The 57671-nt window shown below is 39.4% G+C and carries 44 protein-coding genes and 1 pseudogene (1 of these 45 running past the window's edge); 23 read left to right on the top strand and 22 right to left on the bottom strand.

What is annotated here, in order from left to right; all coding sequences use genetic code 11:
- The 8 genes from HWE15_RS05250 to HWE15_RS05215 all read left to right on the top strand — a co-directional run.
- Positions 1-434: the end of a cellulose synthase family protein gene (locus HWE15_RS05250; RefSeq protein WP_290506458.1), read on the top strand. The gene continues 1036 nt to the left of window position 1, outside the view; the window shows 434 of its 1470 coding nt (coding positions 1037-1470); the start codon falls outside the window, past its left edge; it ends in the stop codon at positions 432-434.
- A 5-nt stretch (positions 435-439) separates the two neighbouring features.
- On the top strand, positions 440-1138 hold the full coding sequence (locus tag HWE15_RS05245) for a glycosyltransferase family 2 protein (protein WP_290506457.1): 699 nt from the start codon (positions 440-442) through the stop codon (positions 1136-1138).
- A 13-nt stretch (positions 1139-1151) separates the two neighbouring features.
- The gene (locus tag HWE15_RS05240) at positions 1152-2039 is read left to right on the top strand and encodes a hypothetical protein (RefSeq protein WP_290506456.1); all 888 of its coding nucleotides are present in this window, start codon (positions 1152-1154) and stop codon (positions 2037-2039) included.
- Positions 2036-4117, top strand: a complete 2082-nt coding sequence (locus HWE15_RS05235; protein ID WP_290506455.1) for a glycosyltransferase 87 family protein — start codon at positions 2036-2038, stop codon at positions 4115-4117. The genes HWE15_RS05240 and HWE15_RS05235 overlap by 4 nt, the downstream gene beginning before the upstream one ends.
- Complete coding sequence (locus HWE15_RS05230; RefSeq protein WP_290506454.1) at positions 4114-4854, top strand: DUF6503 family protein; 741 nt, start codon at positions 4114-4116, stop codon at positions 4852-4854. The genes HWE15_RS05235 and HWE15_RS05230 overlap by 4 nt, the downstream gene beginning before the upstream one ends.
- A 5-nt stretch (positions 4855-4859) precedes the next feature.
- The gene (locus HWE15_RS05225) at positions 4860-6077 is read left to right on the top strand and encodes a bifunctional alpha/beta hydrolase/OsmC family protein (protein ID WP_290506453.1); all 1218 of its coding nucleotides are present in this window, start codon (positions 4860-4862) and stop codon (positions 6075-6077) included.
- A gap of 140 nt (positions 6078-6217) precedes the next feature.
- Entirely contained in the window at positions 6218-6415 is a 198-nt protein-coding gene (locus HWE15_RS05220) for a DUF2892 domain-containing protein (RefSeq protein ID WP_367203796.1), read from the top strand.
- Between the two features lie 139 nt (positions 6416-6554).
- The gene (locus HWE15_RS05215) at positions 6555-7967 is read left to right on the top strand and encodes a Gfo/Idh/MocA family oxidoreductase (RefSeq protein ID WP_290506451.1); all 1413 of its coding nucleotides are present in this window, start codon (positions 6555-6557) and stop codon (positions 7965-7967) included.
- On the opposite strand, the gene HWE15_RS05210 is transcribed toward HWE15_RS05215, so the two are convergent.
- The 4 genes from HWE15_RS05210 to HWE15_RS05195 form a co-directional block, all read right to left on the bottom strand.
- Positions 7964-13102, bottom strand: coding sequence for an adenylate/guanylate cyclase domain-containing protein (locus tag HWE15_RS05210; protein ID WP_290506450.1), 5139 nt, complete (start codon positions 13100-13102; stop codon positions 7964-7966). The two genes, HWE15_RS05215 and HWE15_RS05210, sit on opposite strands and share 4 nt — an antisense overlap.
- The gene (locus HWE15_RS05205) at positions 13103-15301 is read right to left on the bottom strand and encodes a carotenoid oxygenase family protein (protein WP_290506449.1); all 2199 of its coding nucleotides are present in this window, start codon (positions 15299-15301) and stop codon (positions 13103-13105) included.
- 182 nt (positions 15302-15483) lie between these two features.
- Entirely contained in the window at positions 15484-16332 is an 849-nt protein-coding gene (locus tag HWE15_RS05200) for a DUF1080 domain-containing protein (protein WP_290506448.1), read from the bottom strand.
- Positions 16332-17138: an endonuclease/exonuclease/phosphatase family protein gene (locus tag HWE15_RS05195; RefSeq protein WP_290506447.1), complete on the bottom strand. Its 807-nt coding sequence runs from the start codon at positions 17136-17138 to the stop codon at positions 16332-16334. Before HWE15_RS05195 ends, HWE15_RS05200 begins: the two co-directional genes overlap by 1 nt.
- A gap of 49 nt (positions 17139-17187) precedes the next feature.
- Here HWE15_RS05195 and HWE15_RS05190 point away from each other — a divergent pair, with 49 nt between their 5' ends.
- The gene (locus HWE15_RS05190; protein ID WP_290506446.1) at positions 17188-18813 is read left to right on the top strand and encodes a DUF748 domain-containing protein; all 1626 of its coding nucleotides are present in this window, start codon (positions 17188-17190) and stop codon (positions 18811-18813) included.
- A gap of 94 nt (positions 18814-18907) precedes the next feature.
- Entirely contained in the window at positions 18908-21169 is a 2262-nt protein-coding gene (locus HWE15_RS05185; protein WP_290506445.1) for a helix-turn-helix domain-containing protein, read from the top strand.
- A 31-nt stretch (positions 21170-21200) separates the two neighbouring features.
- Here HWE15_RS05185 and HWE15_RS05180 read toward each other — a convergent pair whose 3' ends face one another.
- On the bottom strand, positions 21201-22841 hold the full coding sequence (locus HWE15_RS05180; protein WP_290506444.1) for a carboxylesterase family protein: 1641 nt from the start codon (positions 22839-22841) through the stop codon (positions 21201-21203).
- A gap of 95 nt (positions 22842-22936) precedes the next feature.
- Here HWE15_RS05180 and HWE15_RS05175 point away from each other — a divergent pair, with 95 nt between their 5' ends.
- A complete protein-coding gene (locus tag HWE15_RS05175) occupies positions 22937-23629 on the top strand; it encodes an NUDIX domain-containing protein (RefSeq protein ID WP_290506443.1) in 693 nt (230 codons plus the stop codon).
- Positions 23630-23633: 4 nt separating this feature from the next.
- On the opposite strand, the gene HWE15_RS05170 is transcribed toward HWE15_RS05175, so the two are convergent.
- From HWE15_RS05170 to HWE15_RS05130, 9 genes are all read right to left on the bottom strand, one after another.
- Entirely contained in the window at positions 23634-25154 is a 1521-nt protein-coding gene (locus tag HWE15_RS05170; RefSeq protein ID WP_290506442.1) for a M20/M25/M40 family metallo-hydrolase, read from the bottom strand.
- 125 nt (positions 25155-25279) lie between these two features.
- On the bottom strand, positions 25280-26212 hold the full coding sequence (locus tag HWE15_RS05165; RefSeq protein WP_290506441.1) for a UDP-glucuronic acid decarboxylase family protein: 933 nt from the start codon (positions 26210-26212) through the stop codon (positions 25280-25282).
- 79 nt (positions 26213-26291) lie between these two features.
- Positions 26292-28067 carry an acyl-CoA dehydrogenase gene (locus HWE15_RS05160; RefSeq protein WP_290506440.1) on the bottom strand — a complete coding sequence of 592 codons (1776 nt, stop codon included), beginning with the start codon at positions 28065-28067 and terminating at the stop codon, positions 26292-26294.
- An 11-nt stretch (positions 28068-28078) separates the two neighbouring features.
- On the bottom strand, positions 28079-28633 hold the full coding sequence (locus HWE15_RS05155; protein ID WP_290506522.1) for a sugar O-acetyltransferase: 555 nt from the start codon (positions 28631-28633) through the stop codon (positions 28079-28081).
- Positions 28623-29801, bottom strand: coding sequence for a mannonate dehydratase (gene uxuA, locus HWE15_RS05150; RefSeq protein ID WP_290506439.1), 1179 nt, complete (start codon positions 29799-29801; stop codon positions 28623-28625). Before uxuA ends, HWE15_RS05155 begins: the two co-directional genes overlap by 11 nt.
- A gap of 19 nt (positions 29802-29820) precedes the next feature.
- Positions 29821-30639 (bottom strand): SDR family oxidoreductase, encoded by an 819-nt coding sequence (locus HWE15_RS05145; protein WP_290506438.1) that lies wholly within the window; start codon positions 30637-30639, stop codon positions 29821-29823.
- 2 nt (positions 30640-30641) lie between these two features.
- On the bottom strand, positions 30642-32081 hold the full coding sequence (uxaC, locus tag HWE15_RS05140) for a glucuronate isomerase (RefSeq protein ID WP_290506437.1): 1440 nt from the start codon (positions 32079-32081) through the stop codon (positions 30642-30644).
- Between the two features lie 104 nt (positions 32082-32185).
- A complete protein-coding gene (locus HWE15_RS05135) occupies positions 32186-33535 on the bottom strand; it encodes a Gfo/Idh/MocA family oxidoreductase (RefSeq protein ID WP_290506436.1) in 1350 nt (449 codons plus the stop codon).
- 12 nt (positions 33536-33547) lie between these two features.
- The gene (locus HWE15_RS05130; protein WP_290506435.1) at positions 33548-34933 is read right to left on the bottom strand and encodes a DUF1080 domain-containing protein; all 1386 of its coding nucleotides are present in this window, start codon (positions 34931-34933) and stop codon (positions 33548-33550) included.
- A gap of 162 nt (positions 34934-35095) precedes the next feature.
- Here HWE15_RS05130 and HWE15_RS05125 point away from each other — a divergent pair, with 162 nt between their 5' ends.
- The gene (locus HWE15_RS05125; RefSeq protein ID WP_290506434.1) at positions 35096-36253 is read left to right on the top strand and encodes a class I SAM-dependent RNA methyltransferase; all 1158 of its coding nucleotides are present in this window, start codon (positions 35096-35098) and stop codon (positions 36251-36253) included.
- 34 nt (positions 36254-36287) lie between these two features.
- Here the strand turns inward: HWE15_RS05125 and HWE15_RS05120 are convergent, their stop codons facing one another.
- The 4 genes from HWE15_RS05120 to HWE15_RS05105 form a co-directional block, all read right to left on the bottom strand.
- Positions 36288-37799 (bottom strand): DUF4301 family protein, encoded by a 1512-nt coding sequence (locus tag HWE15_RS05120; RefSeq protein ID WP_290506433.1) that lies wholly within the window; start codon positions 37797-37799, stop codon positions 36288-36290.
- A gap of 105 nt (positions 37800-37904) precedes the next feature.
- Positions 37905-38783 carry a biotin-dependent carboxyltransferase family protein gene (locus HWE15_RS05115; RefSeq protein ID WP_290506432.1) on the bottom strand — a complete coding sequence of 293 codons (879 nt, stop codon included), beginning with the start codon at positions 38781-38783 and terminating at the stop codon, positions 37905-37907.
- Positions 38780-39472, bottom strand: a complete 693-nt coding sequence (gene pxpB / locus HWE15_RS05110; RefSeq protein ID WP_290506431.1) for a 5-oxoprolinase subunit PxpB — start codon at positions 39470-39472, stop codon at positions 38780-38782. The genes HWE15_RS05115 and pxpB overlap by 4 nt, the downstream gene beginning before the upstream one ends.
- Positions 39460-40182, bottom strand: a complete 723-nt coding sequence (locus tag HWE15_RS05105) for a LamB/YcsF family protein (RefSeq protein ID WP_290506430.1) — start codon at positions 40180-40182, stop codon at positions 39460-39462. The genes pxpB and HWE15_RS05105 overlap by 13 nt, the downstream gene beginning before the upstream one ends.
- Before the next feature lie 116 nt (positions 40183-40298).
- Between HWE15_RS05105 and HWE15_RS05100 the strand changes: the two genes are divergently transcribed.
- Entirely contained in the window at positions 40299-40424 is a 126-nt protein-coding gene (locus HWE15_RS05100) for a 30S ribosomal protein THX (protein ID WP_290506429.1), read from the top strand.
- Positions 40425-40606: 182 nt separating this feature from the next.
- Positions 40607-41755 carry a methionine aminotransferase gene (locus HWE15_RS05095; protein WP_290506428.1) on the top strand — a complete coding sequence of 383 codons (1149 nt, stop codon included), beginning with the start codon at positions 40607-40609 and terminating at the stop codon, positions 41753-41755.
- A gap of 56 nt (positions 41756-41811) precedes the next feature.
- Here the strand turns inward: HWE15_RS05095 and HWE15_RS05090 are convergent, their stop codons facing one another.
- Both HWE15_RS05090 and HWE15_RS05085 read right to left on the bottom strand, forming a co-directional pair.
- Positions 41812-42840 carry a TIM barrel protein gene (locus tag HWE15_RS05090; protein ID WP_290506427.1) on the bottom strand — a complete coding sequence of 343 codons (1029 nt, stop codon included), beginning with the start codon at positions 42838-42840 and terminating at the stop codon, positions 41812-41814.
- Positions 42841-43018: 178 nt separating this feature from the next.
- Entirely contained in the window at positions 43019-43684 is a 666-nt protein-coding gene (locus HWE15_RS05085) for a metal-dependent transcriptional regulator (protein WP_290506426.1), read from the bottom strand.
- Positions 43685-43806: 122 nt separating this feature from the next.
- Here HWE15_RS05085 and HWE15_RS05080 point away from each other — a divergent pair, with 122 nt between their 5' ends.
- Positions 43807-46101 (top strand): TonB-dependent receptor, encoded by a 2295-nt coding sequence (locus HWE15_RS05080; protein ID WP_290506425.1) that lies wholly within the window; start codon positions 43807-43809, stop codon positions 46099-46101.
- Between the two features lie 349 nt (positions 46102-46450).
- Here HWE15_RS05080 and proC read toward each other — a convergent pair whose 3' ends face one another.
- Positions 46451-47251, bottom strand: coding sequence for a pyrroline-5-carboxylate reductase (gene proC, locus HWE15_RS05075; RefSeq protein ID WP_290506424.1), 801 nt, complete (start codon positions 47249-47251; stop codon positions 46451-46453).
- A 183-nt stretch (positions 47252-47434) separates the two neighbouring features.
- Here proC and HWE15_RS05070 point away from each other — a divergent pair, with 183 nt between their 5' ends.
- The 6 genes from HWE15_RS05070 to rfbB all read left to right on the top strand — a co-directional run bounded on the left by HWE15_RS05070 (position 47435) and on the right by rfbB (position 51958).
- Positions 47435-47857 (top strand): hypothetical protein, encoded by a 423-nt coding sequence (locus HWE15_RS05070; protein ID WP_290506423.1) that lies wholly within the window; start codon positions 47435-47437, stop codon positions 47855-47857.
- Between the two features lie 12 nt (positions 47858-47869).
- A complete protein-coding gene (locus HWE15_RS05065; RefSeq protein WP_290506422.1) occupies positions 47870-48325 on the top strand; it encodes a hypothetical protein in 456 nt (151 codons plus the stop codon).
- A complete protein-coding gene (locus tag HWE15_RS05060; protein WP_290506421.1) occupies positions 48322-48522 on the top strand; it encodes a helix-turn-helix transcriptional regulator in 201 nt (66 codons plus the stop codon). The genes HWE15_RS05065 and HWE15_RS05060 overlap by 4 nt, the downstream gene beginning before the upstream one ends.
- Positions 48523-48642: 120 nt before the next feature.
- Positions 48643-49809: a glycosyltransferase family 4 protein gene (locus tag HWE15_RS05055; RefSeq protein WP_290506420.1), complete on the top strand. Its 1167-nt coding sequence runs from the start codon at positions 48643-48645 to the stop codon at positions 49807-49809.
- 38 nt (positions 49810-49847) lie between these two features.
- The gene (locus HWE15_RS05050; protein WP_290506419.1) at positions 49848-50909 is read left to right on the top strand and encodes an NAD-dependent epimerase; all 1062 of its coding nucleotides are present in this window, start codon (positions 49848-49850) and stop codon (positions 50907-50909) included.
- Positions 50906-51958: a dTDP-glucose 4,6-dehydratase gene (gene rfbB / locus HWE15_RS05045; protein WP_290506418.1), complete on the top strand. Its 1053-nt coding sequence runs from the start codon at positions 50906-50908 to the stop codon at positions 51956-51958. The genes HWE15_RS05050 and rfbB overlap by 4 nt, the downstream gene beginning before the upstream one ends.
- A 24-nt stretch (positions 51959-51982) precedes the next feature.
- On the opposite strand, the gene HWE15_RS05040 is transcribed toward rfbB, so the two are convergent.
- The gene (locus tag HWE15_RS05040; RefSeq protein WP_290506417.1) at positions 51983-55960 is read right to left on the bottom strand and encodes a hybrid sensor histidine kinase/response regulator transcription factor; all 3978 of its coding nucleotides are present in this window, start codon (positions 55958-55960) and stop codon (positions 51983-51985) included.
- Between the two features lie 212 nt (positions 55961-56172).
- On the opposite strand from HWE15_RS05040, the gene HWE15_RS05035 reads away from it, so the two are divergent.
- Together HWE15_RS05035 and HWE15_RS05030 are read left to right on the top strand one after the other, a co-directional pair.
- Positions 56173-56772 carry a hypothetical protein gene (locus HWE15_RS05035; protein WP_290506416.1) on the top strand — a complete coding sequence of 200 codons (600 nt, stop codon included), beginning with the start codon at positions 56173-56175 and terminating at the stop codon, positions 56770-56772.
- Positions 56773-56894: 122 nt separating this feature from the next.
- A pseudogene (locus tag HWE15_RS05030) lies at positions 56895-57671 on the top strand (hypothetical protein); the annotation flags it as partial.

Here is a 57671-nt window from a genome sequence, read left to right as displayed (position 1 = left end):
TGTTTTTAATTGGGTTTGCGATCATCGCATTGGTATATTTTATCTCTCATATCTACACTAGAAAACGGTTTTGGAAAAGTTTGGTAGAATCCATTTTAATTCTTCCCTTATTCCTTTCGGTTTCAATGGGAATGGCTTTGCATAATGCCCAGGCTGTTTGGGAAGGATTGAGTGGTAAAAAGTCTCCATTTATACGTACGCCGAAATTTAACCTCGAGTCCGGCAAATCAAATCTCAAAACCAACCGCTATCTGAAGTTTTCCATGCCCATAACGACTTGGATTGAAGGAGGACTATCTCTTATTTTTTTCTTGATGGTATTATTGGCTTTTCACTATGATTATTTTTTGTTCCTTCCATTCCACGCGATGCTTGCCTTTGGATATGGGTTGGTATTTCTCACTTCATTTCGATCATATAGTTTAGGAAAATAAAATTCATGTCATCAGGACTTCTTGTGGATGTTATCATCCCAGCCTTTAATGAAGAAAAATCGATTCCCAAAGTTATCCGTGATATTCCAAGCTGGGTTAGGCATGTGGTTGTCGCTAATAACAATTCCACAGATGCAACTGATGAAGTAGCCCAAAAGGAAGGTGCAATTGTCGTGTTTGAAGGTCAAAAAGGTTACGGAAAAGCCTGTCTTACAGCTATGGATTGGATAAAAAGCCAGCCGATTCAACCAGATGTGGTTGTTTTTTTGGATGGTGATTACAGCGATTATCCAGAGGAAATGGAATTTCTCATTCAGCCTATCCAGGAAGGAAGAGCTGACATGGTAATTGGTTCAAGGGCTTTGGGAAATCGTGAAAAAGGCTCCATGACCTTTCCTCAAGTTTTTGGGAATTGGTTAGCCACCACCTTAATGAGATGGATTCAGGGGGCTACTTTTTCTGATTTAGGACCTTTTCGATCTATTCGATGGGGAAGATTACTTGAATTGGGGATGATTGATGAGAATTACGGCTGGACAATTGAAATGCAAATCAAGGCGCATCAAAAAGGCTTAAGATATTTGGAAGTCCCTGTAAACTACCGAAAACGGATAGGAGTCTCTAAGGTAAGTGGTACCGTAAAAGGAGTGATTGGTGCAGGATATAAAATTATTTTGACCATTTTTAAATATTGGAAACCCTGAAGCACTTTTATCTATGAAAGCATGTCGATTTGCCATTCCAGCTTTTTTATTTCTTCTGATTTTAGGCTCTTGTAGTCCCGCTAATCGGGAGAGCGTGGATGAAGAACGATTTGGCGCTTATTGGTATCAAGGTAAGGCTGAGATTAATGTTTTTGACCTGAAGCAAAATCGGTATGGGGAGGAACGAGAAGGTAAGGCAGTGATGATTTTTGTAACAGAGGATTTTTCAAGAAGGAAGCAGGTGAAATTGGATGATCCGGAAAGTGCAGGAGGCGATGCTCGGAAAGTGTTGAAGCTGAACATGACTAGGGATTTTATTACTGGCATTTATCCCTACCATACGATGTTGTCGGTATTTACCCCTGTAAAAGATGATGTTCCCTCTTTTAAAATCACACATTCGGTTTCTGAATGGTGCGGGCAAACCTTCGCTCAATTGAATTGGAAAAATGCAGCCTATCAGGCAAAGCTCTTTTCTTATTTTGAATCGGATGGGGATCAAGAGCTAAAGGTAGATGCCCCTTCAGAAGATGAGATTTTTAATTTAATTCGATTGAGTCCTGAATTGGTACCGCAAGGAAATGTTCGATTAATTCCATCTTTGACTTTTCAGCGATTCGCCCATATTCCGTTTAAAGCTTATCGTGCAACTGTTACTTTGGAAGAATTGGGCCAACAAACCAGTCAATTTGTGATTGAATACCCGGAGTTAAACCGAACGGTTCAAATTCAATTTATTAAAACCTTTCCTTTTGAGATTGTGAGTTGGGAAGAAGTGCGAATAAGTCCAAGCGGACGAGAGGAACGATCCATTGCTACTCGAAAGGAAAAAATGCTGATTGATTATTGGACGAAAAACGGGGTGGAAGATGAGTGGATCCGAAAGCAATTAGGTTTGTGAAAAAAGTGAATAAGCATCTTCAAATTGCTGTTTTTGTATTACTCCTCCTTGGAGGGAATTTGCTATTAGGATATCATATTCCCAGAACCAATTTTTCAATTTTATTACCTGTCTACCTTTTCAGTTTTCTGGGAATGCTTGGGTTGTTTTGGCGATCGAAAGGACTTAATAATTGGCTGAGTGTTTTTATCCTTGGGTTATTAATTAGACTTATTCTTCTAAACGCAACGCCTCTTTGGTCAGAGGATTATGCCCGATTTCTTTGGGATGGGGAGGTGGTGCTTACTGGAGAGAACCCTTATGAATACACTCCAAATCAGTGGTTGCTCAATGAAGATTTTAAAGATTCAGATAATTTTTTTGAAAATAACCTTCCTTTACTTAATTCTCCTGATTATTTCTCCGTTTATCCTCCTCTAAATCAATTGCTTTTTGCAACTGCTTCCTTCATCTCAAAAGGAGAAATTGAAACAGGAATTATTGTATTGCGCCTCATTTTAATAGCTATAGAAATAGGCGTTTTTTTATTGTTTTTGAGGATTTTTAGACATTTAGCAATTTCTGCACGGAAGGTTATTCTTTATTGGTTAAATCCTTTTGTAATTCAGGAAATAACCGGGAATCTTCATTTTGAAGGACTGGTTTTATTTTTTCTTTTGGCATGTATTTGGGCTTTGACCCGGCATAAAAAACTTCTTTCAGGTACTTTTTGGGGACTTGCGGTAGGCTCTAAATTGCTCCCTTTAATCTTGCTCCCCTCTTTATTCCTTTTTAGAAGAAGTAGAGCACATGCATTTTTCTGGATTGGGGCTATTTTGGCAATAAGTGTTTCATTTCTGCCGTTGATTTGGGAGGATGCATGGGGGAATTTTATTCAAACCCTTCAGCTCTACCAAGGGAAATTTGAGTTCAATGCCTCCATTTATTACCTGGGTAGAGAAATTGGATATTGGTTGGAGGGGTACAACACCATCTACTACCTGACCAAAATTTTGGGTGCCGTCACCTTTATCTTGATCCTCTATGCAAGTTTGAAACGCAAACCGCAACGTTTGATTCCTCTAATCGATCTTTGGGTAGGAGTTTATTTACTTTACTTTTTGCTTCAGCCGGTAGTTCACCCTTGGTATGTGTTGCCAGTGCTCGGACTTAGTCTATTTGTAAATCGGCTCACTCCTCTAGTTTGGAGTTTTTTATTGATTTTTTCCTATCAGGCATATGGTCGTCTTCCAGTTGAAGAAAATCCTTTCTGGCTTTTCTTGGAATATGGAATGCTAGCGGTTGCTCTTGCTTGGGATTACCTTCCTATCTTCAAAGAAAAATTGTTAGAAAGCATGTATTTCAAAAAAATTCTCAATTCCGTCTTACTATTGTCATTGGTGGCTTTTTGGGCATGTCAGCCTAAAGAAGAGCGAGCTGCTCTCCAATTGATTGAAGAATCCATTGAAACGCATGGTGGTCAAGAAAGCTGGGATAATCTTGAGTCAATTTCATTCAGGAAATGGACTCAATTACTTTTGGAGGATGGTTCTATAGAAAAAGAAACTGATCAATTCATTCGTTTTTCTTTTAAACCGGAATTTTCCGGAACGATTACTTGGATTCAGGATTCTGTTGAACATGTATTATCTTATTCAAATGGCGAAACTCATTATTCCATTGCAGGTAATTCTATTGAGAATCCAGATTTTTTAGCTGCAAAAAAGAAGGATTTTGATGCTGCATATTATGCATTTGCACAGCCTTGGAAATTGTTAGAGGAGGAGGGCTCTACGCTGATTTCGGAGGGAGTTCGAAAAACACCCCTTGGAGAAGCAGCTGTAGTCCGAGTAGAATATGGGTTAGGAAATGACAAATGGTGGTATTATTTTGATCCTACCACCAAGCAAATGTTGGGAAATGAGGTTCAGTTAAGTGATCATAGGAGCTTGGTTGAAAATATAGATTTCAATGATCAAGGTCCATTTAAGTTTTATCGGATACGAAAAAGTTATCGGATCAATGAGTTTGGTGAAAAGCTCTATTTACGAGCGGATTATCGCTATGATGACTTTCAAGTTAAATTTATAAACAAATGAAAATCAATTATTTAGTAGTATTTTCTTTAAGCATTTTAATTGCCTGTACTCCAAGAACAGAAGCAGAGAAAATCGTAGATGAAGCAATTGAGGCGCATGGTGGAAAACGCTATGAATCAGCAAGAGTTGATTTTGATTTCAGAGATTATCGTTACCAAATTTTCAAAAGCCCAAGCCGATTTGAATATTCCAGGGAGTTTGCTGATTCAACGGGGCAAGTCCGAGACCTTCTTAATAATGATGGGTTTAAAAGAACCGTGAATGGGGTAGTAATTGATACTTTAACTGAAGAGCGAATTGGGTCTTTTTCCCGGTCTGTTAATTCGGTAGCTTATTTTGCATTATTGCCCTATGGCCTGAATGATGCAGCTGTTATTAAAGATCTTCTAGGAGAGACAACGTTAAAAGGGGAGCCCTATGATCTAATTAAGGTAACTTTCCAACAAGAAGGAGGTGGTGACGATTTTGATGATGAATTTTTGTATTGGATTCACAAGGAAACTCATTTTGTAGACTATATGGCTTATAGCTATCATACTGATGGAGGAGGGGTGCGATTTCGTGAAGTAAGTTCTGCCCAAACTGTAGAGGGAATCCGTTTTCAGAATTATTTGAATTACAAACCTGAGAACAAGGATACTCCTGTAGAAAAACTGAAGAGTTTATACGAACAAGGAAAATTGGAGCTTCTTTCAGAAATCAACTTGGAAAACATACAAGTAGAAATGGTTAAGTAAGTTTTATGGATCCCAAGGAAATCATTTTTCAAAACCGAGATGGGTTTACATTGAAAGGTAATTTATATCGTCCTTTGGATAGTCAGCCTTTATTTTTTGCAATTTTCGCCCATTGTTTTACATGTTCGAAAAATTATGAAGCGATAAGTCTGATTTCAAGAGCCTTGTCAAATGAAGGCATTGGCGTATTTAGTTTTGACTTTACAGGCTTGCGATCCCATGAAAGCAATGATTCAAACCTTGCTTTTAGTTCAAATATCTCAGATCTGATTGATGCTGCTTCCTATTTGGGAATGCATTATGAATCTCCAAAATTGCTTATAGGACATTCTTTGGGAGGTACAGCTGTGTTGCATGCAGCAGGCTTTATTTCTTCTGTTCTTGGATTGGTGACAATCAATGCCCCTGCGGATCCTGAGCATGTGAGAGCCCTTGCTCCAGCCAAGGGAAAAGAAGAATTTTCATCTGGAAAAACTCCAATATCAATAGGAGGTAGTCCCTTTTTACTGGCAAATGATTTTGTCAAAAATCTTGAAAATGAACCACTCAAAGACTTCTTGAAAGGCTTAAGGAAATCCTTGTTGATTTTGCATTCTCCTCAAGATAAAGTAGTAGGCATTGAAAATGCCCAAAAGATTTACGAGGCAGCTTTTCACCCCAAAAGTTTTGTTTCACTGGATGGAGCAGATCATTTACTATCCAATGAAGAAGATTCAATCTATATAGGGAAATTGATTTCATCATGGGGTACTCGGTATATTACTGTCACAGAAAAAAGGAAAAACGAGACCAAAGGACATCCTGTGATGGTCAGACTTAGTGCGGGTGCAGGTTATACCACAGAAATAAAGACTCCTCATCATCATTTGATAGGAGATGAGCCTCTAGAAGTAGGAGGAAAAAATTTAGGTCCTACTCCTTATGATTTTTTATTGGCTTCTCTTGGGAGCTGTACAGCGATGACTTTGAAAATGTATTCTGAGCGAAAGAAATGGCCCTTGAAAGAAGTGACTGTTTATCTTAATCACGAACGGGTCCATCGGGAGGATTCAGAGCATTCTGAAAAATCCGAATCCAAGGTAAGCCAATTTACCAGAAGGATTTTACTAGAGGGAGATTTGGATTCCGATCAGCGACAACGTCTGCTTGAGATTGCAAATCGATGTCCCGTACACCGAACATTAGAGGAAGATATCCTAATCAAAACCGAACTTTTTTCCTAGATCTTACTTCTATAGCATTCTGAAAGTCAGTTTACTCTGTGACATTTGTCATGGAATCAATTTAGAAAATTGAGGATTTTTAGTAAGTCAATTTGACCTGTATACTCAATTATTTAATCCGAAACGTCATGAAAAAAAACATGGGAAATACGGACAGAGCCATTCGGCTTGTCGTTGCGGCAATTTTAATCAGCTTATACTTCTCAGAAGTACTAGTTGGAACAATTGGAATTATTGCACTAATAGTAGGAGTTGTTTTCACCCTAACCAGTTTAGTGGGTTTTTGTCCACTTTACTCTCCTTTTGGATTAAATACTTGTAAGCGTACAGGCGAATAGACTTAGATAATGCGTAATAGTTTTGGGAAAGGCCGGAGATAAGTAATCTCCGGTTTTTTTGTTTTGGTCTTTAGTCAAATAGCATTTAGACTTTTACGCTTTTTTTCTTAACTATACCTCAAAACCAATCCAAATATCTATGAAATCCAACCGAAGAAGGGAGTTTTTAAAATCCGCTAGTGTAGCTGGGATGGGGCTTTTTGGAATAGGAAGTGCCTCAGCAAGCTCTACCTCTACCTTACCATGGGAAGCTCAATATGGAAATAATCGAGAGCAATTGTTTAACATGTGTGGGTATGCTGCACCAAAATTAGATACAGTTAAAGTTGGAATTGTTGGCTTGGGAATGCGTGGCCCAGGAGCAGTGGATCGTTTGAGTAAAATTGAAGGTGTAGAAATAAAAGCTTTATGTGACCTTCTTCCGGAACGAGCTGAGAAAGCAAAGCAATCCCTAGCAGGCACCGTTCATCAGCCAGAACTTTACTCGGGGAGCACCTATGCTTGGAAAAAAATGTGTGAGCGACCTGATTTAGATTTAATATACATCGCGACTCCTTGGGAATGGCATACTCCTATGGCTGTTTATGCTATGGAGGCTGGAAAGCATGCTGCTGTAGAAGTACCTGCAGCCCGTACATTGGATGAATGCTGGCAATTGGTTGAGACTTCCGAACGCACCAAAAAACACTGCATGCAGTTAGAGAATTGCTGTTATGATTTTTTTGAATTGATGACTTTAAGAATGGCCCGCGAGGGGTTTTTTGGAGATGTTGTTCATGTAGAAGGTGCTTATATCCACGATTTGCTTTGGTTGAATTTTGATAAGGATACGGGGTATCAAAACATGTGGCGACTTCGGGAAAATTATCGAAATGGAAATTTGTATCCCACCCATGGTTTGGGACCCATTTGCCAAATACTCAATGTGAACAGAGGGGACCAAATGGATTACTTGACCTCCCTAAGTTCTCATGATTTTCAAATGAAGAAAAAGGCTGAGGAATTAGCCGAGCAAGATATTTTTTGGACAGAATTTGCTTCCAAATCTTATCGAGGAAATATGAATACAACTGTGGTGAAGACTAAACTGGGTAAATCAATCATGATTCAACATGACGTGACTTCTCCACGACCTTATAGCCGACTACATGTGGTAAGTGGCACAGAAGGATATGCTCAGAAATATCCGCAAGCCAGAGTGGCAAAGGGACACAGTTGGATGAAAGAAGAGGAGATGAAAGAACTTGAAAAAAAATATACTCCTGAAATTGTTCAGAAAGTGGGGGAATTAGCCAAGCAAATCGGAGGGCATGGAGGAATGGATTTTATGATGGACTGGCGCTTGATTGATTGTTTGAGAAATGGACTTCCGTTGGATCAGGATGTATATGACGCGGCCTTGTGGAGTTGTATTAGTCCATTGAGCGAATGGTCAGTAGCCAACCGATCCAACTCTATTGATGTGCCTGATTTTACAGGAGGAAGTTGGAAAACTAACCAACCTGTTCCGATTACATTAGCGGGAGGAGGAACTACCAACGTACGGGTTTAAGTTTCGATATGTTCTTTGTTTTTGGGATGTTGAATAAAATACATATTCATCATCCCTTTATTTTTCACATCGATTTCACCCCGGAATTCGCAGCTATATTCGTCTTTTATTTCTTTGAAAAAATCTTCGGACACATTGATTTTTCCTGTTTCCGAATTGCTTTCCATCCGTGAGGCAATATTTACTGTATCTCCCCAGATATCGTAGGCAAATTTTCGATGTCCTACAACCCCTGCTACTACTGGGCCGATATGTATTCCAATCCTAACATTAAAAATAGGCTTGTTTTCCAAGGCACTTTTTTCATTGAATTCATCCGAAAAACTAAGGATTTCCTGTGCAGCCTTGGTGATTTGGAAGGCATGGTCATCAGTTGGACTTGGAATGCCACCGGCAGCCATGTAGGCATCTCCAATAGTTTTTATTTTTTCGATTCCATACTTGTCCATGATTTCATCAAACTTTGTAAAGAACACCTGTAGATTTTGAACCAACTCATCTGGATTCATCCGCTGAGCGATCCGGGTAAAATCTTTTATATCCACAAACATCACCGAAACTTTCTCATACAGTCGCGCTGAAGCTTTTCCAGTTTGAATCAGCTCTGAGGCTATTTCCTTCGGAAGAATATTGAGCAATAGGGCATCACTTTTTCGTTTTTCTTCTTCAAGTTCTCTTGTTCTCTCAGTTACTAGCCTTTCCATGTTTTCATAGAGAAGGGCATTTTCGATAACACCGCCGATTTGAGCTGCCATTAATCTCATCAATGAAATCTGTTCTTTTGAAAAGGCATTTTTATTTAGGGAATGTGTCAGATAAATAATCCCTGAAATCTTTGATTGATTAATAAATGGAATGCACAATACGGATCTAAGCGATTTTTCACGCACAATAGGATCCGTATCAAATGGCTGCGATAACAATGCGTCCTCGATTAATAGCGGTTCCTTACTGGCCTTTGAATAATTTATGATGGACGCACTTACTTCTTCTGTTTTATCAAGTTCTACCTTTGGAAAGTGAGTATGCAATTGATGATTGGCAATTGTCGAAACCTCTAAAATCCATTTTCCCTCCCGGTTGATAAGAAAATGACCTTCTTGGGCTCCGGTGTTTTCCATTGCGTAGGTAATAAGTTTTTCCAGCAAAGCCTCAAGCTTGATTTCACTGACAAGCGCTTCCATGGTTTTAACCAAGGTTTTGGTATCAATTTGACCAATTTCACTGGAAGAAATAGATCCCCTTTTTATGGGTTTTTTGGTCAATGGCTCATCATTTTCTTCATCTTCTTCCTGTAGCAATCGAATTGATTTAGCTTCTACACCAATTTTTCGTGATTCGGAAGCTGCCTGATTTCTCCAAAATTCATGGCGAGGATTTTTTTCATATTTGAATAGAATACTCAGGAGTTCGGCAAAGAGGATATAATATCTAGGGTGTTGTAATTCCTTAAGTTGGGAAATACTATTCTCCATGGTCTCTACATCCAATTTTTGGTGAGATTGGTAGTCCATTCCTGCCTTTAATAAGGACATATAAGGACCATAGGAGATGGGGTTTAATTTTGAAAGGTATTTAAGCTCTGAAATCGTTTCGCTAACAATTTCTTTCAGGTTTACTCCGCGGAATTTTTCTTCTCGAATTTGATTCATCAAAAAGACCGCATTGATGGCTCGATTTATTTTGTAATAATTAATGAAAAATGAATTCGGCTGATCCTTGATATGAAGAGGGAGGTTTTCATAATACTCGAAGGCATCACTGTATTTTCCGAAGAACAAATGGGTTGCGCCGATATAGCCAAAGTATGAAAGAAGATAAATGTGGTTGGATTCTTTTACAGCAGTTTTATAATTTTCTTCTAGCTTTTTTGGTAGACCTTTTAATTCTTTCTCAATGTCTTTCTGATCTGAAAGATGGACAGTTAGACATTTCTCAATCACTTGCGTAATCGCAGCTTGATTTGAAAAATTATATTGAATGGAAAATTTTTCAGTTTCTTTGGCCTCTTCAAGTTGAGCTTTATAATCAGTGCCTACATGGAATTTAATTGCAGTACTGAAAAACAAATTCCAGCAAGCATATTCCATATTCCCATACTCGAGACCTTTAAGATATCCTTCGTATGTAAGCGGTATGCTGTCAACGATATTGTTTTTGATATGGGATGTAAATGAAACATACATCATATTGATGGTGGCTGCATATTTCATTCGATCCGGCTTATTCAATAATTCCATCGAATTGTTGACAACCTCATATCCATCAGCTGGTTTTTTCAGCGCCGTTGTAAGGATTAATCCATAGGAAGCAATTCCAACAACCGACTCAGGTGCCATCCCTTTTTTGATAGTCAGTTTTAACATTTGAAAAATCAAAATAGGGTAGGTCGAAATGTTGACGAAAAAGTAGGAAGAAAGTGCCGCTAGCAATAGTTTGAAAGTGGCTAAAGCCAAGGGGTCTTCAGTCTCAGTGATATCTTTGATAGTCAGTAATTTCTTTCTCGGGATCAATACTTGGATCATGATAGCGTGGTACATGATCTGTAGTTTTGTGGCTTTATCTGGTATAGAAATCCCGACCTCTTCTAAGGCTTTTTGGGCAATGTCAACCGCTTTCTTTGGTAAATTCGCAAAGCCGAGACATCTAACAATTACCTCATTAACCAAAACGCGATCCACTAGGGATTCAGCTTCTCCAAAGGCTAACTTTTCAAATTTTTCCTGTTTTGCTGTATCCTTCAAAAGATAGGAGTATTCCAATCCTTCAAGGAGAAGTTGAAATTTCTCAGCTTTATCCAGTTTCTTTCCAAGGAGTTCAAAAGCAATTTCAGTGAAATTTAATGCTCCTTCAAAGGAGGCCGATTCAGCTGATTTTTTACCTGCTTTTAGAAGAAGCCATCCGATTTCCTCTTTATTTGTTGATTTTACTATTTCATCATAGCCCAAAGAATAGTGCAAGGCAATTTCAATTGGCCGTTCTGCTATTTCCTGTTCACTTAACTTTTGAAGGTAAATTTGACCTACCTCAAAATGAAATTGAGACTTCTCTGAAGATTCTAACAAAGCATAAACAGCTTGCTGTATTCTGGCATGAGCAAAACGAAAGTGAATATCTCGATTGGTTTCGCTGTAATATTCCGGAATGAATTTATAGTCGTTTCCGAGGGGGATCAGTGATCCTTCTTGAATTAAAGGCCAAAGGAATGAATGGATTTCTGTTGTAGGTTTTCCCGTAATAATGGCTAATTGATTCAAGGAAAATTCTATCCCAAAAACGGAAGCTGCCTTAATGACTTGTAGGGCGTTTTCCGGCAATTCTCGAATTCGAAGAAGTAGTAATTCAACGATATCATCGCTCAAGTTTTGCGATTGGATTTTCTTAATGCTCCAAGTCCATTTGTTTTTGGTATAGTCAAACTCCAAGAGTTTGTTTTTGTACAAAGATTCCAGAAACTTATTAATAGAAAATGGATTCCCTTTCGTTTTGGAATAGATCAATTCTGTCAATTCAGCAACCTCCAAAGATTCCAACTTCAAGGTGTCTGAAATCAAAACTCCGACATGCTGCTCACTTAAAGGCTGCAGGTGAATTTCTTCAATTAATAGATGGTTCTCATCCAGATTATTTGATTTGATGGTTCGAATGGCTTGGGAAAAAGGATGAAACTCAGGGGTTTCATTATCACGATAGGCAACCAACACCATCAAGTGAGTCAAATTATAGTTATTGAATAAGCTCTTTAGCAATTCAATCGAGGCATCGTTGGCCCATTGGTAGTCATCAAGAAAAAGCACCAACGGTGTGTCTTCTGAAGCCAAACTTTGAAGGAAGGCATTGATGGTGAATTGAATCCGTTGTTGATTTTCGAAACCTGTGAGGCTGACTAATTCGGGCTGCGGAGGGAGGATATATCGCAGTTTCGGCGCCATGTCTACGATGATTTGCCCAAGTCCCTTTAAATCCCTGTTTAGCTTTTTAGCCCAATACTGTTGGACTTCTTGAGATTCGACCATCAACCATTCGGCAAATTGTCGGAAGGCTTTTATGAAGGCTAAGTAGGGCGTCTGACGGTCTAATACGTCAAATGCTCCTGAAAGGAAAAGGCCATTTTGTACTGAAACTTCCTTGTAGAGTTCCTGGCAAAGGACACTTTTTCCCACTCCACTGAAGCCGCCGATTGTCATGAGAATTTTTTTACCAAGACATGCATCGGCAAAGCGAGCTTTTAAAGTCCCAACTTCTTGATCTCTACCGTATAAATGCTGACTGATATGAAGCTTGGAAGCGATATCCGTTAAGCCAGGATGAGCATCCTTAATTGAGCCATCCTTTTTCAGTTGATGCTGACAAAGATTCAAGTCAGCTAATAAACCAGGGATGGATTGATAGCGCTCTTCAGCATTTTTTGCCAAAAGCTTCAGGACAATTTTATCAATAAACTGAGGAACTTCCGGATTTAATTTACTTGGTGGAATTGGCTGAATGGCCAAATGACAATGAATAATCGCTAAAACATCCTCTCCTTCGAATGGAGGTTGTCCAGTTAGCATTTCATAAAAAGTAGCCCCTAGGGAATAATAATCGCTCCGCTGATCCAGCTTTCGATTCATCCTTCCCGTTTGTTCAGGGGAAATGTATTCGATCGTCCCGGAAATCGTACTTAATGGTTCAAATTGTAATTCAAGATTTTGAATGGACGTTCCAAACTCAAAATCAATTAATCTCACAGAATCGCCTTCCTCATCGATGATAATATTTCTTGGGTTTAGGTCATTATGCAGTGTTCCTGTTGTATGGATCTCCTGTAATTGATGACATATTTTGATTGCAAAATGAAGGAATCGATCAATGGAAAGCGGTTTTTTGTCAATAATCTCATTAAGAGAATTTCCTTTCAAAAATTCCCGAACCATCACCACGCGACTATTGTACAGAATCACCTGGGGATTAAATCCGGCATGAGGTGACCGATTGGAGATCATGGCTTCATTATGTAATCGCCCCAAATCCCCGGTAAGGTCTTCTTTAATCAATACATTTTCACCCCCTTCATTACTTCCTGTGAAGAGCTTGCTGCGCTTACTTTCATAAAGCAACTTTAGGGAATGGATTTCGCCAATTTCTCTTATCATTTACTGGAAATGAGGGTAAATATTTTCTTCAAAGAATTCTGTCAGGAATTTTTGATCAGCTTTAATTCCAATGTTATCGATTACTTCCTGATAATCATCTCGTGTTGAAATTTTGAAAGTTTGATCAGAGGGGCCACTTGCTGGCATCCAGGAAGTATGCAAGGTAAAGGCAAACTTGACATCCTCATTAGTCAATTTACAGATCGGTCCATTTGAAATAGATGTGGCATCAAAAACCCAAAATTCGCTAGTATATTTCCAATCCCCATCTGCTTGTTGATGTCCCACTTGAGCAGGGCAGAAAAGATATCCATCCAACTCTTCAGGAACAGATGGGGTGGGGGATTTCTTAGGGATGAAATGTATTCCTCGTATGTAGGTTTTTTTATCACATTGGTAATAATCCTCAGGTTGCATGGTTTCTAAATTCACCCGTGTAATGCTAAATGGTAGCTCCCTTCTTGTAGCATCTTTGATTTCATCTAAGGAAAGCTTACGATGTGGGTATTTTTTGTACAACTTATACACAAATTCAGTTAATAGATTTGGGTCTGTTCCATCACTTACATACCATAATTGTTTGATGGTTGGAACTACTTTTTCAGAAGAAAGAATATCTCGATAGGTATACAAGACAATGGTCCATGTATTGGGGCCTAGATGCTCTTCTTTGTATTTGCCAGGGTCTTCATAGACTTGGCTTTCCTCTTCTATAACCTTAAGTGATTTTGAATCAATTTTCCATTTTCCCAATCGGCTAATATCCATGCTTCCTACTGCAAAAAGTGAATAATAGTCAGGGTCAACCGGCTTTTTGTCTAAGGCTCTTTTATCAAATGTTCGCACCCATTCTGCTATACAGGTTGCGGCATTGTGTACTCCATAAAGGGTAATAATCCCATCTGGATTTGCGTAGTCACAACTGTAATGAATCGTTTCAAGAGGGATTGGGCTTTCAAGCCGATAAGCTGTTACTTTTTCTTTTTTAGGGTCTAAATCTGCTCGTTTTACTAAATAGACCGTAGTAAAAGGTTCCATTTTTACAGTTCCCAATCGCCTGATTAAACGCTCGATTACTTTACTTTCCGGAAAAGGGTTGTCAAACAATAAATCCAGAGCAAACTTGAAGGAACAATCAGATAATATGATAAAATCCTCGGTGACACCCATTTGATGCATGCATTCATAGATGGCAAGTTTATCTCCAAATTGATCCTCAAGATCCCAATGGACAACGGGCCCATCCCCATTCCAAGCCAATAAATACATAAAAACATCTCCTTTAGGATTATCAGGATCATGTGGATGTCCTTCAACATGGGTATTCAATTCCTGAAAAAAGTTTGTGACTTGATGATGCACATGTTTATCGTCTTCATGGTCAACAAGTTCATGTGCCAATTTTTCAAGTTTTTCCTTAAAGGAGTCTCTGTTATGCTTTATATGGTGAAGCGTCTGTTCTAAATGGGTGAAGGAGCCTTTGTCTCTTGAATAGTTGACTGTAAAAACTTCCTGTGTAATTGGGTCAAAAATAGGATGAGCTGATGTTTGAACAATCCCAAAGGGCCATGGAACCATTGGAGGTTCGGCAGTCATCCATTCACTGCATTTACCCATTGGTGTGACCAATTCCAATGACTCAGAATCCAAAAGGTAAGGACGCCCCACATCATAGGTAGCCATTAAGCTTCCATTTTTTTGACCTTTGAATTTTACTGGCTGGGTTGCGGTATTCAGTTCATTTCTTGCCCCGAAGACCATACTCATTCGGGTAATTCCCATATTGTGAAATCCCATTAAGCCATGGTGAGGTGTTCCCTGCTTGGTTGCCAAATCGGCATAGTAACAGGGAGTTTTCATGATTTTCGTTTGAATGGCTGGTTCAGGCTGGTTGAAGTCCACCTGAATGACCATCCCATCTCCATTCATAATCGGAGAACCATATTCAGCATTATGTTTTCCGTATTTGGTTTTTTCTGGAAAAGGTAAACCTTCAGAATTAACTGATCCTACCGGAAGTGAAACATTGAACACCCCATAAATATCTGTCGGAAGTGTGCCTTCTATAACTTTTAAGGTACCCCGGATCTCCTTGTTAGAAGTTTTGAGCAGAGGCTCGTGGGAGGGGGGATGGGAGGTGACGGATGCTTCCTTACCAAAAATTCGAAGGAAAGCCTTCCAAAGTTTTTTGAAAATCATTAATAATCAGGCTAGTGTCAAGAAAAATTCTAGTAAAATCTAGGCTAATTTTTGGGTAAATTGAAATTTTTGGGATAAAACTTTTCAATCAGTAAAAACAAATTTTCTAAAATGTGCCTCCCAATTCTTTGAAAAATATAACCGCAAATTAGAATTTACTAAAAAAGTATTAAAAAGTAGGATCAGTTTATAGGTTCTGTTGATAATGCCCGATGGACTAATTCATTCAATTTTTCCCGATCATTTTTGAAGGGGGCAAGGTCTATAAGATCCACTTTTCTGAAATCAATTGGATGACTTTCGCTTTGTAAAGCAATGTATCCTGATTCCAAAATTTTTCCATCCAGTTTTACCAATGAATCTACGGGATTAACCATCCCTCCTCCAATTTGAGGTTTGGAGTAGCTGAAAACCGTGTCTCGTTCTATGAGATGATAAACTTCTTCTCCTCCCAAAACGATGAAATTCGCTTGAACCCATTGATCTCCGTGATAAGTCTTTGATTTTGAATTAATGCAGTGAGGAGTAAAAAGAGTATCAGCTAAAACTACATTTGTACCTGGAGTGCATAAATTGGAGGTACTCCGTTCGTCTTTTCCATTTCCTCCCAAAAACTGCCCTTCGATTGAAATTGGGAAGTCCTGATCTTGAAGCATGGTTTTGGGATCTTGGGAATGTAGCATGGCCCCACTATTTCTCCAGGCCCAACCTTCCCCTCCCGGGGCCTGCTCACCTATGAAGCGGTATTCTACTTGAAGAAGGTAATAGGAGAAAGGTTCTTTATAAAAAATATGGCCATACTGTTGATTGAAGGCCTCATATCCATCGTATCGAACACTCATTAATCCATTTTCAACCCGAAAGGTATTGGCAAAATTTTCATTTAGATCGTGGCTCTTTATTTTGATGTCCCATTCGTCAAGATCTTTTCCATTGAATAATTGTCGCCAAACCAATTCTTCCTCTTGGATTGGGTTTGTGCAGGAAAATGAAATAACAAAGAGGAAGATTAGCGAGAAAAGATTTTTCATCAATTTTTCAATTTTAATTCGACCAAAACCGGGAAATGATCTGAGTAAAAAACAGGAATAACTTCATAATGGATCAACTCAAAGTCATCACCGGTATACCAAACATAATCAATTCGTCCTTCATGGGGTGTTGATTGGTAGGTGGGTGAATTGTCCTGGCTCATGAATGCAGCATCCAAGAAAGCAGCGTTTATGTATTTGTACTCCTTATCTTCAGGGCTGAAATTAAGATCGCCTAACCAAATAATTGGATGAGATTTTTCCAATGCGAACTTTTGAAGAGCTTGGACTTGAGCAATTCTATTTTCTTGAAACTGGTGGCAGAGATGAGTCCCTCCAATCCAAATGGATTTACCTTCAAAATCGGACAAAGCCCAAGCCGCAGCTCGTGGTTCACCACCAGCTGGTATTGGCAATTTCTGACTGAGAAATTCGTCTGATTTTTTAACTAGCAATCCTTCTCCATAGCCTCCTTCAGAATAATCCATGGCTTTCGAAAAATACCCTTCTAACCCTGTTTTCTTAGCTAATTCCTCAATTAGATTGAGCTTTTTACCATAAATTCTTGCCGTTCGTTCAGTCATGCTATCGACTTCTTGAAGTGCCACCACATCTGGATTTATTTCGATAATGAGCTGCGCAATCGAATCCAAATTGGGTTCCCCGGGGACATTTGGGTTTTCTCCATGATAGATATTGTAGGATAAAATTCGAAGCGTGCTTTCTTGGGCCATGGACGGTAAGGTAATTCCAAAAAAGAGAAAAAGAATAAATGGTAAAGTTATGTGACTCAGTGCTTGGTTCATCTTGAAACGGAATGTCTTTAATTCTTAAATATCTGATTAAATTATAACCATGAAAAAAATTCTTTTTGGTTTGGCTTTTTTATTTCTCCTAATCATGGCGACAATCCTGTATTTGTCTTCGATGATAGGAGAATTGATTCAAAATCAAATTAATACCAATTCCAATCGGTCCTATGATCTTAAGTTTGAAGACTTATCTGTAAATCTGCTCAGCCAAAAGGTGGAACTTGAACGGATCATGATTATTCCTCTGAAAAAAGACGAATCAAATTCGTTTAGTGGAAGTTTGGAGAAAATGATTTTAAACAATCTCCATATCTGGGATTTTCTGACTGATAAACAGGTAATTATTGATGAGTTAATTCTGCAAAAACCAGCATTTCGCCTAACCTTGACCAATGAGAAATCAGAGAGCAAAAAAGGATCGCATGCTTTTCAAAAGTTTTTTGAGGATATCATTAGCAGGGGAGAAATAAAAAACCTGAAAGTAATAAACGGAACTGCGGAGCTCTTTTTAGAAGGAGAACATACAAAAAGAATTGGAGGATTTACAGACTTGACGATTCAGGCAAGTGGAATTCAAACGGATAAAAAAATCTTGAGGCATATTATTCCTTTTGAATTGGAGGAGATAAAAAGTAGCCTAAAAAATCTCCACTTAGAATTGAACGAAGGAAAGGTTGTTAAAATCAGGGCCATCACCCTTGATTTATTGGGACAATTGATAAATGTGGAGGACATTTCCTTCTACACTTCAGAGGATTTAGTGACGGCTTCAAAACAATCCATTCATCAGGAAGATTTGATCAATTTTGATTTAAAAAGGATCAGTCTTGAAGGAATAGATGCAGGAAGTGATCTTTATGGAAAATGGTCTGCCATTGCCAATAAGTTGACTTTAGATAGCTTGGTAATGGTTGATTTACGAAATAAAAATAAACCAAGGCCTTTCGAATCTCCCAAAAAACTGTTTTTAGGATTGTTGGAGAGTATTCCTTTTCCATTAGATCTCGATACAGTGATTTTAAAGAATAGTCGCTTCGACTACCAAGAAATAGGAAATGGTAAAGAAAAGCCTGGATTGATTCGCTTTGATAATTTAAATGCTCAGATTGAGGGTTTTGTCACGGTTGATTCTTTGCGTAAAGATCGAGAAATGAAGATTTCTCTTCAAAGCGATTTCATGGGGCATACTCCCTTGAATGCTGTAATTGCAGTACCTTATAAGCAAGAATCATTTCATTTAAACATGTCTCTCTCTCCAATGGATTTGACATCTCTTAATTCCATTACAGAAGAATTAGCCGGAGTGAGAATCAAATCTGGAAAATTACATCGTTTGGAATTGCAAATGAATGCAAATGAGTATTCAGCCCAAAATGAGTTGACTTTTGATTTTGAAGATTTTCACATCGAAATAGAGCAGAAGGGAGATTCGCAAAATGTTAACAAATTAGCCTCCTTTGCCGGTAATGCTGCTCTTCGGAAAACAAATCTTCCCAATCAAAAAAGCTATAGAAAAGCCAGGTTTCAATCATCTCGAAATGTTTATCGAGGGCCATTTAATTTTATCTGGGAAACCAGTAAAACTGGAATTACGGAGATCATGCCTTCAGAAGTTGGCCGAATGTTTTTGAAAAATCCTGAAAATAAAAAGTCGAAAAAGAAAGGGTAAAGCCGGAGAATTCAGCTTTTATATAGCTTATCTAATGCAAATCAGATCGGATTAAATTGGGATTGTATTTTTATCTACATTTTCTTTGAAATCTATGAATGAGGATTTTTCTACAGATAAATTAAAGCTGGCAGCAAATTTCATTAATCAAACTGCAGCTCCAATTTTTCTTACCGGAAAAGCAGGCACGGGAAAAACCACTTTTTTGAGGGAATTGGCAGAACATACCTATAAAAATTACATAGTGGTAGCCCCCACTGGAATTGCGGCTTTGCATGCAAAAGGGGTCACGATTCACTCTCAGTTTTTATTGCCTTTGGGAAGTTTTTTGCCTGTGAGAGATTCAGAATTTTCCTTTTCTGATCAATATGGGTTCTTCACCCAAAGTACTTTGGCCAGAAAACATCCCCTGAATTTGGTTCGTAAGGATGTGCTTCGAGCATTGGATTTATTGGTGATCGATGAAGTGAGTATGCTCCGCGCGGATGTCTTAGATGCGGTTGATTTCCGGTTGAAAAGTGTCAAAGGAAATTTTCAAGATCCTTTTGGCGGAGTACAGGTTTTACTGATTGGAGATCTATATCAATTACCTCCGATAGTTAAAGACCAGGAATGGGAAGTTTTGCGAAAGTTCTATGCTTCCATGCATTTTTTTGAAGCTAAAGCCCTACAACAATCTGGATTGGTTTATTTGGAATTGGATAAGATTTTTAGACAAAGTGATGAGGAATTTATTCAGGTCCTAAATCATCTTAGGGATAATCAAGTTACCTCAGCAGATATTCAACTTCTCAACCAACATTATAAAAGTCAGGAAGAATTAGCTTCTGTTTCGGATTGTATTACAATCACAACCCATAATTACAAAGCACATCAGATCAACCAGCGGGAACTTCAAAATCTTGCAGAACCCTCCTGGTTCTATCTCGCTGAGATTTGGGGGGATTTCACAGAATCTTTGTATCCGATTCCTGAAAGACTGGAACTTCGAGTGGGAGCCCGGATCATGTTTATAAAAAATGACAGTTCCGGGATGGGATTGTATTTCAATGGAAAACTGGCTACAGTTACTTCCTTAGATGAGGATTCGGTTTCTGTTAAAATGGATGGAGATCGTGGAGAGTTCAGACTTCGGAAAGAAATATGGGAAAATAAGAAATATGTAGTAAATCCGCAGACCAACGAACTGGATGAAGAGGTGGTTGGAACTTTTTGTCATTTTCCAATCAAGTTGGCTTGGGCAGTTACTGTTCATAAAAGTCAGGGATTGACCTTTGAGAAAGCGATTATCGATGTGGGCGAGGCATTTGCTCCCGGACAAGTCTATGTAGCCTTGAGTAGGTTGAAAAGCCTGGCTGGTTTGCATTTACGAAGTCGGATTCAATCCCAACTTTTGTTTTCGGATAAAGCAGTTGTTGATTTTTCGGTTTCGGCAAAAGGCCAAAAGAGATTTAAAGAATTGCTTGATTTTCACAGGGGTAGATATCTTCAAAAGGTGATTCAAGATACCTTCGACTTTGGAGCTTTTATGAAGGAATTAAGAAGTTTCCAAAAGGATCAGGAATCTAGTTTAGAGTTTGAAGAAGAAAGCATGAAAGGCGCCATTCCTTGGATTAAAGACCAAATTCAATCTGAATTGGTGAATTCTAGCCGTTTCCAAAATCAACTTTTACAGCTCTTGCAAAAAAATGACCGAGAGGCTTTTTTTGATCGAATACAAAAGGGCTCGGATTATTATGAAAATTTTCTTTTGGAAATATGGAAACGCCTCATCAAACAGATGACATTGGTTTCCAACTTTTCAAAAACCAAGAAATACCTTCAAGGATTGGAATCCCTCGAGCAACTTACATTTCGAAAAATCTCCCAAATCAAAAAAGTTAAGGTTTTATTGGAAGAGTTGTTTACAGGCCAAATTTCTTCAAAAATGGGATCTGTGGATAAAGGTCTTTTGCAACTTAGACGTCAATTTTTTGACTTTGCGAAGATTGATGCAACCGAAATCCTTCAAGAAATTAAGTCTAAGACTGGGCGAAAAAAGGTTGGAGTCCCAAGCCCGAAAAGACAGAAAGGAGACTCCTTGGAAAGCACTTTGCAGCTTTTTGAATCGGGGAAATCCATTTCTGAAATTTCCTTACTTCGAGGTCTCGCAGAATCCACGATTAAGTCGCACCTAGCAGAAGGTATTGCTGCAGGCAGGATTGATTTGGAGGACTGCTTGCCCAGTGAGGTGATTCTTGAGATTTTGGGGAGTGCAGAGAAATATTCAGGAATTAAGGAACTCCGGGAGCATTTTAAAGGGAAATATGACTATGGAACGCTGAAGATGGTTTTTGCCGGAAACAGAAATACATAAAAAAAAAGGAGCTGAAAAGCTCCTTATTCATTTATGGTTGGTTTCCATAAAACTTATCATGAAATTGATATCGCAATTCAACTTTCGATTTTTCCAGTTTGGTTTTGGTATCAATAATTAGATAAGCAGGATTAGAAGATCCTTTTTCTATTGCTTCCCAATTCGGAAGGTTTTCTCCATTTGGATTTCCTGTTTTAATGAAATTGGCAAAATAGTTTTGAAAAACTTCTGAAACTTGATAATCCTCTTTCTCCCAAGCATAGTCATGCACTAAATGCAGATTTCCCATGGCATATTCAATTTCACAAGCATGGGGGGCACCTATTGCCTTTGGAGGTTCTTGTCCATTTCGCTCCATCGTTCCACCAGCAAGCCCTGACATGAGATTAGAATCTCGTAAGGGAGGACGATGTTTACTATAGAGGTATCGATAGACAGGTTGATTGGAATTTTTTGAATGAAGGTCCAACCATTTCCATGTACTATAGGCGATAAAACGGTCGGATGCCAAATCAGTAGCTGATTGCTCCACTTCCTCTGTAGTGGCATGTGGGTGTAATGCTAAAACTTCCTCCCATTTTTCCGGATAGGTTTCTTTTACTTTTTCGATGAAATTTTCAGGAGTGTAGGGTTTTCCTTGCATAAAAGCCATACCGGGAATTTCAGCAGAATTCCATCCAGCCAAAAGCGGAACTTGCGCTTGTTCCTTCGCTTCAAATATTTCAGGAAGTGTCTTTGGTAGGAAATATCCGTCAATGACAACAGGGAATCCAAAGCGTCCCGAAGCTTGATAAATTTCATAAAGCTCTTGAGTGGAAAGCTTCCGCATTTCTTCAATAGAAGGAATGCCTGCAGCTTCCGCAAATTCTTTCCCGATTTGTTCGGCATCCTGAAGTGGAACGGGAGCAAGAGTTGGGTTTATTCCAGCCCCACTTTCGCCAATAGCTCTAGCAATTAGATTTTTGGAAAGGGGAGAGGCCATTTGGTAACTGACGGAAATGGAACCTGCTGACTCTCCTGCAATGGTGACTTTATTGGGGTCTCCTCCAAAAGCTTGGATGTTGTTTTTCACCCACTGCAAGGCAAGATTTTGATCCATTAATCCGTAATTCCCTGATCCTTTGTAGGTAGTTTCGGCTGACAATTCAGGATGGGAAAAGAAACCAAAAAGTTCTAAGCGGTAATTAACAGTTACTACAACGATCCCTTTTTGGGCCATGCTTTCTCCATCATATCGAGGCTCGCTGCCATCTCCAGCTACAAATCCTCCTCCGTAGAAATAAACGAGTACAGGTAAGTTCTTTTCATTTTGCTTCGCTGGTGACCAAACATTTAAATACAGGCAGTCTTCGCTTATTCCATCAGATCTAAAATTCATATCTCCAAAAACAGGAGCTTGGATTGCTCTAGGACCAAAACTTTTGGTTTCTTTTACCCCGTCCCAATCTTTTGGGGGGACTGGTGCTTTCCATCGCAATGGTCCTAAAGGCGGTTGCGCATAAGGAATTCCAAAATATTTTTGAATACCTGTTTGCGTATCATAAATGCCTTCTATTACTCCATTCTGAATGCTTCGTTTCACAGGAAATCCATTGTTTTTTACGCTAAAATCTTGAGCTTGAAGTGTCATTTGCGAAAGCGCGAATAAAAACACCAAGATTGGTTTTTTCATCTTAGTTTTTATTTATTGTATCTGTTTGAAACAATAGTAATTGCATTTTGTCTGAATTCCTATTTATTTGAGGAAATTTTAAAACTAGATCCGCTTTGAACAACTCGGAATACCTTCCGCACATTGCATACGACTCAGTTATTTTTGGCTTCTCCGGTGAAAAGCTTAAAATTTTACTTATTGAGTATCATAATACAGGTTGGCTTGCCTTACCAGGAGGTTTTGTCAAAAAAAATGAACCTTTAGACGAAGCAGTGATTCGAGGGCTCAGAGAACGGACCGGCTTAGACCAAGTTTACTTAGAGCAATTTTACACCTTTGGAAGTTTAGAACGAGTTCGTCCTGAAATTATGCAGAAAATATTGGAAGCTCAGGACGCTAATCTTCCTGAAAATCATTGGTTGCTTGATCGGTTTATTTCTGTAGGATATTATGCTTTGATCGACTATGAAAAGGTAGAGCCTATGCCGGATGCACTATCAGATTCGATTAACTGGTACGATGTTGACTCCATTCCTGACTTACTTTTTGATCATAACTTTATCGTTCAAAAAGCCCTAGAGCACCTTCGAACACATTTAGATCAAAAGTTACTATCGGTCAATTTGTTACCCGAAAGGTTTACCATGAAAGAGCTGCAACAAGTATATGAAGCTATTTTAGGTGAGAATTTGAATCGGGCTAATTTCCAACGGAAAATGCTGAGTTTGGGGATTTTGCAACGTCATGAGAAGCTGTTTTCTGGAGGTTCACACAAAGCTCCATATTTATATAGCTTCAAGAAGTGATTTTTTATTGCAAAGGCTGCGTCAATACACTCAAAATCGTCTGAATTCCCTCCTTGTAGTTTCCAAGCCGTATATTCTCATTGGGACTGTGTTGGTTGTTATCTGAATTGACGGTAGGGATAGTCACTGCTGGAATGTTTAATGCATCGACGAAAGGTGAAATCGGAATACTTCCGCCTGAAATGCGAATTTGAACCGGATTTTGTTCAAAGGCTCGGTACATGGCAGAACGAAGCCATTCTCCTGCTGGTGAATCCATTGGGGTTCGAAACGCTTGGTAGGAAATTTTGCTTTCCATTTTTACGATTTTTGGATATTTCATCCTTTCCTCATCACTTGGCTCATGGTCCAAAATATGGAACCCTTGATCTTCAATATGCTTTCTGATTAATGAAAAAAGTCGTTTTGGATCTGATTCGGGTACCAAGCGGATATCTAATTCTGCCAACGCGGTAGCAGGTACTATGGTCCTCGCTTCAGGGCCAACCCATGCGGAAGACATTCCTCTAATATTTAAAGATGGATATTGAATGCTTTCTTGGTAGGTTTTTCCGACTTCATCCGTCCGTCCGATTCCTAGGCGGGATTGAATGGTTGCTTCATCATCCGGTACTGCCTCTAAGATTTTTCGTTCTTGTTCGGAGAATTGGATTCCGTCATAATAACCGGGTATGCTGACCCGTCCATTTTCATCTTTCATGCTTGCCAAAAGCTGAGAAAGTAAAAAAGCAGGATTGGGTGCATAGTTTCCAAAATGCCCGCTATGTTGAGGTAATTTGGGACCATAAGTAGTTAGGGTCATTTCTGAAATACCTCTTGCGCCATAACTCAGTGTTGGCAAATTAGAAATATGCCGCGGTCCATCCATGATCAGCATAAGGTCTGCCGCGAGCTTATCTTTGTAATCAAGTACTGCTTTAGGAAGTCGTGGAGAACCTTGCTCTTCTTCAAAATCCAAAATGATTTTAATGGAATAATCAGGTAAGGATTTATTATCTACAAGTGCATCCCAAGCTGTCAAAAACATGGCAAATGGTCCTTTGTCATCTGAGGTTGAACGGGCAAATATTCTCCAATCCGGATTGTATTCGTTTTTCAATCGGTCGAAATCAATAATCGCCCAGTCTCCATTTGAATTTCTTTCTTTCAAAACTGCTTGATAGGGATCTGGTTGGTTCCACTTGCTTTTGTCTACAGCTTGTCCATCGATATGAAAATAAAATAAGATTGTCTTATTGGCCGTTGGATTTTCTTTATGCGCTAGCAGAATTGGTATTCCTCCCGTTTCCAATCGCTCATGGCTCCAGTTTCTTTCTGAAAATTGAGTTTCACACCATTGAATATTTGTTTCGATTTGTTCCGGATAAACCGCATCATTAGGCATTTGGACTATTTCTGTCAGGAGGTTTAATCCATGTTGCCAGTAATCATCCGTCCAGGATTCCAAAACAGCTTTTGTGGGTTGTGTTTGAGAATATCCCAAAGTGGAAAAGGAAATCAAAAGGAGGAAAATCAATTTTTTCATGGCTGTTAATTTTTTGGAAATTAGAAAAAATCGAAACCAAGGACAAGTTGAATTATTCCAAGAATTTCATCCAACAAAAAATCCTGCCTCGAGAGGAAGCAGGATTGAAGTAGGGGCGAAGTAAATTAAATTACTTCCCTGAAATATTCTATTGTTTTCAGTAATCCTTCTCGAAGTGGAATGGTAGGTTCCCAACCCAATTCTTTCTTGGCCAAATCTATAACAGGTTTTCGCTGCATTGGGTCATCCTGCGGTAGGGGAAGAAATTTCAGTTGGCTTTTACTTTCAGTCAATTCTAAAACTAAGTTCGCCAACTCCAACATGGTGAATTCCCCTGGGTTTCCAATATTTACTGGACCTGTAAAACCATCTCTTGAATTCATCAGACGATACATTCCTTCAATGAGGTCGTCAACGTAGCAGAAAGAACGTGTTTGTTTTCCATCTCCATAAATGGTGATGTCTTGACCCTTTAAAGCCTGCACAATAAAATTACTTACTACGCGGCCATCATTTGGATGCATTCTTGGTCCATAGGTGTTGAAAATTCGCATCACCTTAATCGGAACCTCATGCTGTCGATGGTAGTCGAAGAATAGGGTTTCCGCACAGCGTTTTCCCTCATCATAGCAGGCTCGTGGTCCTAAGGTATTTACATTTCCACGATAGGATTCAGGTTGAGGATGGATTTCAGGATCACCGTAGACCTCTGAAGTACTCGCCTGAAGTACTTTTATTTTTAAACGCTTTGCTAATCCCAACATATTCATGGCACCAATGACCGATGTTTTCGTTGTTTGAACAGGGTCAAATTGATAATGAATAGGGGAGGCAGGACATGCTAAATTGTAAATCTCATCCACTTCCACATACAGCGGGTGGGTGATATCATGTCGTAATAACTCGAAGTTCTTATTGTCTAATAAATGGTGGATATTTCTTCGGTTTCCGGTGAAAAAGTTGTCCACACAAAGTACTTCGTTTCCTTCTTTGAGCAATCGCTCACATAGGTGACTTCCTAGAAAACCTCCGCCACCACTTACTAAAATTCGCTTCATTTAAAATTTTATATTCAAAATTTACACAGCCAAATTAAACAAATGTTTTTCAATTAAAGGAAAAGTATTTGGGAATAGCTCAAAACCAATAGTCCCGCATATCAAGTGTTGGATAACTGGTGCTATGAAGTCGTTGAGATAATGCACTTATTTTAGGAATTTCATATTCCATAAAATAGCGTGCTGTTTCGATTTTTCCATAATAGAAAGCAGTATCTGCATTTTCTTTTTTCATATTCATAGATGAGAGACTTGCCTGCCTGATCCACATCCATCCAACGGAAATAATCCCGCATAATTCTAAAAATAGAGTTGCGTCTGCTAGGAAAATTTCGGGTCCTTCCTGTGCTTTTTGTAAAAGGGAGGCTGCTGCATTTTGAGCCAAATTCCATCCCTTTTCAAATTGATTTCGAATATCCTCTGGACCTTGATAAGTGGAAAGATCATCCTCGATGTGTTGATGTAACATTTTCCATCCCAATCCATCGTTAAGAAATATTTTTCTTCCTAATAAATCCAATCCATGAATTCCCGTTGTACCTTCATGTATCGGATGGATTCGTGCCTCTCGGTAATACTGTTCTACAGGAAAATCCTGTGTATATCCTGCGCCTCCTAAGATTTGAACTGCTGCCGAAGTACTTTGAAGCCCCATTTCAGAGGGATAGCTTTTTGCAATGGGAGTTAACAACTCTAATAGAGCGTGCTTTTGTTTTTTGTTGATTTCTTCTGATTCATGTGTAGACTCGTCCATTAATTTGGAGCAGTAAAGCAATAATGCAAGAGAGCCTTCTGTGACGCATTTTTGGAGTAAAAGCATCCTTTTCACATCGGCGTGTTGGATAATGGGGACTTGTGGCTTGGAAAGGTCTTTTTCTGTAAGTTTTCTCCCTTGGGGCCGCTCCTTGGCATAAGCTAAAGATGCTTGAAATGCGGCCTGAGCAATGGCTACTGCATTCATCCCCACACCGATTCGAGCCTCATTCATCATTTGAAACATATATCTGAGCCCGTGATTTTCTTCCCCCACAAGATATCCTAAAGCTCCTTCATTTGATCCAATCATCAAGTGAGCAATTGGGGCACCTTTGTAGCCCATTTTATGATAGAGCCCTTCTGTCAGGACATCGTTTGGTAGGCTGGTTTCAGGGATGATTTTTGGTACAACAAATAAAGAAATTCCTTTTGTCCCTGCTGGAGCCCCTTCAATTCTCGCAAGCATGAGGTGAATAACATTTTCACAAGCATCATGATCTCCACATGAAATATATATCTTTTGGCCCTTGATTCGGTACTCACCTTTAGTAGAGGTTGGATAGGCTGTGGTGGTGATATCCGACAAGGAGCTGCCCGCATCAGGTTCGGTTAGGGCCATGGTTCCCTGCCATTCACCGCTGTACATGGAAGGGGTAAAGCGTTTGATAAGCTCATCATTTCCAAAAGTTCGAATCAGATTTGCTGCACCTGTGGTAAGAAATGGGAAAACCGATGCGGAGTAATTTGCTGCTTGAAGGATATATCCAGCTGCCAAGTGAATAGACCAAGGTAATTGTTGTCCGCCTTCTTCATAGGGGAAGGTGGCATTAATCCATCCATCTTTTCCAAATTGCCGTATGATTGCCTTCATCCTAGGATGGATTTTTATTTTTCCATTTTCAAGAATGGGTTCTTTTCTATCCATCTCCGTTAAGAGGGGATACAGGGATTTCTGAGCAATCTGTTCGGCAGCATCCAACACCATCTCGAAGTTTTCTTGATGATGGTCTTTGAAATAGGGGTAGCGATTTAGGTTTTCTACCTCTAAATGCTCGAAAAGTTGAAAAAACAGATCTTTTTTAGAATAGAAACTACTCATTGGTTTTGGGGTTAAAGCTTTCGAATGATTTTTGCTGGATTTCCTGCTACAATGACATCAGATGGAACATCCTTGGTCACAACGGTACCCGCTGCAATGATGGATCGATCTCCGATGCTGACTCCAGGACAAATGATACTTCCTCCTCCGATCCATACATCGGATCCAACATGGATTTCTTTTCCATATTCCCAAAGTTCACCCCGGGTCTTGGCATCAAGTGGATGGGAAGCGGGATAAAACTGAACGTTTGGACCTACCATTACGCGGTCTCCAAAACTTACAGGAACGACATCTAAAATCACGCAATTAAAGTTGAAAAAGACATTGTCACCAATGCTTATATTGTAGCCGTAGTCGCAAAAAAATGGGGGGTCAATCCAAAGGTTTTTTCCAATTTTTCCGAAAAGGCTTCGAAGAATTTCTATCCGGGTTTCTTTGTCTTCGGGATCAGATTCATTGAATGATTTCAAAAGTTTTCGTGCGTGAAGGCGTTCTGCTTCAAGCTGTGGATCACCTGCTTGATACAATTCCCCTGCAAGCATTTTTTCCTTTTCAGTCATGATTTCTTAGGAATACCAAGGCTTCTTCAATTCCTCTTATTTCTGCCAAACCTTTTAATCGACCGATTGCAGAATAACCGGGATTGGTCTTTTTACTTAAATCATCCAGCATTTGATGACCATGATCAGGGCGCATCGGAATTCGCTTTCCTCTTCGTTCCTGTACTTTTAAAAGCTCCTGAACGACTGCTGCCATCGGTACATCTCCATCCAAATGATTCTCTTCGATAAAATTCCCGGCCTGATCTCGTTTGGTACTTCGTAAATGAATGAAATTGATATGATTCCCAAATTCTTGAATCATGGCTAATAGGTCATTGTCAGGTCGGACTCCATAGCTTCCGGTACAAAAACAAAGTCCATTGTGAGGACTTGGATTATCTTGAATAATTCGGCGAGCATCCGCTGCAGTTGAAACAATCCGAGGTAATCCATAGAGGGAAAATGGGGGATCATCTGGGTGAATGGTGAGAAATACTCCAACTTCTTCAGCTACTGGTACGATGGCTTCCAGGAATAATCGTAAATGCTCTTGAAGTTTTTTCTCATCAATTCCATTATAAGTTTCAAGCATTTGACGGAATTCATCCAAGGTATATCCAATCTCAGAACCGGGAAGTCCCTTTAGAATATTATCGATGATTAGCTGTTTTTTTTCAGGACTTAGTGCTTCATAATAAGTTTTGATTTCTTGGATTTCTTCCTGACTGTATTCTTGAAAAGCTTCAGGTCTTTCTAAGATAAAAAGGTCAAAAGCTTCCACTGCTTTTTTCTCATAAAACAGTGCTTTAGCGCCATTCGGCAATTCTTTATACAGTTCTGTGCGTGTCCAATCCAAGATGGGCATGAAGTTATAGCAAACCGTAAAAATACCCTCAGATGCTAAGTTTCGAAGGGTTTGTTGGTAGTTCTCTATAAACTCCTCGTAGCGCCCAGACCTTATTTTGATTTCCTCATGGACAGGGACTGATTCGACCACATACCAAGTCAAGCCAGCATCTTCGATAAGCTTTTTTCGTTTTTTGATTTCTTCAATAGGCCAAACTTCACCATTTGGAATGTGATGAAGGGCTGTGACGATACCTGTAGCACCTGCTTGACGAATATCTCGGAGGCTGACTGGATCATTGGGACCATACCAGCGCATGGTTTGTTCCATTCTTGGGGTCATATTTATTTGATTTGACATTTTAAACTCCTGAATAGGCACTAAACCCACCATCCACTTCTACAATTGTTCCCGTTACAAAATTGGATGCATCTGAACAAAGCCATTGTAAGGTTCCCAGCAGGTCTTCTGGTTTTCCAAACCGACTCATGGGGGTATGTGTAATGATTTGATTTCCTCTCTTCGTTAAGGAACCATCTTCTTCTGTGAGTAAGGTTCTGTTTTGCTCCGTTAGGAAGAATCCTGGCGCGATGGCGTTCACCCGAAATTGTGGTCCATGCTTGGTTGCAAGTTCTACAGCAAGCCATTTGGTCATGTTGTCAATTGCGGCTTTTGCTGAAGCGTATCCCATGACTCGTGTCATGGGTCTGGTTGCAGCCATTGAGCTGATGTTGAGTATATTACCTTTTTTGTTTTCAAGCATTAATGGAAGGAAAGCCTTGATGGGAAGTACTGTTCCCATATAGTTCAAATCCATTACTTGTCGAAGGGATGCTAAATCAAGGTCTAGAAAGTTTTGGTCGGGTCTAACAACGGCTCCCGGCATATTCCCTCCGGCTGCATTGATTAACACATCAATGGATTGATGTTGGCTTTTGATTTTTTCAGTTGCTTGGCAGACATTATTCCAATCTGTGACATCGCAGGTATAGCCCGAAGCTGTTCCTCCTTGCTTTTTGATTTCATGGAGAAGCTCATTGATTTTGGTAGCATTTCTTCCTAAAATGAGTAGCTCGGCTCCTTGAGAAGCTAGGTGAAGACTCATGGCTTTTCCCAAAACTCCTGTGGCTCCAGAGAATACAATTTTTTTGTTAGAGAGGTCGAATAGATTGATTGCCATGATTAAACTTGAAAATTATCAGCTGAAAAGTCAAAGTAATTTTTTGCATTGAAATAGCAGATATCTGCTACGATTTTACCCAACCATTTTTCATCAGCCGGCAAAAGTCCTTTTTCAACATCATTTCCAATCAAATTACACAGAATTCGACGGAAATACTCATGTCTTGGAAAGGATAAAAAGCTTCTGGAATCAGTCAACATTCCGATAAAACATGAAAGTAAGCTCATGTTCGAAAGTGCATTTAATTGTTTTTCCATTCCATCTAGTTGATCTAAATACCACCAACCTGAACCGAATTGCATCTTTCCTTTCACGCTTCCATCGTTAAAGTTTCCAGTCATGGTTGCAAAAACCTCATTATCTCTTGGGTTGAGATTGTAGAGAATGGTTTTAGAAAGTTGGTTTGTTTTGTCTAAGGAATTTAAAAATCCGGCAAGGGCTTTTGCCTGTTCAAAATCTCCAATAGAATCGTAGCCGGTGTCTGGTCCCAGAGTACTTAATTGCCTGGAATTGGTGTTTCGAAGAGCTCCGAGATGGAATTGTTGTACCCAGCCTTTTTTATGATACTCCTTACAAAGGAATTCAAGGGTTTTGAATTTGAAGTATTGAATTTCGTGGACAGTTAGTTCATTTTTTGATCGAAGTTGTTGGAATAGCTTCTCCAGGTTGAATGCTTCTTTTTCAAAAAAATAAAGTTGCTCTAATCCATGGTCGGCAAGTCTACATCCGTTTTGGTGGAAAAATTCAATTCGATTTTGAAGAGCTGATTTCAAATCCTCATAGCTGTTGATAGAAAGCCCTGTCACATTTTCCAACTTTCCGAGGTAATCCAGGTAGTTTTGAGGATTTTCTACAGCATAGGCTTTATCGGGCCGGAATGCAGGGAACATCAATAATTCAGCCTTTGATTCGCTCATTTTTCGGTGGTTTTCCAAGGAATCAATAGGGTCATCGGTCGTGCAAACCACTTCCACCTTCATTTTTTTCAGAAGGCCTTGGGTTCGAAATTCTTCTTGAGAAAGTTGGTAGTTGCAAGCCTCATAAATTGGGGAAGCACTTTTTTCTGAAAGGCTTTCCTCTATCCCAAAATAGCGGAGCAGTTCTAAGTGAGTCCAATGATACAGCGGGTTACGAACAGTATATGGAACAGTAGAAGCCCATTTTTCAAATTTCTCCCTGTCACTTCCATTTCCAGTGATAAATTTCTCAGAAATCCCAAGCGTTCGCATCGCGCGCCATTTGTAGTGGTCTCCGGCTAACCAAACTTCTGAAATAGTTTCAAATTGTTGGTTGGATCGAATCTGATGAGGAGGTAGATGGTTGTGGTAATCTATAATGGGAAGGTCTTTTGCATAGTCATGATAGAGTATTTTTGAAAACTCAGACTGAAGCAAAAAATCATCGGTAATGAATGAATTTTTGGATGAGAAATGACCCATTGCTAATACTTTTGGTTCGGTTAATTCAATTTATTTATAAGAGGATGAAAATTATTTAGACTTAAAAAAGGCCGTTTTCTTTTTCGAATACGGCCTCATTGAAATTAAACTTTTGGTGGTTCCCATCCTTTTTCATATTCCCTCGACCAAAGGTCCATGGCTTTTTTGGAATTTGTAATTCGACCGCTAGAACTATCACATTGAAGTGTCTCACTAGTGCGATAAGAGATATTTGCCAAGTGACAAAGTAAGGTACTGACTGCTCCTTCTTCAATATTGGAGTTTTGTTTTTCTAATCCTCTTACCGCATTGAAGAAATTGACCACATGACGGGTACTCATATCTCCTCCGCCTCCTAGTTGCGTACCGGCTTCATTGCTAGTTGAAGAACTGTCCTTCACCAATTTTCCACTTCGATCGTAATGCTTGTAGCCATTTCTATTTACAAATACACTGCCTTCGCTTCCGAATATAATGGTACCCCGATCAGCACCATAGGTATTGTAATTGTTTCTGCTTTTTCCATCCCATACGATGGTCGCGCCATTTTTAAATTTGAATGTTGCTTCCATGGTATCGTACATGGTCCAACCATCATCCTCGAAGTGATACTTTCCTGCATCGACACTGACATGGCTTGGGTATGAGACTTCCAAAGCCCAGCGCGCAACGTCTAATTCATGAGTTGCATTATTTCCGGTCTCAGCCGTTCCATAATCCCATCCGTACCAATGCCAGTTGTAGTCCCATGTATCATGCATGTATGGTTTTCGAGGAGCTGGTCCCTGAAAGAGCTCCCAATCGAGTCCTTCCGGAACTGGGGCAGGAGAAGGGTTGACAACTCTTCCTCTGGCATTGCTATAAAAGGCTACAGCCTTGTATGCTTTGCCGATAGCTCCATCATGAATGGCTTTGATGATTTCCTGGCTTGCAGGAGCGGAGCGTTGTTGATTTCCCATCTGGACAACTTTTCCATATTTTTTCTGAAGAGCAATCAGTAATTCACCTTCTCGAGGGTTATGGGAGCAGGGTTTTTCTACATAAACATGTTTTCCATGCTCCATCGCGATCCAAGTTCCCGGTGCATGCCAATGGTCTGGTGTCGCGTTGATAAGAACATCTAGATTTTTATCTTCCAGTACCTTTAAAATGCTTTTCTCTAGTTTTGGTTGGTAATCAATGTGATTTGAAAAATTTTCAGCAGCCCTAGTCAATTGTTTATCCATGACATCACAGAGATAGAGTAATTCCACATTGCTGGACTTCAGTGCTATTGGTTCATAAAAAGCCCCCAGTCTTCTGCCTAAACCTGCGATGGCTACCGTCAATCGATCATTGGCGCCAAGTATCCTTCCGTAGGATTTTGCTGAAAAGCCCATTGCCCCTAAGGTTGAAACACCAATTCCTGCCGCTGTGCTTTTTTTGATAAAAGTTCTTCTGGATTGCTTGTTCATAATAATGCCCGGTTAGTTTAAGGTTTTGATTTTGATGTTTTTAAAGCTGACTTTATCGCCATGATCCTGGAGTAGAATATGTCCTTCAGGGGCCTCGCCGAAATTTTCCCAAATTTTATATTTAGAGATAGCTACAAGACCTCGAAATTCTTGAGAACCTCTCACATACTCCAATACCTTCACACCATTTAGGTAGTGTTCTACCCGGTTGTCTGGATAAACTACAATTCGGCCTTTATTCCACTCACCGGGAGGTTTCACAAATCGACTTTGTTTTTCAGCAGTGATTAAATCATACAAAGAAGCGAGCGTGCGGTTTCCATCTCGTCCCATTTTGGCATCAGGGTGCTTTTCATCGTCCAAAATTTGATATTCAAGTCCAATTGCTGATCCAGAATTGTTTTCTGAAAGGGTGACAAAGTATTTAACGCCACTATTGGCACCTTCGGAAAGATTGAATTCAAATGCTAAATCAAAGGCGCTGAACAGTTCAGTGGTAACAATATCACCTGCATTTGTGGATTCTCCTCCTCCAGATGATTCAATCGTCAAAATTCCATCTGAAATAGTCCAGCCGAAATCAGGAAAGGATTCCTTATAGGCCCCAATCCATCCATCAGAATTTTCGCCATTGAATAGCAATCTCCAGCCAGAAGCTACTTCAAAGTCTATTAGCTCATTTTTGCGGTTATTGACTACGAAAATCTCTTTTTCGAATGGCTGAGGGTCAAGGTTTTTGGTTTTAATTCGGATGTTCCGGAAATAGGTCTTTCGTCCTGCATCTTCAGGATTTTGAATGCTATGGACTTGCAAGCCAATAAATCCTTTTTTGTCAGTATCATCTACGACATAGGCTACTTCTTGACCATTTACCCAGGTTTTAATTTCATCACCAATTACCTCAATCCGGTAGCGATTGTATTCACCTAATTTAAAGGCTGATTTTGCAGCTGGATTAAGGTCTAGGGGGTAAAGCCAGCCTCTCCGAGCTTCATCATAAACTCCTCCAGACCATGCTCTTTCCGTTGGGTCAGCCTCAATTTGATAACCATATACTAAGCCTTTTCCGTCTCGAGCTTGTGGATCGAACTGTCCTCTTGCCATTATCCCGGAATTGGAGGAAAGATCTTCGACTTTTAGCTCTAGCTCCAAGATGAAGTCGCCAAACATCTCTTCTGTAATTAAAAAGGTATTGGGTGATCCAGCTACAGCCGAACCAATAATTTCTCCATTTTCAACAGAAAATTCAGCATCGCCAGCCACAGCTTTCCAACCTGATAGGTCTTTTCCATTGAACAAATCCCGCCACTCTTCGGATTGAGTTTCTTGGGATTGATTGCAAGAGGCAATGAAGGCTAGAGAACTAAGTAATAGGATGAAAGATGGTATACTTTTCATGAATAGGGTTGTTTGAATGTAAATCGAAAATCAAAATTTCGATGGATTGCTACAATTGCAGTTAGGCTCAAGATACGCAATCGTTTGGGATCTTTCCACTATAAAAACCTTGAAATCTTAAGCTTTAAAAAATTAATTCTTCCGAATTCGATACTTTTGCGCATGCTTGATTTCAATGAACGAAGAACGGTTTTTATAACCTGTAAAGACCGCTCTGTTACTTATCTGGAGCAGGAAATCCGTGAACTTGGCTTTTTTCCTGAAAAAATTCATCGTACTGGAGTAGAGCTTCGAGCTTCTCTGGAGGATTGTATGGATTTGAACTTGCATCTGCGAACTGCTTCACAGGTTTTGTTTGAAATCCGTTCCATTTATCTAAGAAACGCTTCCGATATCTATCGAAGAATCAAAGCCCTTCCTTGGGAAGAATACTTGGATGTGGATGGATATTTCTCGGTCAATTCGGTCGTTGAGAATGATTCAGTTAGCACTCCTTTGATTGTCAATGTAAAAGTTAAAGATGCTATTGTAGATCGTTTTCGGGATAAATTTGGCCGAAGACCTGATTCTGGCTCCGAGTTTAGTGGTTTGGTGATTCAGATTTACTGGAAAGGAACACAAGCTCAGATCTACTTGAATACAGCAGGTGAGACGCTTGCCAAACACGGTTACCGGAAAATTCCAGGGAAGGCACCCATGATGGAAGATTTGGCAGCTGCTACCATTTATGCAACGGAATGGAATACTCGCGTTCCATTTGTCAACCCCATGTGTGGTTCGGGTACTTTGGCCATTGAAGCAGCCCTTATGGCATCCAAGCGATATCCGGGATTATACAGAGATCATTACGCCTTTATGAATATCTTGGGCTATTCACCCGAAGCTTATGAAGCCAAGATGAAAAAACTAAGAAACAAGATTATCGATGATCCAGGAGTAAAAATCATAGCATCAGATATTTCTTTGCAGGCCATCACCTTTGCAAGAGAAAATGCAGCCATCGCAGGTGTAGAAGATTTAATCGATTTTCAGGTTTGTGATTTTGCTGAGACAGAAGTTCCCGAAAGACCCAAAGGCGTAATTATGTTTAATCCAGAATATGGAGAACGATTGGGTGAAGTGGAGGAATTGGAGGAGACCTATAAACGGATAGGAGACTTTTTAAAACAAAAGTGTGCTGGATACCGAGGATATATTTTTACCGGAAATTTGGAGCTAGCCAAAAAGGTAGGCCTTCGTGCCAGTCGGAGAATTGAATTTTGGAACGGAACCATTGATTGCCGTCTCTTGAAATATGATCTCTATGAAGGAAAAAAATGAGCAAAAAAAAAGCCGGATTTACCCGGCTTTTTTCTTATTGATGCTCATCCCGTAAGAGGTCATTGACTGTTTTAACAGGATTGAAGGTAATCAAAGGAACTTCTACAAATAGGGTGTTCCACCCAGCCATGGATCCATTCCATAGTCCTGGGAGTTCTAGAGCTTTTAATTCACGTCCGCTTTTTGATTTCTCAGTGATAAATCCAGTATTCATATCCCGGAATTGAAGTAGGTCAAATTTCTCTCCTTTGTAATTTCGGGTTCCACAAACCAAATCCACTGGGTTAAAATGTGTTGCCGCTTGTAGATGACGTTCTGAATCTGGGTCAGCCAAATTGATTTGAGCTGTTTCCAGGATTTGAAGGGATTGTGATCCATCTTTTTCCAAAATCCAGAAGGGACCTCCGCCTGGTTCGCCGGTATTTTTCACCATTCCACATACTCGGATAGGTCGATCTAATTTCTCTTTTATGGTTTGAAATTGCTCTTCCAAGGGCAGGCTGTCGAAATGGATAGGGAGCTTTCCACCTAAAGCTTCTGTGAATACACTTTTAGCATTTGCAACATTTTCGGAGGAGCTTTCCTGATCAAGCCGACGGAGGGCGTCGAAGACTTTTTCCTGAATCTCCAAGAGTAATCCACCAATCGCCTGTTTGTATTGGCGGGTCGGCTCCTTCAATCGATCCGGAACGACATTATCGATATTTTTTATAAAGATCAGATCGGCATCGATATCATTGAGATTTTCCAAAAGCGCCCCATGTCCGGCAGGTCTAAACAAAATACTTCCATCCTCTTCGAGGAAGGGTTCATTGTCCATCGTTACCGCAATGGTATCCGTTGACTTTTTCTGTTGTGAATAGCTGATATCAAAGGTCAATTCTGATTCTTCCTCAAGGATCGGGATGATTCCTTCGATTTCGGCTTTGAACTTTTCCTCATGTTCGGGTGAAACGGTAAAGTGGATTTTTACCAGCTGACCCGTTCCAACAGCATATTGCATTCCCTCGATAAGATGCTCATGAGCTGGAGTTCGGGTGTCATTTTCATAGCGATGAAACTTGAGGAGTCCCTTGGGTAAACTTCCATATCCCAATCCATCTTCTAACAATAGGGCTGCTAAGATTTCTTTGTAATCTTTTCGATCCAGACAATCGGGAATACTAGTTCCTCTATTTTTCAAAACTTCATTTAAGTCATCAAAAAAGGCAAACTTCTCAATTTGATCCATGAATTTCTGGACAAACTTACTTTTGCTGAGGTCCCCATCTCCATCTAAAAAAGCAAAGAGGTCTTTAAACATTCTGGAAGCCGCGCCCGAAGCCGGAACAAATTTTACTACTTCAATTTGTGAAGCTCTAGAAGGATACGTACTCTGAAAATGCGCCAAATCCTTTTCATCCATAATTCGGATGCCATTTCCCGGAGTAGCAGGAGCGGTGATTTCTAGAAATGGAAATCCATTTTTGAAATTTTCGATTTGCTGTTCAACCGTCTCGGGATTCATCCCCTGGTTTTTGATTTTTTTCAGTAATTCAGTATTCATGGAAATTAGGGTTTCAAAAGTTCGTTTCAAGATAGCAGTCTATCTTGCTTTGCTCAAGTCCAAGGCTTCTTTTTTCAATAAATTCAGTTCATATTTTCTCCTAGCTCATAAAAAATCCTCTATGAGTTGAAATTGGATTTTTTCCTTCGGTTTTTTTTGGGCTAACACTCCCAAATCGTCTTCATGAATTTGTAATACTCTTGGGTATCCTCCAGTGACTTGTGCGTCTGAAAGAAGGCAAATGAGTTTTCCTCCATGCGTCAGCTGTACTGTTCCTGGAAATACCGGAGCCGTATATATACTTCCCAGTTCGTTGGGGACTAACTCTTCTAACTGTACGGCCATCCCGTTTTTTAAATTTGAAATGGAAAAATAGCTAGTCCTGAGTTGTTCTTGTTGGCTTTCCCTCAATAGGTCAAATTCAGGTCCAGGGTAAGCTCTTATTTTTTCCTGCTTTAAATAATCTTGATTCCATTTCACCCTACTATTTGATAGGTAGTCTATGATTGTAGGCTGTTTGATAAAAGGAAGCGTGTCGCCGGCCTTCACAAATTCTTTTTCCGTAATTCCTAAGGAATAACTCCTAGAACCTAAGCGAATGGGCGTTTGGAATCCATTTTGAATTCCTAGATATAAAATTGATCCCAATTCAAACTTTCCCACTTCCAATAAGGAGCCTTCTGGAATTATTTGAAGTCCTGAAGAATAAGTAGTCTTTCCATTTATAGTGATTTCAGCTTTGGCTCCTGCTAAACAAATAATAGCCGAATCATGAAATTGGAGTTTCAAACCAGGTTGATTGATTTCTAAAACGGCATCTTCCTCCTTATTTTTCAATAGGTGATTGATCCAAAAAACTGCTTTGGGATCTAAGGGGCCGCTTGGAGGGACTCCAAACTCTGCATAGTTTTTTCTTCCTATATCCCGAATTTTAGTTCCCGGTCCCGTTTTGATAACCTCTATGAATGCTTGTGGCTTAGTCATAAAGGTTTAAGTTTTGGTGAGTTTTGTAGAATAAACTCGAATTCTTCTTTTGAAATTGGGACAAATTGAATTCGGTCTCCTATTTGTGGGTTGGCGGGAGGATTTTCCTCTGGAGAAAAAACGGTAATCGGTGTCCTTCCTATCAGATGCCATCCTCCAGGGCTTTCAAAAGGATAGATGCCGGTTTGATTTCCTCCAATTCCTACTGAACCTGCTTTGACAGTCCGGTCAGGGAATTCTTTTCGGGGAGTTTTTAAAGAATTTTGAAGTCCAGATAAATACATGAAACCAGGTAAAAACCCATAAAACTCAAGTCGATAGATTGGGTTTGAATGCAATTCAATTAATTCTGTTGGACTTATTCCTTTGATTTCACAAATTCTATCTAAGTCTTTCCCAAATTCACCGCCATAGCAGACAGGAATTTGCCAGGTTTTTTCATCCACTCGCTGAGAAGGTAGGTTTGTAGGAAAGATTACTTCAAAGTCTTTTCCAGGGGGATTTTTCCAAATCACGGAAATGCATTGATACCCTTGCCGGATTTCGGCTAGCTCATCTTGATAATGTGCTACTAACCAATTTTTGATCAATACTCTTTTTTGCAATAAAGATTTGGAAGGTTCTTCTTTCCACTTGAATTCCCACCAGGTTGGGGTGATTTTTTTTATTTCCGGGATTATGTCCACCATTTTTTCCGGATTTGGGGTAAAAAGTCAAGAATTCCTGCATTGTCTCCATGAAAACAAATTGTATCTGCCTGAACAGAAATTAATTTACCGCTTATGGTCCTAATTTTAGACTCTTCGATAATAAGTTGTAGATGTTCGGACACTGATTCAAAATCAGTCAGAACTGCACCTTTTTCTTTTCGAGATAAAAGTTGTAGGTCGTCCGTATAGGCGCGATCCCCAAAGACTTCCCGACGTATGATTAATTCATTTTCTTTTGCAGCATTTTCCATAGCAGAAAATGGAGGGACAAAGATCGTGGTGCTGGGGAATTCATTTGATAAATATTCGCAAAGGCTAGAAGCAAGGTCTGGTTGGGAAGCGGCATCGTTGTATAAGGCTCCATGGAATTTGATGTGGTCCATAGGCATATCCAATTCTTTTGCAACCTCCAAGAATAAACCAATTTGCTCGTGGATGGAATCGATCAATGCCTCGGTAGTTATTGAAAGGGATCTTCTGCCGAAATTTTCCTTGTCCGGATAGGAGGGGTGAGCCCCACCTTTCTTTCCTGATTTCAAGCAGGAGTTTAGTGTTTGGTAGATACTTTCCCGATTTCCAAAATGGCCACCACAAGCTATGCTGGCTGTATCGATATACGGAATGATCTTTTCCTCATGAAGGACTCCTTCACCTAAATCAGAATTTATTTCCAAGGCTCGTTGCTTCATACCCGAAATTAAAAATTCGATTGATTATTTTTCTGATAAATATCAAAAGCGCCTCAAATTGACTTCAAAGCCATATTTTTTTAATTTCGCTTATCGTTAACTAAACCTAAATTCTTATGGGAAAAGGAGATTTGAAATCCAAACGAGGAAAAATCAATCGAGGAACTTTCGGAGCAAGTAGACCCAAAAAAGAAGCCAATCGTAAGACGAGAAAAGCAAAATTGGGTTTGGACAAAAAGTAAGGATTGATCATTTCAAGGGGCTTCGGCCCCTTTTTTCATAATCGATTTTGCAATAGGACCTTTCTTTTTCGCATCACTTCCAATCTCAAATTTTGTTTTCAATATTTTTTAAGAACTTAAGGAAGAATTGAGGAGGTATTTAGCAAACTCCTGTACCTCACTTTTAATTTAATTCCAGCGATATGCATTCAAAATTACCTCGAATAGGAACAACCATTTTTACGGTAATGTCTCAAATGGCAAAGGATTTTGGAGCCATTAATTTATCTCAGGGTTTTCCTGGTTTTGATGCGGACCCCAAACTTTTGGAATTAGTGGCACACTTTACCACGAAGGGTTTCAATCAATATGCACCGATGAGTGGGATTCCGGAATTGCGTGAAATTATGGCAGAAAAGACGATGCGATGTTATGGTTTCTTGCCCGATCCTGTGGAGGAGATTACCATTGTTTCCGGAGCTACTGAGGCCATTTTTTGTGCAATCACTGCGGTAGTTGATCCTGGAGATGAAGTGATTTTATTGGAGCCTGCCTATGATTCCTATGAACCAGCAGTAATCCTTTCAGGAGGGATTCCGATCCATGTGGATTTGAAGCCTGGTGAATTTTCTATCGATTGGGAGAAAGTTCGGCATGCAGTTAACTTCAAAACCAAGGCATTGGTAATAAATACTCCCCATAATCCCTCAGGATATGTATGGACCGAGGAGGATTTGAAACAATTGGCTAGTTTGGTCAGAGATCGAGATATCTATGTCATCAGCGATGAGGTATATGAGCATATCACTTTTGATGGGCGAACTCATTTCTCACTTGTGGGCCATGAAGAACTTCGGGAAAAAACCTTTGTCTGCGGATCGTTTGGGAAGACTTTCCATGTGACTGGATGGAAAATTGGTTATTGCATAGCTCCCAAAGATTTAATGGCAGAATTCCGAAAAGTCCACCAGTTTGTCACGTTTAGTACAGTAACCCCCATCCAATATGCGCTTGCGGAATATTTAAAAGATGCCGCTCATTACGAAGGGGTGTCTAGTTTCTATGAAAAGAAACGGGACTTTTTCTTTGAGGGATTAAAAAAGACCGGATTGGAAATAATTCCTGCCCAGGGGAGTTTTTTTCAAATGGCATATTTTGGTCACTTATCGAAAATTTCTGATCGTGAACTTGCAGAACGGATGACTCAACAATTAAAAGTAGCCTGCATACCTGTTTCCTCCTTCTACCATGATAAACAAGATCCGAAGTTCATTCGGTTTTGTTTTGCGAAAGAAGAAGATGAATTGGAGGAAGCCCTCAATCGCCTTCAGGGGCTAAGTAAAATTTTATAAAAAAACCGGCAACGTTTCCACTGCCGGCTGTGTTAAGTTCCTTGCTATCCAAGGAATCAGGCCAAAATTTTTCTACAAAATTCAAAGCATTTCTGAACTTCCGAAATAGGATCAGATCCTTCTGGAATTTGATATTCAAGTTCAATAGTTGCCGGGAATTTATAATTATTTTTTTGCATCATTCGTAGAACATCTCCGATTGGAGTGTCTCCCGTTCCCCAAACGACGTTGCCCTTCCCGTTCGCAGGCGTTTGTCTGTCTTTGGTATGCATGCTGAGGATTCGATTATGCTGCTTTTCGATCAAGGAAAATAGGTCTGTATGCCCTGCTGCAATGTAATGCCCCATATCAAGATTCATTGCATTTTTTGGACTTTGTTCTAGAGCAGTATCCCAAAAATCAAAGGTTTGCTGCTCATGTCCATGGTAGGCTACAGACATGCCGTATTGTTCTCCCATTTTCCCTAATTTGAGCGTATGGACATCATTTGAGGGGTGTTCCAAAGTAACATGAGAAGCTCCTAAAGCTTTTGCAGCCTTCATTCCATAGGCGATTTCAGCGTCGGTGTTATTGATGCCAAAAGCGCTTGGTTTAAAAGCATAAATACTTACTCCCGCATCATTGTACATTTTACGGATGGTTTCAAATGGCTTCATGTCCACTTTTGCCCTCCAATCAGCAACTTCCTTGGAATAAGCATCCGCTTGAGCACGAATTTCTGTCATTTCTTTCTGCTCATCTGCTGTCAACTCTTCTCCTCCTCGCATTTTTCTTCCAAGTTGAAACATTCTTCTTCTATCGAAATTTGCCTGTGGAATTCCTGCAAAACTTTCGGCTGGATCTCCCATCAATTCAATTGCAGAAATTCCACAATCCTTAACATATTGAAGGGTAGCTTCAGCACTTTGATCTGGCAAGGATCGGAAGGAATAAGTAATACAACCTAGTTGAACTCCATTAATCAAACTGTCTGGTTTGTTATATCTTTTGATGATAGTAGGAGCTCCTTTCAGGACAAGGGGTGAAACAGAAAGGGCTGTGGTACCAAGCACAGATTTGATTAAGAATTCTCTTCTAGTTTTCATGAATTTATGGATTAGGGAAAATTGCTGATTCTATTGTTTCAATTTAAAAGAATAGCTAGGGAAAAAGGAAATTTTCTTCTTTAAATTTTAATTATTCCCTAAAAAAATTATTGAATGGTTGAAATTTAGGATAGGTGAAGGAGAGTTTGGGCCAAGTTCAGGCGTCTTGGTTTAAGCTTTATTCAGAGTCAAAAATTTTGACCAAGAGTTTTTCGCAAACCTTTTGACTGAGTGTTTCTTTTACATTTTCCTCATACTGTACGATGATGCTTTCATCGAATGGTTCTTTGGAAAGGATTTTCAATTCTGTTCCGAGGCTTAAATTTCTGCTATTGAGATATTGTAAAAATTCCGTAGAGGAATCAGCGAGGGCTGATAAAATCACTTCCTGTCCCGGTTTGGCTTCACTTAAGCTTTTTAATTGAAGGTGTTGAATTCGACCTTGGCGGTCCGGAATTGGGGAACCATGTGGGTCAACCGTTGGATGTCCCATCATTTCATCCATTCGTTCGAAAAATTTTGGTGCATGAATATGCTCTACCTGTTCGGCAATTTCATGGACTTCTTCCCAACCAAAGCCCATTTTATTTACCAAAAACATTTCTGTTAATCGGTGTTTGCGAATAATTAATGCAGCTTCTTGTTTGCCGGAAGCTGTAAGTTTAACCGGCTTGTACTTCTCATATTGTACTAATCCTCTTTTCTGAAGATTTTTTACCATGGAATTGGCAGTAGGCATGCTGACTGTGAGCTGATTAGCCAACTCTGAAATATTAATTTCCCCCTCCTCATTCGCGAGGTTAAATAGGGCCTTGAGATAGTTTTCTTCTGTCTGAGAAGCCATACCGCATTAAGATTATTCAAATATTAGAAAAATTAATTAAAAATAATTTTGTTAGAATAGTCTAACATTATTTATTTTTGTTTTCTAATTATTCATTTAGAATCAGGTAAGAAGTGGTAGTTTTGAATAGCAAGTCCATCAAGTATCTTGTTTTTTCTTTTTTTCTCACGCTTTTTGGGTTTTCATTGACAGAAAGCCAAGCTCAGGAAAAATTGAAAGGTAAAGTTCTGTCAAAAGGCCAAGGAGTTGAATTTGCCACTGTTTTTTTGCCTGAATTATCGAAGGGTACGACAAGTGATTCTCTTGGAAATTTTGTTTTTGAGAACATTCCCAAGGGTGCTTACTTATTGGAAGTTTCATTTTTGGGCTATCGAAAAGAATCTGTGGAGGTAGCCATTCCCTCAGAATCGAATATAGAAATAGAGTTGGTTTTATTGGATGAATCGCTTGAGGAGGTTGTTGTCAGTGGGACACTTCAAGAAGTCTCGCGATCCGCTAGTCCCGTACCGATACAGGTTTTCAAAGATGGATTTTTTAAAGCAAATCCCAATCCCTCGCTTTTTGAATCTTTACAGACTATTAATGGGGTCCGACCACAGATAAATTGTAATATCTGTAATACAGGAGATATCCATATCAACGGCTTGGAAGGGCCTTATTCCATGATACTACTCGATGGTATGCCTATAGTTAGTGGTTTGGCAACTGTTTATGGACTCACAGGAATTCCTCAGTCACTCATTGATCGAATTGAAGTTGTAAAAGGTCCAGCTTCAACTTTGTATGGTTCGGAGGCTGTTGGTGGTCTGATTAATATTATTACCAAAAAGTCCGAGCTAGCTCCTGTTGTATCCCTGGATGCTTTTGGTACTGGATGGGGAGAATTTAATGTTGATTTAGGTGTGAAAACCCAAATTGGAGATAAGATTCATTCGCTAACGGGGATCAACGGATTTTTATACGGGAATCCTCGCGATGATAATCAGGACGGTCTGACAGATATCTCATTAGCTCAGCGAATCTCTGTTTTTCAGAAAGTCAGAGTTGACCGAAATTCCAGAAAGGAGTTCAACATGGCTTTTAGGTATTTGTATGAAGATCGATGGGGTGGTCAAATGAATTGGACGCCTGCATTCCGAGGAGGAGATCAACTTTATGGGGAAAGTATCTACACCAGTAGATGGGAAATGTTCGGAAATTATGAATTGCCTACCTCTGAAAAGTTGAATTTTCAGTTTTCTGCCAATGGGCATAATCAAAATTCCGTCTATGGAGACATGGTGTATTTAGGAGATCAAAAAATCGCTTTTGGTCAACTTACCTGGTTAAAGCCGATTGGTAAGCATCAATTTTTGTCGGGGCTGGCATACCGATACACTTTCTATGACGACAATACTCCAGCTACGGCAGGAAGTGACTTGGATCAAAACGAGCCTTCTCAAATTCATTTGCCAGGGGTTTTTATTCAAAATGAGATTCAACTCGGAAAGTATCAGACGCTTCTTTTGGGGGCTCGTGCGGATTACAATTCGGTACATGGAACCATCTTTTCACCAAGAGCCAACTTTAAAGTAAGCTCAGCAGATCAGAGCTTAATTTTCAGGCTTTCGGTTGGAAATGGTTTCCGTGTAGCCAATGTCTTTACTGAGGATCATGCTGCATTGACCGGTGCTCGCGATGTCATTTTTGCTGAAGAATTACTTCCTGAGCGGTCTTGGAACGGTAATGTCAATCTTGTTAAAAAATTTTATACCCAATCAGGGACTTTTTTAAGCTTTGATGCCTCGGCATTTTATACCTATTTCAGTAATCGGATTGTCCCGGATTATGAGACAAATCCCAACCAGATCATTTATGCCAACTTAGATGGTTTTTCTGTTTCTCGAGGTGTATCTCTGTCCACGAATTTTGCTTTGCCAAATGGATTGGAAGGAAATGTAGGCGCAACGCTTCTTGATGTTACTTTGACGGAGGAAGGAATTACCGAACGACAACTACTTGCAGAACGCTTTTCGGGTGTTTGGAATATTGCTTATCGGGTTCCTAGCATTGGCTTGAAAATAGATTATACGGGAAACGTATATGGTCCTATGCGATTGCCATTGTTGGGTGAATTGGATCCTAGGCCTGAATATTCTCCATGGTTTAGCATTCAGAATATCCAACTTACAAAATCTCTAGGAAAGCGATGGGAAGTATATGGGGGGGTAAAAAACCTGCTAAATTTTGTTCCACCAGCGAATAGCATCGCAAGAGCTTTTGATCCATTTGACCGGGGAGTTGAATTTGCTCCAGATGGTACTGTCGTATCCACTCCGGATAATCCTTTTGCGCTCACATTTGATCCATCCTACATGTTTGCCTCCAATCAGGGAATAAGAGGCTTTTTGGGAATTCGATTCACAGTTTTGGATTAAATAATTTATGGGTAGGGCTCAAATACTAACTCCGGTCATTGAACCGGAGCTAGATAGAGCAGAAGATTCTAAGAAAGAAAGGAAGGAGAAAAAATACCAAACAACCCTTCCTTAAAAATTGTGTCTTTCAAAAAGGAATAGTAAAAGTTGTTTATCACCCAAGACAAATCTAGTAAAAAGATTTAAAAGAAAAACAATCCATAAATAATTGTTTATGAGATAATTATTGATTTTCTAATAATTTATAGGATTATTTTATTTCGAATACGATTGCGAGAAGCCTGAGGGCAGATTATTGCACAGGTTATTAAATCTTTAAAATTTTAAAAGCGGGAAAAAGATCAGGGATTTACTTTTCGATTTTCTCGTAGCTAGCCAAAACTCCTTTAACCATTGCGGAGCTAAAACCCTGATGCTCCATTTCATTTAGGCCGACAATTGTGCAGCCTTTTGGTGTAGTCACTTTGTCAATGGCTTCTTCAGGATGCATATCTTTCTGAATCATTAATTCTGCAGCACCTTTTACCGTTTGATTCACAATTCGGCTAGCAGTAACTGCATCAAACCCGATTTGTATTCCTCCTTGAATCATAGCTCTCATAAAGCGGAGCACATAAGCAATTCCACAAGCGCCTAATACCGTGGCTGCTTCCATTAATCCTTCATCAATTTCAACGGTTTGCCCAATGGAGTCAAAAAGTTGGGTTATTAGTGTTATCTGTTCAGAGCTGGCATTTTTTGCACATATGCAGGTGATGGATTCTTGGATATCGGCTGCAATGTTCGGCATGGCACGGAAGGCGATGGCTCCCGGACTGCTGTTTGCCAAAATTTCTTCAATAGTAATTCCCGTCGCCAGTGAAACAATAATTTGTTTCTGAAAATTAATTCCGTCTTTGATTTCCCGTAAGATGGGGGAGACGTTGTAAGGCTTAACACCTAGAATGATAATGTCAGCCTCTTTTGTTGCCTCCAGGTTGTTGTTGCTGATTTTGACTCCGATATCCGCAAATTCTTTTAATGAACCCGTGTTTCTTTTTGTTAGGGTGAGATTGCTGCTTTTAAATCCTTCGATAGATAATAGTCCCCTAGCAATGGCTGTCCCTAAATTGCCACAGCCAACGATGGTTATTTTTGACTCCAAAATCATAAAAATGGCAAGTTTCTAACTGGTTGATTGAATAAAGGTAAACAAAAGCATCTCCCTTTTGAAAATATTGAAATTTAATTCTACTCAGATTTAAATGCCCTTAAGCTGCTTGAAAATTTTCGTGGTAAGAATATTTGACATAATGTAAAACAAAGTTTACATTTGGTAAAAAATACCTTACTTATGGAAAACAAATCACTATTCAATGTTCCGTTACTTTCAACTGGGTGGAAAAAAATTGCATATATATTTTTTCCACTTCCAGTACTGTTGGTGATAGGCTTGGCGTTTGCCAATCCTACTATGGACCCAAATGAGGCGGCTCAAATCCTTTACGGTTTTTGGGCGATTGGATTTGGGATTTTGAATCTTAGTAGAGAAAAAGTGGAGGATGAGATGATTTGTACCTTTCGTCTACAAGCTTTCCAAACGGGTTTTTATTGGATGATTTGGGGGCTTGCGGCAATTATGGTAATAAACTACGTCCGCTACGATCGTCTCACTTCTGAGATGTTTACGCTTTATCTGGCCCTGTTTCTTTTGAATCTCTACATTTTTGCAGCCTTTCAATTACAGAAATATCAGGCATCAAAAAACGAAAACTAAACCTCCACTATCATGAACTTATCGAAAATCTTACTTCCCCATTCCTATCAGAAAATAGGTTGGATTTTGTTGCTTCCTTTTGCTCTGCTAACCTTTTTTGCGGCTTTCTATGAATTCCAATTTTCTTGGTTGGATATGAGTCCTGGCACACTGACAAATGCATTTAATTTCGAGGATCGGAATTTCACTAACGAATTGGCAATCATTGGATTGTTACTTTCCTTGTTTCTTATTTCATTCTCCAAAGAGAAAGAAGAAGATGAATACATTCAAAAACTACGGCTTGATTCCATTTTAATAGCCTGCTATGGTTATTTCTTGCTGAACGTGGTTGGAACGCTTGTTTTTTATGGTGTAGATTACCTATCCTTCATCTTCTTTAATATGTTTTCTATTCCAGTGCTGTTTATTGGAAGGTTTCGATGGTTGATGTTTAGACAAGTTCGGAATTTGGGGTATAGCCTATGAAAAATAGCATTAAAATAGAACGAGCCCGCCATAATTTGACCCAGCAGGATCTCGCTGATAAAGTCCAGGTATCTAGGCAAACCATCAATTCCATCGAGGCGGGAAAATATGTTCCCTCTACTGTCCTAGCATTAAAAATCGCGCAGGTGTTTGGTGTTCCCCTAGAAGAAGTCTTTGAATTAGAACCTACTGATTAGTCTATCACGCGAAAATAGAGCGTGATAAATACCGTTATTGAAAGGATTCATCCATTTCCGATTTGTTCGGGCAATATGGATTGAATCCTTTACTTTTGCACTTTTACTAATCTTTTGCAAATGCCTAAGCTGATACGAATCACTACTGTTCCGATCTCCTTACAACTATTACTTCAAGGCCAAATGGCCTATGCAAAAGAAAAAGGTTGGGAAGTACTAATGGTAAGTGCTGATGGCAAGGAAATCCCAAAAATCGAAAAGGCCGAAGGGGTTCCTCATCACGTCATTCCTTTTACAAGGAAAATCACTCCAATAAAAGATATTTCCTGCATCTGGAAGTTGTACAAATTATTCAAAAAAGAACAGCCGGATATTGTTCATACGCACACACCTAAGGCGGGTTTATTAGGAATGATCGCTGCAAATATGGCTGGGGTCAAAATCCGAATTCATACCTTGGCAGGTATGCCGGCAATGGCAGCTAAAGGAGCCAAAAAAGGAGTGCTTGAAAATGCTGAAAAGTGGACCTATGCAAATGCCACTCATATTTGGCCCAATTCTGAAGGACTCAAAAATTATGTTTTGGAGCAAGGATTTTGTCCTTTAGAAAAAGTACAAATAATCGGAAAAGGCTCTTCGAATGGAGTGGATTTGAAGAAATTTAATCGTAATGCCCTCAAGGAAAATCATTTGGTAGCTGCTACCATGCGAATCATGCCGGGTGAAGATGATTTTATCATTTTAGCGGTTGGTCGATTAGTGAAGGATAAAGGGATCGAAGAATTGGTTCAAGCATTCCTGGCCTCCAAAATTGTGAATCGAGCCAAATTGGTGCTATTAGGTGCATTTGAGCAGGATTTGAATCCTTTAAGTACAGAAACAATCCAGCAAATAACCGATCATCCTCGCATCGTTCAAATTGACTGGACGGATCATGTAGCCCATTACATGGCTTTAGCGGATGTGTTGGTTCATGCTTCTCATCGGGAAGGTTTCCCCAATGTATTGTTGGAAGCGGGAGCTATGCAGCTACCGATTATCTGTTCGGATATTATAGGCAATAAGGATATCATTACCCAACAAAAAACAGGTCTTATTTTTCCAGTTCAAAATGTTGAAATTTTGAAAGAGGCAATTGAGTTTGCGTTCGTGAAAAGAGATAAAATGGCACAGATGGCTGCAAGGCTTTTGGAAGGAATTAAAGAGCATTACAGTAGAGAAAAAATTCAGGAGGAATTATTTTCCAACTATAACCGGCTATTGAGTGCCGCTGAAAAATCTGAATAGTTTATATTTGACCCAAATAGATCTTTTTACCTTCCTCTATGAAATATTTGGTTACCGGTACTGCCGGATTTATTGGATTCCATGTCTCGAAGCGGTTGATTGAACGGGGTGACGAGGTAGTAGGCTTGGATGTAATCAATGATTATTACGATGTGAATTTGAAGTTTGACAGATTAGCCCATCTGGGGGTAGATCGGGATCAAATTGAATTTGGGGAATTAGCATCTTCTACCAAACATTCCAATTTCAAGTTCATTCGTCTTGATTTGGTTGAAAAGGACCAATTAATGAAGTTGTTTGAGGAAGAAAAATTCGATGTGGTTATTCATCTGGCAGCTCAAGCTGGTGTAAGATATTCCTTGACTCACCCGGAAGTATATATCGAAAGTAATATCATTGCGTTTTTAAATATTCTGGAATGTTGCCGCTTCCATCCGGTGAAACATCTGGTGTATGCTTCTTCAAGTTCTGTATATGGATCTAATGAGAAAATGCCATTTTCGACTTCGGATTCGGTAGATCATCCAATTTCTCTCTATGCCGCGTCGAAGAAGTCCAATGAATTGATGGCGCATACCTACAGCCATTTGTTTGGAATTCCTACGACTGGGCTTCGATTCTTTACCGTATATGGGCCTTGGGGAAGACCGGATATGGCTTTGTTTCTTTTTACAGAGGCAATTCTGGAAGGAAAACCCATCCAGGTTTTCAATTATGGAAAAATGAAGCGGGATTTTACCTATATCGATGATATCGTAGAGGGGGTTTTGAAAGTAGCCGATCGACCTGCCAAACCAAATCCTGATTTTGACCCTCAGCATCCGGATCCAGGAAGTAGTCGGGATCCATTTAAAATCTACAATATTGGAAATTCCTCTCCTGTACTTTTGATGGATTATATCCATGCCATTGAAAAAGGACTCGGAAAAGAAGCTAAAATGGATTTACTCCCATTACAACCCGGAGATGTTCCGGCCTCCCATGCGGATGTAGAAGATTTGATCAGGGATACAGGATACAAACCAAATACTTCCATAGAGGAGGGAGTGAAAGCCTTTACTGATTGGTATTTAGATTATTATAAGAAAGCTAGTAAATGAAAAAAAGAATCTTGATTACCGGAGGAGCTGGCTTTATTGGCTCACATGTGGTAAAACTTTTTGTCGAAAAATATCCAGACTATTTGATCGTGAATCTGGATGCTTTAACCTATGCGGGGAATTTGGAAAACCTGAAAGAAATAGAAGGTGCTGGAAATTACCGTTTTGAAAAAGTAGATATTCAAGATTCAGACGCTTTGGATCAGGTTTTTTCAAAGCATCAAATTACAGATGTCATTCATTTGGCTGCTGAATCTCATGTGGACCGCTCGATTACTGATCCTTTAGCATTTGTGAAGACCAATGTGATTGGAACGGTAAATCTTTTGAATGCTGCCAAAAAAGCATGGGGAGAAGATTTGGATCAGCACCTTTTCTATCATGTTTCCACGGATGAAGTATATGGTTCCTTGCATGATGGCGGGTTCTTTTTGGAAACAACTCCCTACGATCCCCAATCGCCCTATTCCGCATCTAAAGCAGCTTCAGATCATTTTGTTCGTGCTTATGCCAATACGTATAAAATGAAAACCGTGGTTTCGAATTGCTCTAATAATTACGGTCCCAATCATTTTCCTGAAAAATTGATTCCGCTCTGTATCAATAACATCAAAAACATGAAGCCGCTTCCAGTTTATGGAAAAGGGGAGAATGTTCGGGATTGGCTCTTTGTAAAAGATCATGCAAGAGCGATCGATACGGTATTTCACAGAGGAAAGCAAGGAGAAACCTACAATATTGGAGGCTTTAATGAGTGGAAGAACATTGATATCGTGCGCTTGCTATGTAAGAAAATGGATGAAAAACTAGGCCGTGAACCGGGTACATCCGAGAAACTGATCACTTTTGTAAAAGACCGTGCAGGACATGATCTTCGTTATGCAATTGACGCAACTAAGATCCAACAAGAATTGGGATGGGAGCCAAGTTTACAATTTGAAGAAGGGATTGATCTGACAATCGATTGGTATCTGGAAAATCAGGATTGGCTGGACCATGTGACTTCCGGTTCCTATCAGGATTATTACAAAGAGCATTATGAATCCTAATTTTAAGGTCAGCGATTGCTGACCTTAATTTTTTTGACTGCTTTGCTGATATTCAGCAGGCGTCATTTGATAGATTTCCTTAAAACACTTGATAAAGTAGGAAGGAGAGGAAAAACCTACCGAATAAGCTGTTTCTGCTACGGTTTCATCAGTTTTTTCTAGTCTTTGCAAAGATTTACGAAGTCTTTGATCCCGGATAAATGCTGAGGTCGAAAGTCCTGTTAACGCTGTTAATTTTCGGTGAAGTTGCATTCGACTCATTCCCAATTTCTTGCTAAATTCATCGACTGAAAAGTTGGCATCCATCAGATCAGAATCAACGATTTCCTGGACCTTTTGAAGGAAACGTTCATCAGTGGAAGTCACTGCTATTTCGCTTGGAGAAATTTCTGGTTTGCCTGAATAACGGATTCTAAGATTTCTTCTTAGTTCGATCAATTTTTCAATCCTAACGAGCAGTTTTTGGATAGAGAAAGGCTTGGTTATGTAATCATCTGCTCCTTCTCGTAACCCTTTGAGCATATTTTCTTCCTCGGACTTTGCTGTCAAAAGGATAACTGGAATATGTGAGGTTTTCTCATCCATTTTCACCGAATGGCATAATTCCATACCGTCCATTTCTGGCATCATTACATCCGAAATAATTAAATCAGGTACTTTTTTTAAGGCCAAGAACAGGCCTTCCTTACCATTTTTCGCATCGATTACATTGAAATACGCAGATAGGTTATCAATTAAAAATTTTCTCAGGTCATCGTTATCTTCCACAACAAGGATTAAGGCAGATTTTTCATTTACCTGCTTTTTGTTTAGTGAAAGTTGCTCCGGAATGTCTTCTATATTTTCTTCCCAAACATCTTCCGGTGAAAAGGAATATTTATCAACAGGTAATTTAATCTGAACCTCAAAAAATTCAGGTTTGTCCAAGTTCAATTGAATGGTTCCTTTATGAAGTTCAACCAAGTCCTTGATCATGGGAAGTCCAATGCCAAAACCATCAGAGTCTTGATCCGCTTTAAAAAACTTGTCAAATAAATGGGCTTTTTCTTTCTCACTGTAGGCTCTAGAGGAGGAATTCCTAACTAAAAAAGAAACTTGATTTCCATTTAACTCTGCCTTGAGAAGGATTTCAGTATTTGGCTTTCCGTATTTGATTGCATTCTGAAGAAGGTTTCCGATGATTTTTTCAACCTTGTCTGCATCAAACCAAATTTCACTTAACAAAGGAATTTGAGTGGTCAATTGCATTCCTTTTTCAGAAGCCGAATAAAAGAAATTCATGGCCACTGTTTGAAGTAAAAGACCCAAATTTCCTTTTTGAATTTTAAGATTTAATCTTCCTGTTTTGATTTTGGAAGCTTCCAATAATTGGTCAACCAGATTGAGAAGACGGGATGAATTTTGTTTTAAAAGATTTAATTGTGACTTAAAAACCGGGTTTTCTGATTCCTGTAACAATCGTTGGATTGTACCCATAATCAAAGTCAACGGAGTTCTGAATTCATGGGAGATATTTGTGAAAAAGTTATTCTTGAATTGATCAATTTCATGGAGTCTATGTGATTCAGCTTCTTTCAGCCGCAATTCATACTGCATTTTCCATTTCCATTTGAAATAGTTGATAATCCACCAAATCCCTAAAATCAGGAGGATTACATAAACTGTTTTTGCTATCCAAGTTAGATACCAAGGGGGAAGTATAGAAAAGCTGAATTCGACGGTTTCTTCACTCCAAATTCCATCATAATTACTAGACCTGGCAAAAAAGGTATAATCTCCAGGTGGAAGATTGGTATATCTGGCAACATTTAATGGGCCGCTGTTTATCCAAGAATCATCATACCCTTCTAGATAATATTGGAACTGATTTTTCTCTGGAGAAGAAAAAACTAAACTGGCAATATGAAATGTTAGGGTACTCTGATTATTCCTCAATTCTAAGTTTTCAACCAATGGTAAATCTTGATCAAAAGCTCGTAGATGGGTGATTGCGGTTTTAGGCCTAATCGGATTAAAGGAGATGTCTTCAGCATCAAACCAATATAAGCCTTCTAAACTTCCAAAATACAGCGTTCCGGAAGGATGACGGAAGTAGGCACCGGTGTTGAATTCGGTGGCTAATCCATCGTAGTTGGAATAATTGGTGATTTCGTAATCAGAACCTGATATTTGAATTTGCGTGATTCCTTTGTTGGAGCTGAGCCATAGGTCTCCTTTATCGTCCGGGAGAATTCCATAAATCACATCATTGGAAAGCCCGTCTTCTGAGGTTATGTAGTCAAATTTTTTGGTCTTTAAATCCAAAATATTAATACCTGATCCATTCGTTCCTATCCATAATTTTTCATCTGGAGCCAGGTAAAGGGATTTTATTGAATTATTACTTAATGAATTTGGATTTCCATTCTCGTATTGATAACGTTCAAAAGTCCGAGTAATGAGATTGAGCTTGGCAATACCATGATTTTCAGTCCCTATCCAAAATTCATTTTTTCCCGATTGGAGAATAGTTCGAATATTATTGTCAGGAATACTTAGCGGATTCCCTGCATCATGAATGAATTGTTCTACAAGCCCTTTTTTAGGATCAAATTGAATTAAACCGTCATTACGGGTGCATAACCACATGCGGTTTTGATCGTCTTTCAGAATTTTCCAGACGGTATTACTCGGAAGAGCAGGTGTTGAGGATTCATCATAATGAGTAAAGATCCCGGTTTTTTGATCGAGGATACTCAATCCCCCATCCTGATACCCTATCCAAAGTTGTTCGTCAATTCCCATCAAGCTCATCACCCGGTTGCTTCGAATGGTATTGGGGCTTTTTGATGCTGCCTGATAGGTTTTCCATTCCTGTGAAATGGGATTATAGCAGGTCAATCCTTTCCCTGAGGTTCCTGCCCAGATTTTTCCATTTTGGTCTACATAAATAGATCGAATTACATCTATGTTGATGTTTTCTGGAAGTTGTTGATTGTGGAAGAAATTAAATTTTTCTAAAAAAGGATCGTAAAAACTCAAGCCAGCCCCATCAGATCCCATCCAAATAGTACCTGTATAGTCTTCAAAAAGACATAAAATATCATTGTAATGAATGGATCGTGGATTTTGCTTTGAATAGGTGAAATTTTGGATTTGTTTTTCTTTCAAATCAATCAAGAAAACTCCTTGACCATAGGAAGCAACCCAAACCGCTCCATTCTTGTCCATCCAAAGATCCAAGATCATACTGCTTTCCAAAAGATTTGAATCCAAGTCCAAATAGCTTGAAATGGACTCTGGGATTGGCTTGTTTTCAGAGACAACCCACAAACCACTTGTCAAGGTGCCATAAAGAATCTGGTCTTTGCGAATTGGAAGAGCTACTGAAAAAATAGAATCTTCATCTCCCTCGATTAGCGTCGTAATGGTCTTTGATTTTGGGTCAAAAAGAGCTATTTCATCCTGAAAGGTTAGTAAGATTTGATTATTGAAATCTGCTATATGATTAATTTCCTTGGTAGGGTCATTCCAAATGAGTTCGGCTAGAAGTAGTTCATCATTCCATTTGAATAATTGACCGGAGAGAGTGCCTATCCAAATGGAACCTTCTGAGTCTTCAAAGATTTGATTCGCAGCATTGACTCCTTCAATGGGAATAAAGGTATTCGATTCCTTATCCAATAATTCAGGAATGGCTGAATCTGGTATGATCCAAATTCGATTTTTTGAATCCGCAAAAACAGTCCCCAATATTAATTGTGTAGGCTGGGTGATGTCATTGAATTTTTTGGGATACTGAATAAATTCCTCACCATCATAGCGATTGAGACCTTCCTGAGTGGCAATCCATAAAAAGCCATCTTGGTCTTGTGTAACAGAAACAGCACTGTTCTGAGAAAGCCCGTCGTTAACAGACAGCTGTCTAAAGGAAATGTCTCGTTGGGCAAGAGAAACAGTTCCCTTCAGAATAAAAAAAATGGTAGATAAACCAGCTAAAAGAAGTTTGTAATTTATACTCATCAAATTTCTGAAAAGAGAATTTGAACTATTCAATCCTGAAAATAATAAGAATTTGATAATGAGGCTTTTTTACCCCTGAATTTTTAGGTTTTTAATTTTTTCATCCTTTCCACTTTTGATGTTACAGGGCTTCTATTACCTGTTACATTTTTTTTATCCGTTGACATTAGATAGACATACCTTTATCGAATATCAATTATAGGTTGAATGTTGTGAATCAGGTAATTAGCTTGTTTTTATTGTTGGTTTTATTATCCTGCCAAAAGTCCAAATTGGAAAGCCAAAAATCCATTACCCGTGGTGCTGGTGATATCGGAGTTTCGAAAAAAAATAAACAACGGTATTTATTGGAGAAAGTCCCTTTGACTGGTGAAGAGTTGCAAAGCTGGGTTCCTCCTATAGTAGGTGATTTTAAACGAATCAGTTTGTCAAATGGCTTGCAGGAAGAACTAGGGATTAGTTCGATCAGTACAAAATTTCAGCATGAGCAAGAGTCTGAGAAATTGATTTTGCTTGAGATAATGGATGGAGCGGGTGAAATGGGGGCTCTATTAATTGAAAAAAGCCAAGAAAAATTGAAGGATGATTTTCAAGAACAATCTTTGCCAGAAAGAACTGAAATAAGTGAGCATCAAGAATTTCGAGTTTTGGAAAAAGAATGGACCAATCTGCCTAGGACTTATTTAGAGTTTATTCATTCAAAACGGTTTTTGATTAAGATTCAGGCTCAAAATCTTGCAAAGGAAGAGGTGATAGATTTTGTACACCGTTTTCCATTGGAAAAATTTGTAATGGATATCTCTATTCAGTGAATTTTGGGCTGTTTTTTTATGATGTTACCTCATTGCTATCATCTGATACATACGTGACACTCTGAATGAGCGAGGATTTGGATTTTTAGTTGGTAAAAGCCAAGCAAAAAATTCAAATTCATATGGAATCAGTTTTACAGCCAGAAAAAAAGCGATTCAGCCTTCAAAAAGGGGTGACTTTTTTACTTCTCTTTTTTCATGTTTCTTTAAGTTTTTCAGTTGCCCAGCAGCTATCTGGGTCTTACAGCATCGGTGCTTCGGGTGATTATTCTACTTTTTCCGATGCCGTTTCTGCTTTGACAACCAACGGGATTTCCGGTCCTGTAATTTTTGATGTTCAAAGTGGAACCTTCACCGAACAAGTGGTCCTAGGTGCCATAGCAGGAGCATCAGAAACCAATACTATCACTTTTCAGAGTCAATCAGGGAATGCGGAGGATGTTGTCCTCCAATACCCAGCGACTGGAACTGCGGATAATTATGTGATTCGTTTTGAAGGATCCGAGCATATTGTGTTGAATAATTTAAAGATTCAAGCTTTAGGAACTGCTTATGCCAGGACTCTTCATGCTCAAGGAGCTATTCAAAATATTACAATTGAGCAGTGTATACTGGAGGCTCCAGATACAGGGGTTTCCAATTGGGAACGAGGGAATATAGTTTTTCAACCCACCACCTCATCTTCTGTAAAATTTTTGAGTAACACGATTTTAGGAGGTTCAATAGGGATGTATTATAAAGGCGGTACAGATGTAAATTACCGCGCGCCGGGTTTTGAGTTTCGGGACAATGAGGTTACGGGGCCGTATGCGTACGGGGTATTTTTTCAGTATTTAACCGATGCGGTTATCGAGGGGAATACAGTGGCGATGCGATCTACATCCAAGAGCGATTCCTAC

The organism is Algoriphagus sp. (assembly GCF_013373065.1).
Classification (GTDB): Bacteria; Bacteroidota; Bacteroidia; order Cytophagales; family Cyclobacteriaceae; genus Algoriphagus.
The sequence above is the reverse complement of the archived record's forward strand: the minus strand, read 5'-3'. Positions and strand labels throughout refer to the sequence as shown.

Bases quoted from the DNA above. Each gene is read 5' to 3' on its own strand.
- HWE15_RS05245 (WP_290506457.1), top strand. From the start codon at position 440: ATGTCATCAGGACTTCTTGTGGATGTTATCATCCCAGCCTTTAATGAA.
- HWE15_RS05240 (WP_290506456.1), top strand. From the start codon at position 1,152: ATGAAAGCATGTCGATTTGCCATTCCAGCTTTTTTATTTCTTCTGATT.
- HWE15_RS05230 (WP_290506454.1), top strand. From the start codon at position 4,114: ATGAAAATCAATTATTTAGTAGTATTTTCTTTAAGCATTTTAATTGCC.
- HWE15_RS05225 (WP_290506453.1), top strand. From the start codon at position 4,860: ATGGATCCCAAGGAAATCATTTTTCAAAACCGAGATGGGTTTACATTG.
- HWE15_RS05220 (WP_367203796.1), top strand. From the start codon at position 6,218: ATGGGAAATACGGACAGAGCCATTCGGCTTGTCGTTGCGGCAATTTTA.
- HWE15_RS05215 (WP_290506451.1), top strand. From the start codon at position 6,555: ATGAAATCCAACCGAAGAAGGGAGTTTTTAAAATCCGCTAGTGTAGCT.
- HWE15_RS05210 (WP_290506450.1), bottom strand. From the start codon at position 13,102: ATGATAAGAGAAATTGGCGAAATCCATTCCCTAAAGTTGCTTTATGAA.
- HWE15_RS05205 (WP_290506449.1), bottom strand. From the start codon at position 15,301: ATGATTTTCAAAAAACTTTGGAAGGCTTTCCTTCGAATTTTTGGTAAG.
- HWE15_RS05200 (WP_290506448.1), bottom strand. From the start codon at position 16,332: ATGAAAAATCTTTTCTCGCTAATCTTCCTCTTTGTTATTTCATTTTCC.
- HWE15_RS05195 (WP_290506447.1), bottom strand. From the start codon at position 17,138: ATGAACCAAGCACTGAGTCACATAACTTTACCATTTATTCTTTTTCTC.
- HWE15_RS05190 (WP_290506446.1), top strand. From the start codon at position 17,188: ATGAAAAAAATTCTTTTTGGTTTGGCTTTTTTATTTCTCCTAATCATG.
- HWE15_RS05185 (WP_290506445.1), top strand. From the start codon at position 18,908: ATGAATGAGGATTTTTCTACAGATAAATTAAAGCTGGCAGCAAATTTC.
- HWE15_RS05180 (WP_290506444.1), bottom strand. From the start codon at position 22,841: ATGAAAAAACCAATCTTGGTGTTTTTATTCGCGCTTTCGCAAATGACA.
- HWE15_RS05170 (WP_290506442.1), bottom strand. From the start codon at position 25,154: ATGAAAAAATTGATTTTCCTCCTTTTGATTTCCTTTTCCACTTTGGGA.
- HWE15_RS05165 (WP_290506441.1), bottom strand. From the start codon at position 26,212: ATGAAGCGAATTTTAGTAAGTGGTGGCGGAGGTTTTCTAGGAAGTCAC.
- HWE15_RS05160 (WP_290506440.1), bottom strand. From the start codon at position 28,067: ATGAGTAGTTTCTATTCTAAAAAAGATCTGTTTTTTCAACTTTTCGAG.
- uxuA (WP_290506439.1), bottom strand. From the start codon at position 29,801: ATGACCCCAAGAATGGAACAAACCATGCGCTGGTATGGTCCCAATGAT.
- HWE15_RS05145 (WP_290506438.1), bottom strand. From the start codon at position 30,639: ATGGCAATCAATCTATTCGACCTCTCTAACAAAAAAATTGTATTCTCT.
- uxaC (WP_290506437.1), bottom strand. From the start codon at position 32,081: ATGGGTCATTTCTCATCCAAAAATTCATTCATTACCGATGATTTTTTG.
- HWE15_RS05135 (WP_290506436.1), bottom strand. From the start codon at position 33,535: ATGAACAAGCAATCCAGAAGAACTTTTATCAAAAAAAGCACAGCGGCA.
- HWE15_RS05130 (WP_290506435.1), bottom strand. From the start codon at position 34,933: ATGAAAAGTATACCATCTTTCATCCTATTACTTAGTTCTCTAGCCTTC.
- HWE15_RS05125 (WP_290506434.1), top strand. From the start codon at position 35,096: ATGCTTGATTTCAATGAACGAAGAACGGTTTTTATAACCTGTAAAGAC.
- HWE15_RS05120 (WP_290506433.1), bottom strand. From the start codon at position 37,799: ATGAATACTGAATTACTGAAAAAAATCAAAAACCAGGGGATGAATCCC.
- HWE15_RS05115 (WP_290506432.1), bottom strand. From the start codon at position 38,783: ATGACTAAGCCACAAGCATTCATAGAGGTTATCAAAACGGGACCGGGA.
- pxpB (WP_290506431.1), bottom strand. From the start codon at position 39,472: ATGGTGGACATAATCCCGGAAATAAAAAAAATCACCCCAACCTGGTGG.
- HWE15_RS05105 (WP_290506430.1), bottom strand. From the start codon at position 40,182: ATGAAGCAACGAGCCTTGGAAATAAATTCTGATTTAGGTGAAGGAGTC.
- HWE15_RS05100 (WP_290506429.1), top strand. From the start codon at position 40,299: ATGGGAAAAGGAGATTTGAAATCCAAACGAGGAAAAATCAATCGAGGA.
- HWE15_RS05095 (WP_290506428.1), top strand. From the start codon at position 40,607: ATGCATTCAAAATTACCTCGAATAGGAACAACCATTTTTACGGTAATG.
- HWE15_RS05090 (WP_290506427.1), bottom strand. From the start codon at position 42,840: ATGAAAACTAGAAGAGAATTCTTAATCAAATCTGTGCTTGGTACCACA.
- HWE15_RS05085 (WP_290506426.1), bottom strand. From the start codon at position 43,684: ATGGCTTCTCAGACAGAAGAAAACTATCTCAAGGCCCTATTTAACCTC.
- proC (WP_290506424.1), bottom strand. From the start codon at position 47,251: ATGATTTTGGAGTCAAAAATAACCATCGTTGGCTGTGGCAATTTAGGG.
- HWE15_RS05070 (WP_290506423.1), top strand. From the start codon at position 47,435: ATGGAAAACAAATCACTATTCAATGTTCCGTTACTTTCAACTGGGTGG.
- HWE15_RS05065 (WP_290506422.1), top strand. From the start codon at position 47,870: ATGAACTTATCGAAAATCTTACTTCCCCATTCCTATCAGAAAATAGGT.
- HWE15_RS05060 (WP_290506421.1), top strand. From the start codon at position 48,322: ATGAAAAATAGCATTAAAATAGAACGAGCCCGCCATAATTTGACCCAG.
- HWE15_RS05055 (WP_290506420.1), top strand. From the start codon at position 48,643: ATGCCTAAGCTGATACGAATCACTACTGTTCCGATCTCCTTACAACTA.
- HWE15_RS05050 (WP_290506419.1), top strand. From the start codon at position 49,848: ATGAAATATTTGGTTACCGGTACTGCCGGATTTATTGGATTCCATGTC.
- rfbB (WP_290506418.1), top strand. From the start codon at position 50,906: ATGAAAAAAAGAATCTTGATTACCGGAGGAGCTGGCTTTATTGGCTCA.
- HWE15_RS05040 (WP_290506417.1), bottom strand. From the start codon at position 55,960: ATGAGTATAAATTACAAACTTCTTTTAGCTGGTTTATCTACCATTTTT.